54 protein-coding genes, 3 tRNA genes and 1 pseudogene (2 of these 58 cut by a window edge) are annotated in these 55,454 nt (G+C 62.5%); 29 read left to right on the forward strand and 29 right to left on the reverse strand.

The annotated features are described in order from the left end of the window. From Q0X18_RS07680 to Q0X18_RS07705, 6 genes are all read right to left on the reverse strand, one after another. Positions 1 to 257, reverse strand: partial view of an aldehyde dehydrogenase family protein gene (locus Q0X18_RS07680; RefSeq protein ID WP_297560600.1) — the 5' end (the start) only. The gene continues 1,333 nt to the left of window position 1, outside the view; the window shows 257 of its 1,590 coding nt (coding positions 1–257); its start codon is at positions 255 to 257; the stop codon falls past the left edge of the window. Positions 258 to 260: 3 nt separating this feature from the next. After that, entirely contained in the window at positions 261 to 758 is a 498-nt protein-coding gene (coaD, locus tag Q0X18_RS07685) for a pantetheine-phosphate adenylyltransferase (protein WP_297560603.1), read from the reverse strand. 58 nt (positions 759 to 816) lie between these two features. Next, positions 817 to 1,350 carry an RsmD family RNA methyltransferase gene (locus Q0X18_RS07690; RefSeq protein WP_297560606.1) on the reverse strand — a complete coding sequence of 178 codons (534 nt, stop codon included), beginning with the start codon at positions 1,348 to 1,350 and terminating at the stop codon, positions 817 to 819. A 6-nt stretch (positions 1,351 to 1,356) separates the two neighbouring features. After that, a complete protein-coding gene (locus Q0X18_RS07695) occupies positions 1,357 to 1,758 on the reverse strand; it encodes a hypothetical protein (RefSeq protein WP_297560609.1) in 402 nt (133 codons plus the stop codon). A gap of 36 nt (positions 1,759 to 1,794) precedes the next feature. After that, complete coding sequence (locus Q0X18_RS07700; protein WP_297560612.1) at positions 1,795 to 2,169, reverse strand: hypothetical protein; 375 nt, start codon at positions 2,167 to 2,169, stop codon at positions 1,795 to 1,797. Positions 2,170 to 2,317: 148 nt separating this feature from the next. Beyond that, a tRNA-Pro gene (locus Q0X18_RS07705) sits at positions 2,318 to 2,394 on the reverse strand. 210 nt (positions 2,395 to 2,604) lie between these two features. Here Q0X18_RS07705 and Q0X18_RS07710 point away from each other — a divergent pair. The 3 genes from Q0X18_RS07710 to sucD all read left to right on the forward strand — a co-directional run bounded on the left by Q0X18_RS07710 (position 2,605) and on the right by sucD (position 7,362). Further along, complete coding sequence (locus tag Q0X18_RS07710) at positions 2,605 to 5,160, forward strand: G8 domain-containing protein (protein ID WP_297560614.1); 2,556 nt, start codon at positions 2,605 to 2,607, stop codon at positions 5,158 to 5,160. A gap of 196 nt (positions 5,161 to 5,356) precedes the next feature. Continuing rightward, complete coding sequence (sucC, locus tag Q0X18_RS07715; RefSeq protein ID WP_297560615.1) at positions 5,357 to 6,493, forward strand: ADP-forming succinate--CoA ligase subunit beta; 1,137 nt, start codon at positions 5,357 to 5,359, stop codon at positions 6,491 to 6,493. Further along, on the forward strand, positions 6,490 to 7,362 hold the full coding sequence (gene sucD, locus Q0X18_RS07720; RefSeq protein ID WP_297560616.1) for a succinate--CoA ligase subunit alpha: 873 nt from the start codon (positions 6,490 to 6,492) through the stop codon (positions 7,360 to 7,362). The genes sucC and sucD overlap by 4 nt, the downstream gene beginning before the upstream one ends. A gap of 123 nt (positions 7,363 to 7,485) precedes the next feature. Here sucD and Q0X18_RS07725 read toward each other — a convergent pair whose 3' ends face one another. Then, on the reverse strand, positions 7,486 to 9,777 hold the full coding sequence (locus tag Q0X18_RS07725) for a 3-hydroxyacyl-CoA dehydrogenase/enoyl-CoA hydratase family protein (RefSeq protein WP_297560617.1): 2,292 nt from the start codon (positions 9,775 to 9,777) through the stop codon (positions 7,486 to 7,488). A gap of 155 nt (positions 9,778 to 9,932) precedes the next feature. On the opposite strand from Q0X18_RS07725, the gene Q0X18_RS07730 reads away from it, so the two are divergent. Next, the gene (locus Q0X18_RS07730; protein ID WP_297560619.1) at positions 9,933 to 10,340 is read left to right on the forward strand and encodes a PD-(D/E)XK nuclease superfamily protein; all 408 of its coding nucleotides are present in this window, start codon (positions 9,933 to 9,935) and stop codon (positions 10,338 to 10,340) included. A gap of 8 nt (positions 10,341 to 10,348) precedes the next feature. Next, positions 10,349 to 11,149, forward strand: a complete 801-nt coding sequence (locus Q0X18_RS07735) for a Dam family site-specific DNA-(adenine-N6)-methyltransferase (protein WP_297560621.1) — start codon at positions 10,349 to 10,351, stop codon at positions 11,147 to 11,149. Here the strand turns inward: Q0X18_RS07735 and Q0X18_RS07740 are convergent. The 16 genes from Q0X18_RS07740 to Q0X18_RS07815 all read right to left on the reverse strand — a co-directional run bounded on the left by Q0X18_RS07740 (position 11,136) and on the right by Q0X18_RS07815 (position 29,605). Continuing rightward, positions 11,136 to 11,705, reverse strand: coding sequence for an NUDIX domain-containing protein (locus Q0X18_RS07740; protein WP_297560624.1), 570 nt, complete (start codon positions 11,703 to 11,705; stop codon positions 11,136 to 11,138). The two genes, Q0X18_RS07735 and Q0X18_RS07740, sit on opposite strands and share 14 nt — an antisense overlap. A gap of 5 nt (positions 11,706 to 11,710) precedes the next feature. After that, entirely contained in the window at positions 11,711 to 13,003 is a 1,293-nt protein-coding gene (gene guaD, locus Q0X18_RS07745; RefSeq protein ID WP_297560627.1) for a guanine deaminase, read from the reverse strand. 6 nt (positions 13,004 to 13,009) lie between these two features. Continuing rightward, the gene (gene ade / locus Q0X18_RS07750) at positions 13,010 to 14,755 is read right to left on the reverse strand and encodes an adenine deaminase (protein ID WP_297560630.1); all 1,746 of its coding nucleotides are present in this window, start codon (positions 14,753 to 14,755) and stop codon (positions 13,010 to 13,012) included. Between the two features lie 108 nt (positions 14,756 to 14,863). Further along, on the reverse strand, positions 14,864 to 16,012 hold the full coding sequence (locus Q0X18_RS07755) for a BMP family ABC transporter substrate-binding protein (RefSeq protein WP_297560633.1): 1,149 nt from the start codon (positions 16,010 to 16,012) through the stop codon (positions 14,864 to 14,866). 42 nt (positions 16,013 to 16,054) lie between these two features. Next, positions 16,055 to 16,927 carry an ABC transporter permease gene (locus tag Q0X18_RS07760; protein ID WP_297560635.1) on the reverse strand — a complete coding sequence of 291 codons (873 nt, stop codon included), beginning with the start codon at positions 16,925 to 16,927 and terminating at the stop codon, positions 16,055 to 16,057. A gap of 312 nt (positions 16,928 to 17,239) precedes the next feature. Further along, the gene (locus Q0X18_RS07765; protein ID WP_297560637.1) at positions 17,240 to 18,295 is read right to left on the reverse strand and encodes an ABC transporter permease; all 1,056 of its coding nucleotides are present in this window, start codon (positions 18,293 to 18,295) and stop codon (positions 17,240 to 17,242) included. Beyond that, positions 18,292 to 19,788, reverse strand: coding sequence for an ABC transporter ATP-binding protein (locus tag Q0X18_RS07770; RefSeq protein ID WP_297560639.1), 1,497 nt, complete (start codon positions 19,786 to 19,788; stop codon positions 18,292 to 18,294). Before Q0X18_RS07770 ends, Q0X18_RS07765 begins: the two co-directional genes overlap by 4 nt. Before the next feature lie 26 nt (positions 19,789 to 19,814). Then, positions 19,815 to 20,654, reverse strand: a complete 840-nt coding sequence (gene xdhC, locus Q0X18_RS07775) for a xanthine dehydrogenase accessory protein XdhC (RefSeq protein ID WP_297560642.1) — start codon at positions 20,652 to 20,654, stop codon at positions 19,815 to 19,817. A gap of 92 nt (positions 20,655 to 20,746) precedes the next feature. Continuing rightward, complete coding sequence (locus Q0X18_RS07780; protein ID WP_297560644.1) at positions 20,747 to 20,977, reverse strand: type II toxin-antitoxin system Phd/YefM family antitoxin; 231 nt, start codon at positions 20,975 to 20,977, stop codon at positions 20,747 to 20,749. Between the two features lie 31 nt (positions 20,978 to 21,008). Further along, on the reverse strand, positions 21,009 to 23,327 hold the full coding sequence (gene xdhB, locus Q0X18_RS07785) for a xanthine dehydrogenase molybdopterin binding subunit (protein WP_297560647.1): 2,319 nt from the start codon (positions 23,325 to 23,327) through the stop codon (positions 21,009 to 21,011). Next, the gene (locus tag Q0X18_RS07790; protein WP_297560649.1) at positions 23,324 to 24,709 is read right to left on the reverse strand and encodes a xanthine dehydrogenase small subunit; all 1,386 of its coding nucleotides are present in this window, start codon (positions 24,707 to 24,709) and stop codon (positions 23,324 to 23,326) included. The genes xdhB and Q0X18_RS07790 overlap by 4 nt, the downstream gene beginning before the upstream one ends. A gap of 81 nt (positions 24,710 to 24,790) precedes the next feature. Continuing rightward, positions 24,791 to 25,762 carry an NAD-dependent epimerase/dehydratase family protein gene (locus Q0X18_RS07795; protein ID WP_297560652.1) on the reverse strand — a complete coding sequence of 324 codons (972 nt, stop codon included), beginning with the start codon at positions 25,760 to 25,762 and terminating at the stop codon, positions 24,791 to 24,793. Positions 25,763 to 25,800: 38 nt separating this feature from the next. Next, positions 25,801 to 28,041, reverse strand: coding sequence for an ATP-dependent Clp protease ATP-binding subunit ClpA (gene clpA / locus Q0X18_RS07800; protein WP_297560655.1), 2,241 nt, complete (start codon positions 28,039 to 28,041; stop codon positions 25,801 to 25,803). 57 nt (positions 28,042 to 28,098) lie between these two features. Next, the gene (locus tag Q0X18_RS07805) at positions 28,099 to 28,743 is read right to left on the reverse strand and encodes a hypothetical protein (RefSeq protein WP_297560663.1); all 645 of its coding nucleotides are present in this window, start codon (positions 28,741 to 28,743) and stop codon (positions 28,099 to 28,101) included. A gap of 82 nt (positions 28,744 to 28,825) precedes the next feature. Then, entirely contained in the window at positions 28,826 to 29,122 is a 297-nt protein-coding gene (gene clpS / locus Q0X18_RS07810) for an ATP-dependent Clp protease adapter ClpS (protein ID WP_297560666.1), read from the reverse strand. A gap of 6 nt (positions 29,123 to 29,128) precedes the next feature. Beyond that, entirely contained in the window at positions 29,129 to 29,605 is a 477-nt protein-coding gene (locus Q0X18_RS07815; protein ID WP_297560669.1) for an RDD family protein, read from the reverse strand. Between the two features lie 36 nt (positions 29,606 to 29,641). Between Q0X18_RS07815 and Q0X18_RS07820 the strand changes: the two genes are divergently transcribed. The 5 genes from Q0X18_RS07820 to Q0X18_RS07840 all read left to right on the forward strand — a co-directional run bounded on the left by Q0X18_RS07820 (position 29,642) and on the right by Q0X18_RS07840 (position 35,551). Further along, positions 29,642 to 31,660, forward strand: coding sequence for a thioredoxin domain-containing protein (locus tag Q0X18_RS07820; protein ID WP_297560671.1), 2,019 nt, complete (start codon positions 29,642 to 29,644; stop codon positions 31,658 to 31,660). A gap of 160 nt (positions 31,661 to 31,820) precedes the next feature. Next, on the forward strand, positions 31,821 to 32,585 hold the full coding sequence (locus Q0X18_RS07825) for a TIGR00282 family metallophosphoesterase (protein ID WP_297560674.1): 765 nt from the start codon (positions 31,821 to 31,823) through the stop codon (positions 32,583 to 32,585). A gap of 309 nt (positions 32,586 to 32,894) precedes the next feature. Further along, a complete protein-coding gene (locus Q0X18_RS07830) occupies positions 32,895 to 33,578 on the forward strand; it encodes a FadR/GntR family transcriptional regulator (protein ID WP_297560676.1) in 684 nt (227 codons plus the stop codon). After that, positions 33,575 to 35,062 (forward strand): ABC transporter substrate-binding protein, encoded by a 1,488-nt coding sequence (locus Q0X18_RS07835; protein ID WP_297560678.1) that lies wholly within the window; start codon positions 33,575 to 33,577, stop codon positions 35,060 to 35,062. The genes Q0X18_RS07830 and Q0X18_RS07835 overlap by 4 nt, the downstream gene beginning before the upstream one ends. Before the next feature lie 12 nt (positions 35,063 to 35,074). Next, complete coding sequence (locus Q0X18_RS07840; RefSeq protein ID WP_297560680.1) at positions 35,075 to 35,551, forward strand: ABC transporter permease; 477 nt, start codon at positions 35,075 to 35,077, stop codon at positions 35,549 to 35,551. Here Q0X18_RS07840 and Q0X18_RS07845 read toward each other — a convergent pair. After that, positions 35,548 to 36,354 (reverse strand): IS5 family transposase, encoded by an 807-nt coding sequence (locus Q0X18_RS07845; protein WP_119342530.1) that lies wholly within the window; start codon positions 36,352 to 36,354, stop codon positions 35,548 to 35,550. The genes Q0X18_RS07840 and Q0X18_RS07845 overlap by 4 nt on opposite strands. A gap of 127 nt (positions 36,355 to 36,481) precedes the next feature. Here Q0X18_RS07845 and Q0X18_RS07850 point away from each other — a divergent pair, with 127 nt between their 5' ends. From Q0X18_RS07850 to Q0X18_RS07860, 3 genes are read left to right on the forward strand one after another with little or no spacing between them, the layout of a single operon-like run. Further along, on the forward strand, positions 36,482 to 36,886 hold the full coding sequence (locus Q0X18_RS07850) for an ABC transporter permease (protein WP_374707508.1): 405 nt from the start codon (positions 36,482 to 36,484) through the stop codon (positions 36,884 to 36,886). A gap of 1 nt (position 36,887) precedes the next feature. Beyond that, positions 36,888 to 37,721: a nickel transporter permease gene (gene nikC / locus Q0X18_RS07855; protein WP_297560683.1), complete on the forward strand. Its 834-nt coding sequence runs from the start codon at positions 36,888 to 36,890 to the stop codon at positions 37,719 to 37,721. Between the two features lie 44 nt (positions 37,722 to 37,765). Beyond that, the gene (locus Q0X18_RS07860) at positions 37,766 to 39,355 is read left to right on the forward strand and encodes a gamma-glutamyltransferase family protein (protein WP_297560685.1); all 1,590 of its coding nucleotides are present in this window, start codon (positions 37,766 to 37,768) and stop codon (positions 39,353 to 39,355) included. Between the two features lies 1 nt (position 39,356). On the opposite strand, the gene Q0X18_RS07865 is transcribed toward Q0X18_RS07860, so the two are convergent. Together Q0X18_RS07865 and Q0X18_RS07870 are read right to left on the reverse strand one after the other, a co-directional pair. Beyond that, positions 39,357 to 39,569 (reverse strand): dodecin, encoded by a 213-nt coding sequence (locus tag Q0X18_RS07865; protein WP_297560688.1) that lies wholly within the window; start codon positions 39,567 to 39,569, stop codon positions 39,357 to 39,359. Between the two features lie 95 nt (positions 39,570 to 39,664). Then, positions 39,665 to 40,660 (reverse strand): MBL fold metallo-hydrolase, encoded by a 996-nt coding sequence (locus Q0X18_RS07870; RefSeq protein WP_297560691.1) that lies wholly within the window; start codon positions 40,658 to 40,660, stop codon positions 39,665 to 39,667. Positions 40,661 to 40,845: 185 nt separating this feature from the next. Between Q0X18_RS07870 and Q0X18_RS07875 the strand changes: the two genes are divergently transcribed. Further along, entirely contained in the window at positions 40,846 to 42,483 is a 1,638-nt protein-coding gene (locus Q0X18_RS07875) for a CTP synthase (protein ID WP_297560693.1), read from the forward strand. 12 nt (positions 42,484 to 42,495) lie between these two features. Here the strand turns inward: Q0X18_RS07875 and Q0X18_RS07880 are convergent, their stop codons facing one another. Together Q0X18_RS07880 and Q0X18_RS07885 are read right to left on the reverse strand one after the other, a co-directional pair. Continuing rightward, entirely contained in the window at positions 42,496 to 43,560 is a 1,065-nt protein-coding gene (locus Q0X18_RS07880; protein ID WP_297560695.1) for a DUF815 domain-containing protein, read from the reverse strand. 64 nt (positions 43,561 to 43,624) lie between these two features. After that, positions 43,625 to 44,656, reverse strand: coding sequence for an HD-GYP domain-containing protein (locus tag Q0X18_RS07885; RefSeq protein WP_297560697.1), 1,032 nt, complete (start codon positions 44,654 to 44,656; stop codon positions 43,625 to 43,627). A gap of 565 nt (positions 44,657 to 45,221) precedes the next feature. Here Q0X18_RS07885 and Q0X18_RS07890 point away from each other — a divergent pair. From Q0X18_RS07890 to Q0X18_RS07935, 10 genes and pseudogenes are all read left to right on the forward strand, one after another. Beyond that, positions 45,222 to 46,026: pseudogene (locus tag Q0X18_RS07890) on the forward strand (IS5 family transposase). Positions 46,027 to 46,352: 326 nt separating this feature from the next. Further along, entirely contained in the window at positions 46,353 to 46,937 is a 585-nt protein-coding gene (locus tag Q0X18_RS07895) for a hypothetical protein (RefSeq protein ID WP_297560699.1), read from the forward strand. A gap of 41 nt (positions 46,938 to 46,978) precedes the next feature. Beyond that, complete coding sequence (locus Q0X18_RS07900; RefSeq protein WP_297560701.1) at positions 46,979 to 47,197, forward strand: hypothetical protein; 219 nt, start codon at positions 46,979 to 46,981, stop codon at positions 47,195 to 47,197. Between the two features lie 12 nt (positions 47,198 to 47,209). Further along, on the forward strand, positions 47,210 to 47,881 hold the full coding sequence (locus Q0X18_RS07905) for a hypothetical protein (RefSeq protein ID WP_297560704.1): 672 nt from the start codon (positions 47,210 to 47,212) through the stop codon (positions 47,879 to 47,881). A 2-nt stretch (positions 47,882 to 47,883) separates the two neighbouring features. After that, entirely contained in the window at positions 47,884 to 49,071 is a 1,188-nt protein-coding gene (locus Q0X18_RS07910; protein WP_297560706.1) for an AAA family ATPase, read from the forward strand. Further along, complete coding sequence (locus Q0X18_RS07915) at positions 49,068 to 49,373, forward strand: hypothetical protein (RefSeq protein WP_297560708.1); 306 nt, start codon at positions 49,068 to 49,070, stop codon at positions 49,371 to 49,373. Before Q0X18_RS07910 ends, Q0X18_RS07915 begins: the two co-directional genes overlap by 4 nt. 25 nt (positions 49,374 to 49,398) lie before the next feature. Further along, a complete protein-coding gene (locus Q0X18_RS07920) occupies positions 49,399 to 49,662 on the forward strand; it encodes a hypothetical protein (protein ID WP_297560710.1) in 264 nt (87 codons plus the stop codon). Beyond that, positions 49,659 to 49,883 carry a hypothetical protein gene (locus Q0X18_RS07925; protein WP_297560712.1) on the forward strand — a complete coding sequence of 75 codons (225 nt, stop codon included), beginning with the start codon at positions 49,659 to 49,661 and terminating at the stop codon, positions 49,881 to 49,883. The genes Q0X18_RS07920 and Q0X18_RS07925 overlap by 4 nt, the downstream gene beginning before the upstream one ends. A 104-nt stretch (positions 49,884 to 49,987) precedes the next feature. Next, complete coding sequence (locus Q0X18_RS07930; RefSeq protein WP_297560714.1) at positions 49,988 to 50,221, forward strand: hypothetical protein; 234 nt, start codon at positions 49,988 to 49,990, stop codon at positions 50,219 to 50,221. Then, entirely contained in the window at positions 50,202 to 51,350 is a 1,149-nt protein-coding gene (locus Q0X18_RS07935) for a site-specific integrase (protein WP_297560716.1), read from the forward strand. Before Q0X18_RS07930 ends, Q0X18_RS07935 begins: the two co-directional genes overlap by 20 nt. A 76-nt stretch (positions 51,351 to 51,426) precedes the next feature. Here the strand turns inward: Q0X18_RS07935 and Q0X18_RS07940 are convergent. Beyond that, a tRNA-Lys gene (locus Q0X18_RS07940) sits at positions 51,427 to 51,502 on the reverse strand. Positions 51,503 to 51,636: 134 nt separating this feature from the next. On the opposite strand from Q0X18_RS07940, the gene Q0X18_RS07945 reads away from it, so the two are divergent. The 5 genes from Q0X18_RS07945 to infB all read left to right on the forward strand — a co-directional run. Next, positions 51,637 to 51,723, forward strand: a tRNA-Leu gene (locus Q0X18_RS07945). Between the two features lie 205 nt (positions 51,724 to 51,928). Further along, positions 51,929 to 52,408: a ribosome maturation factor RimP gene (gene rimP / locus Q0X18_RS07950; protein ID WP_297563040.1), complete on the forward strand. Its 480-nt coding sequence runs from the start codon at positions 51,929 to 51,931 to the stop codon at positions 52,406 to 52,408. Between the two features lie 42 nt (positions 52,409 to 52,450). Continuing rightward, positions 52,451 to 53,629 (forward strand): transcription termination factor NusA, encoded by a 1,179-nt coding sequence (gene nusA / locus Q0X18_RS07955; protein WP_297560718.1) that lies wholly within the window; start codon positions 52,451 to 52,453, stop codon positions 53,627 to 53,629. 26 nt (positions 53,630 to 53,655) lie between these two features. Beyond that, complete coding sequence (locus Q0X18_RS07960; protein ID WP_297560721.1) at positions 53,656 to 53,955, forward strand: YlxR family protein; 300 nt, start codon at positions 53,656 to 53,658, stop codon at positions 53,953 to 53,955. Between the two features lie 28 nt (positions 53,956 to 53,983). Then, a protein-coding gene (gene infB / locus Q0X18_RS07965; RefSeq protein ID WP_297560724.1) for a translation initiation factor IF-2 crosses the window boundary here: on the forward strand, positions 53,984 to 55,454 show its 5' portion. It continues 245 nt past the right edge of the window; only the first 1,471 of its 1,716 coding nucleotides appear in the window; its start codon is at positions 53,984 to 53,986; its stop codon lies off the right edge, out of view.

The raw sequence follows: 55,454 nt of genomic DNA on the forward strand, positions 1-55,454 counted from the left end.
GTCAGCACCTCGGCCAGGTTCATCAGCACCGCCCCACGCACCGGCGCTGGGGTGCGCGACCAGTCCTGGAAGGCTTTCTGGGCCGCCTGGGCCGCTTTGCGCAGGGTTTCTTTGGAGGCTTCGGGGAAACGGGCTACCAGGTCGGCGCGGTCGGCGGGGTTGTGGCGCTCGAGCATCCGCCCCTCAAACACCTCCTCTCCCCCAATCAGATGGCCTATTTCCAGGGCTTTACCGTATTTGCTTGGGTGTGTCTGCATACTTCACTTCTCCACAGAGCTGAGTTTCTCCCGCAGGGCTTCCGCTGTGGCCGGGGGCACCAGCTTGGAGACGTCGCCCCCGTAGCGGGCAATCTCCTTGACCATGGTGGAGGAGACAAACGACCAGCGGGTGGCCGCCATGATGAAAAAAGTCTCGGGGTGGTTGCCGTACTGGCGGTTCAGGTGGGCCATCTGCAGTTCGCTCTCGTAGTCGGAGACCGCCCGCAACCCTTTGACGATGACCCTCGAGCCAATCTGCTTCATGTACTCGGCCAGAAGGCCGCTGAAGGTATCCACTTCCACGTTGGCAAGCCGGGCCGAGGCCACCGCCCGTCGGATAATCTCCACGCGCTCCAGGGGCGTGAACAGCCATAAACCCCGCTTGGAGGAGTTCTCGAGCACCGCCACCGTGACCTTTGCAAAGTGCCTCGAGGCCCGCTGGATCACGTCAAAATGCCCGTTGTGCAAAGGGTCGAAACTGCCAGGGTAAACCACGTGCATAGCGCCTCGCTTTCGGCCCGTATCTTCACATAGCAAAGCGCCTCGGGTCAAACCCTCACTAAGGCTGTTCGACCATGTCGGCCTCGATGATGGTGAGGCAGTTGTAGCCATACACCCGCCGCTCCCCCATCGGCAGGTGCAGGTCGGTAGGGTGTTGCAGGATGTACAGCCCCCCCGCTTCGACCACCCGCGCCTCGAGCAGCCGTGCAAAGTCCTGCAGCAGGTCGTGGGGATAGGGCGGGGCCATAAAAGCCACCGTGAAGCGCAGCCCTTGCCGCCTGGCTTCTTGCAAGTAGCGCTCCACCGGCATCCCCTCGATCCGAACCTTCAGGCGGGCCTTGAAAGCATTCTCCCTCAGGAACTGAATGGCCTGCCGATCCTTTTCCACCAGGGTGGTTTCAAAGCCCTCCGAGGCGGCCTCGAGGCCCACCGCGCCACTACCCGCGTACAAATCCAGGAAGCGGCCCCGGCGGGGGTACCTAAAGCGCAAAAAATCGAAGAGCGCCTTGCGCAGCCGCACCGGGCTGGGCCGCGCCGAGTCCGGCACCTTCAGGGCCACCCCTTTGGCTGTTCCACCCAAAATTCGCAGCATGACAAGTTACTGACCCGGTACGCGGGTGGGGATTTGCACGATGTCCGGGCTACGGAACCAGATCTGGCACTGCACGCCCTGGCTCTGGGTGGGTCGAACCCGCACCTCAAAGCGGCTGCTGGCCCCATTGGCCAGACTTCGCACGGCAATTGGGGCCGAATTGGTGCCATACACCTTTCGGTTCGGAACCCCGCTGACTGTGGTAACCACCTTGTCCACCACCCGCAGGTTGACACGCACGTTGTTGAGCGTCTGACCCGACTGGTTGACCACGGTTCCCCGCGCAATCATTACCCCGGCGCTGGGCGTACAGCTCCACTCGGTTACGCGCAGCTTATACACCGTCCCCTGCGCATAGCCCAGGCCCAAAAACAAGAAGATTCCCAAAGCGATAAGGCTTAATCTCATAGCCGCAATGTTACCAAATATCCGCTTTCCAGCAGCTCAACGAGGATTGGGCACCAGGGTGGCGATCTGAATGACTCGAGGGTTGCGGAACCACAGCTCGCAGCGGCTCACCGTATCGAAGTTGGTACGAACCCGCAGCTCAAAGCGCGCCGTCTCCCCCGGAAGCAGGTTGCGATCCTGTAAAGGCACCGAGTTGGTGGCCATGCGCAGCCCTGGGCCAATAATCCGGGCGCTCACCCGCAAGTCCTGCAAAGGCCGGGCGCTGATGTTGCGCACCATACCCTGAATTAGAGCACCTCGAGAGAAACTTTGGCAGCTCCAGGAAAGAACCCGCAAGCGGTACGGACTGGTCTGGGCAACGGCCAAACCGGCCACAATCAAGGCCCCTGCAAAGACTAGAAAACGTTTCATGGTTCTGCTGTAAAAAGACGCTACCAAAAGGGCACCGCCTATAGAAGACTTCACCTACAAGAGCCCAGTCTAAGCTCTTTACGAGTTTCGCCAAACGTTATTTGAGTCGGGTGAGAGCCCGACCCGATGCGTTGCTTGAAAGATAGGTTGGTCGAGGAGACTGGATTCGAACCAGCGACCCCCTGCTCCCGAAGCAGGTGCGCTACCAGGCTGCGCTACTCCTCGGCACCAGCGAGTATTGAGTATAGAACGGACTCGAGGCTTTGTCTAGGCCGCAGCAAGCTGAACTTGAAAAGCCACCGCATTTTGGATGAAGTCAGCCTTAATGCAAGGCCTACAAATTTAGAGTTACACAGGACGTATCCTAAAAGTTAGTTGCGTAAATACGCTTGCGACAGTAGGTTTTCTGCACCACACTAACCTATAGGAGTTTGGATGAAGCAGTGGCTGGGTTTGTTCTTGGTAGCATTTTTAGTGGCCTGTAACACCGATGGCGTAGGGGTCTCGCCGCCCAACGGCCCCAACCCAAGCCGCACTGGACTCTGGTCCGACCCCAAAACCTGGCCTAGCGGACAGCTACCCCGCGCCGGCGAGGTGGTGGTGATTCCCGCTGACCTGGCTGTGGTGCTCGACGTAAGCCCACCCCCCCTCAAGGGCCTGACCATCAACGGCGTTTTGCGCTTCGATAACCGAGACCTGGAACTCAGCGCAGACTGGATTATGGTGCACGGGAAGCTCGAGGTCGGCACCCCCAGCCAGCCTTTCCGCAACCGGGCCATCATCACCCTCACCGGCAACAACCCCGACGAAGACCAGATGGGTATGGGCACCAAGGTGCTGGGGGTGATGGGGGGCATTCTGGACTTGCACGGCGAGCCCCGCAACGGCTGGACCAAGCTGGCCCAGACCGCCCCCGTCGGGGCCACCCAGATCAGCGTGCTGGACGCCAGGGGCTGGCGCGTGGGCGACCGCATCGTGCTAGCCTCGACCGACTATAACCCGCGGCAGGCCGAGGTGCGCACCATCCAGGCCATTAGCGGTAATACCCTCACCCTGGACGCCCCCCTCAAGTACCCCCATTTTGGCGAGATCACCTTTGAGGTAGACCAGCGGGGCGAGGTGGGGCTGCTCTCCCGCAACATCCTGATCCGGGGCGACGACTCGTCGAGCAGCACCGGTTTTGGCGGCCACATTATGGCCATGATGGGCAGCACTATGCGGGTCTCCGGCGTGGAGCTATACCGAATGGGACAGCGCAACCGGCTGGCCCGCTACCCCATCCACTGGCACCTGATGGGCAGAGCCGCTGGGCAGTACATCAAACAGTCCGCCATCCACGAATCCTTCAACCGCTGCGTGACCGTTCACGGTACCAGCGAGGTCGAAGTGTCGGGTAACGTATCCTACAACACCCTGGGCCACTGCTACTTCCTCGAGGACGGCGCCGAAACCAAAAACCTCATCGAGGGCAACCTGGGCATCCTGACCCGCGAACCCGACCTAGCCAAGGGCGAAGAGGGCGTGATTCCCACCGACAAAACCCCGGCCACCTTCTGGATCTCCCACCCCGACAACATCGTGCGGAACAACGTGGCCGCCGGTTCCGACCACACCGGCTTCTGGTACGCCCTGCCCGAGAACCCCACCGGCCCCTCGGCCACCACCACCATCTGGCCCCGCCGCACCCCATTGGGTGAGTTCTCGGGGAATGTGGCCCACTCTAATTGGGATGGCCTGATGGTCGACCGCGGCCCCAACAAAGACACCTTAAAAGCAGAGCCCGCCGTTTATAACCCCCGTACCAACCCCAGCAACTTAAGTAACAACAATACCGAGAACCCGCCCGTAGTAGCTGAGTTCAAAAACTTTACCGCCTATAAAAATCGAGGCAACGCTGCCTGGCTGCGCGGCATCAATCACAAAGTCACCGGGGCCAAGCTGGCCGACAATGCCATTGGCGTGACCTTCGCCTCGCACGAGAGCACGCTGGAAGACTCGCTGATAGTGGGCGATAGCGCCAACAAGGGCTTCGCCGAAAACTGGGAATTTCGCGGTAGCGACGGGCGCAGCCTGCCCAGGCCCTGGGCGGCCAGTGGGGGCCCTATCGCGGACAACTTTCCTATTCGCGGTTTTGAGTTCTACGACGGTAAAGTTGGCTTCCGCAATGTACATTTCATCAACTTCCAACCATTGCAAATCCAGAATGCCCAGGGCAGCCATACCGCCATCCGTGAAGCTGGGGCCCTGAGCTATCTACGCTTCACTGCTTTTGCCATTGACAGCCGCAACTTTGCTGAAGGTGCGCGTTTCACCAACGCCAAACCCGTATACCTGCCCCCCCGCCCGGAACCCACCCCCGAAGAGATCGCCAAAGATGACAACGCCGATGGCTACCGGGGCAGCGTTTTCGTGGACGCCGATGGTACGGTAGGGGGTAGCCGGGGCCATGCCATTGTGCTCAATACCCCCTTTCTGCTCGATACCAACTGCCAAATTAGGGCTGACTGGAACGCTGGTGTGTGCAACTACAGCTATGGGCGGCTGTACATTTATAACGAAAGCGGCGGCAACATCGCTCCGGTCTCGCTGACCCGCAACGATGGTAGCAACCCGGTATTTCAGATGTGGGGCGCGCCACGGGATGGTGATAACAGTAACTTTGGGGCTACTGTCATCAAGGGCCGTAACTACACCTTGGGCGTGAATGGCGTCATCCCCAATAAGCTCAAGCTTCGCTTTGACGACAGTGTGTCAGGAGAATTTATCTACGTGGCTATCCCATACAGCGGGGAGCCCTTCATCTACCGCGACTACTGGATAGACAACCGCAATAAACTGGTTCGGGCAGTATCCCGGGCCGAATTTGACGGCAGCACCGGAGACCGTTATTGGAGCGAAGGCGGAATGATTTTTGTAAAACTAGTGGTACGAGACCAACCAGGGCGTGACTGGGCGGTGCTGGATATCTGCCGCAGCGATTTATGTAGATAAGCTGTCTGAAGCTCGCAGGGCAATTTTGTCCTGGTTGGGATTCACGTGACTCTTGCAGGCGATAAGCATTGGAATTGCGCAGCCTGGCAGGAGCTTCCGGGTTCGCAAAGCCCTCAAAAAAGAACTTATAATGGCGTGCGGCAGCGCTAGGTAGCTGTTTGGTTAGCAAAAAGGCAAAGAGACCACGGAGGCAAGTGTGAACCTACATGAATATCAGGCCAAAGACATCCTCGCCAAATACGGCATCCCGGTTCCCCCGGGAAAAATCGCTTTTACCGCCGATGAGGCCAAGCAAATCGCCAGCGAGTATGGCGACCTAGTGGTCATTAAAGCCCAGGTACACACAGGCGGGAGAGGTAAAGCTGGGGGCGTAAAGCTAGCTCGAAACCCCGAAGAAGCCCGCGAAAAAGCTGCCCAGATTCTGGGGCTCAATATCAATGGCTTCATCACCAAAAAGGTACTGGTAGCCAAAGGGCTCAATATCGCCAAGGAGTACTACGCGGGCATGATTCTGGATCGGGTGAGCCAGCGGGTGGTGCTGATGCTCTCTAAGGAAGGGGGCGTGGACATCGAAGAGGTGGCTGCCACCCGCCCTTACGCCCTGATTAAGTACCCCATCGACCCTCATAAGGGTTTACGGCCTTTTGAGGCGCGGGAGCTGGTCAAGCGCGCCGGCATGGAGGGCAATCTCAACAAGCTGGCTGATGTGCTGGTCAAGCTCTACCAGGCTTATGTAGGCATTGATGCCTCTACTGCTGAGATCAACCCGCTGGTGATCACCGACACTGGCGAGGTGGTAGCTGCCGATGCCAAAATTGTGCTGGACGACAACGCGCTCTACCGCCACCCCGACCTGACCCCTCTGCGTGAGTTCGAGGCCGAGCACCCCCTCGAGGTCGAGGCATCCAACTACGGCTTTAGCTACGTCAAGCTCGACGGCAATATCGGCGTAATCGGTAACGGCGCAGGGCTGGTCATGTACACCCTCGACCTGGTTCAGCGCTGCGGCGGTAAGGCGGCCAATTTCTTGGATATTGGCGGCGGAGCCAAGGCCGATGTCGTGTACAACGCGCTCAAAGTGGTGCTGAAAGACCCCGATGTAAAGGGTATTTTTATCAATATCTTTGGGGGTATTACCCGCGCCGATGAAGTAGCCAAAGGGGTTATCCGTGCGCTTGACGAAGGTATCCTGACCAAGCCGGTGGCCATGCGCGTCGCCGGTACTGCCGAAGAAGAAGCCAAAGCCCTCTTGAAAGGTCGACCCGTGTATATGTATCCCACCTCGACTGAAGCCGCCAAAGCCATTATCTCGATGACGGGAGGTACGAAGTGAGCATTCTGGTCAACAAAAATACCCAGGTCATCGTGCAGGGCATTACTGGGCGTGAAGGAGCCTTCCACACCGAGGCCATGATGAAGGCCGGCACCAAGGTGGTCGCCGGTGTCACCCCTGGCAAAGGGGGCCAGACTATGCTGGGCGTGCCCGTCTACGACACCGTTAAGGAAGCGGCCACCCACCACCATGTGGATGCTTCCATTATCTTTGTGCCAGCACCTGCCGCTGCCGATGCAGCCCTCGAGGCCGCCCATGCCGGTGTGCCGCTGGTGGTACTGATCACCGAAGGCATCCCTACCATGGATATGGTCAAAGCCGTGGCCGAAATCAAAGCTATGGGGAATGTGCGTCTGATTGGTGGTAACTGCCCAGGCCTTATCACGCCCGAAGAGTGCAAGCTGGGCATTATGCCCGCCAGCGTGTTCAAGAAGGGTCGGGTAGGCCTGATCTCTCGCTCGGGCACCGTTACCTATGAGACAGCCAAGGCCCTATCCGACGCAGGCTACGGTATCTCTACCTGCATTGGCATTGGGGGCGATCCCATCATCGGTACCACCTTCAAAGATCTGCTGCCCCTCTTCAACGAAGATCCCGAAACCCACGCTGTGGTGCTTTGCGGCGAAATTGGTGGCTCCGATGAAGAAGATGCTGCCGCCTACGTTAAGGAGCACATGAAGAAGCCAGTAGTGGGCTTTATCGGTGGGCGTAGCGCGCCTAAGGGCAAAAAAATGGGCCATGCTGGCGCCATCATCATGGGTAGTGTGGGTACGCCCGAGAGTAAGCTGGCGGCCTTTGCCGATGCCGATATTCCGGTGGCCGACACCATAGACGAAATCGTGGAGCTAGTACGCGCCAAGCTAGGCTAGCGAAAGCGAGAAAAGACCAGAGGCGCGCCCCACCAAGGTGGGGCGCGCCTGTCTGTGCAATACCAGGTTGGTGAACTATCCGAATCCGGTTTGAGGCCTATCGGGTTGGCTCCCAGCGCTGCTCTAGTTCCGCAATGGCTTGCCAGTCTTGAGGGTGTGGGCAATGCGCTCCTGGGTTTTCTTGGTGCCAAGGAGTTTGAGGAAGCCCTCGCGCTCCAGATCCAGGATGTCCTGCTCGGTCACCTCGCGGGCCGGCCCGTCCCCGCCGCACAGGACGTAGGCCACGGCCTTACCCACCACCACGTCGTGCTCGCTGGCCTGTTTGGCTTCGTGGAACTGCCACAGGGCGTAGTGCAGGTTGCCCAGCGCCTCCTTGCCCAGGGCCCGCACCTTCATGGGGGGTTGTGGCACGAAGTCGGGGGCCATGAAGAGCACCCGGCGCTTGGCGTCGGCGATCAGGCGGTCGCGGTTCATGCTGATGCCGTCGCTCGGGCGCAAAAAGCCCATGTTGCGGGCCTCGAGGGCGCTGGTGCTGGTCTGGGCCAGCATGATCATCTGGAAGGCCCGCTTGACCCCTTCGAACAGGTCAATCTCGGGCCCATAGGCCGCAAGCTCCTGGGTGAAGCGGAAGAGCATCTCCTTGGTGCCGCCCCCGCCGGGCAGCAGGCCCACCCCGGTCTCGACCAGGCCCATGTAAAGCTCGGCGTGGGCCTGAATGGCGCTGCTGTGCAGGCTGAACTCGGCCCCACCGCCCAGGGTCAGGCCGAAGGGTGCGGCCACCACCGGGAAGGGCGAACGGCGCAGGCGCATGGAGGTCTGCTGGAAACGGCGGGTGGCCAGCTCGAGGTCGTCCCAGGCCCCTTCCTGCGCGGCCATCAGCACCAGCGCCAGGTTGGCCCCGGCGCTAAAGGTGCGGGGGTCTTCGTGCCCAATCACCAGGCCCGCATAGCCGTTGGCATCAACCCAGTCCAGCGCTTTGTGCAGCCCCGAGATGGAGCCATCCCCCCAGGTACCCATCTTGGCCCGGTTCTCGAAGAGAGCCACCCCATCGCCCAGGTCGAGCAGGGCGTACTCCTTGCCTTCCAGCAGGGTCTTGCCGGCCTGCTTGACCGTTTGCAGCCGGATTACGCCTTCTTCCGCCGGGATGGGGTGATACTGCCCATCGAAGCCCAGGTAGTGGCCGTCTTTGTAGAAGCTGCCCTGGGCTTTTTTGAGGAGTTCAGGCTCGGGCAGGCCCAACTCGGCAAAGCCTTTACGCAGGTAGTCCAGGCCCACCGCGTCCATGTTCTTGAAGGGGCCCTGCTCCCAGGCGAAGCCCCACTCCAGCGCCCGGTCTACCGAGACGATGTCGTAGGCGATTTCCTGGGCCTTCTCGAGGGCATAGTGGGCGTTGTGCAAAAACAGCTTGCGAGCAAAAGCCCCGTACTTGCCGGGCAGGTCGCCCACCCGCTTCAAGCGCTCGTTCAGGGGCAGGTCTTTGATGGCGGCTATTTCATCCAGGCGTAGCTTTTGCTGGGGCTTGTACTCACCGCTGGTGTAGTCGTAGGTATAGATGTCCTTGCCCACCTTTTTGTAGAAGCCGGCCCCGGTTTTCTCGCCCAGGTTGCCCTGCTGGATGAGGTTCTCTACCCAGTCGGGCATGCGGAAGTCCTCGCCGGTGGTGTGCGAAAGCTCGGTAGAGACCAGCTTAAGCACGTCCAGGCCGGAGATGTCGCCGGTGCGGAAGGTGGCGCTCTTGGGACGGCCCACCAGCGGGCCGGTGAGGGCGTCCACCTCGTCGATGGTGAGGCCCTCCGACATCATCAGGCGCATGGCCTGGGCCATCCCGAACACGCCCAGCCGGTTGGCAATAAAGCCGGGGGCGTCCTTGCAGATGACCGTGCCCTTGCCCAGAATGCGCTCGCCGAAGCGGCGCATGGCCTCCAGCACCACCGGGTCGGTCTCGGGGGTGGGGATCAGCTCCAGAAGGTGCAGGTAGCGCACCGGGGCGAAGAAGTGCGTGCCCAGGAAGCGCTTGCGGAAGGCCTCACCCCGTCCCTCCAGCAGGGTTTTCATGGGGATACCGGAGGTGTTGGAGCTCACGATGGCCTGGGTGCCCAGGGCCTCGAGCCGGGCAAACAGGGCCTGCTTGGGCTCCGGCTTCTCGATGATGACCTCCACGATCCAGTCGCAGTCTTTGAGTTTTTCCAGCTCGTCGGTGGTGCCCAGCTCGATTAAGGAGGCCCGGCTTTTGTCCATGAAGCTGGCCGGCTTGCTCTTGAGCTGGCGCTCGAGGCCTTTTTTGACCAGCTCGAGCTTGTCTTCCTGGCCGGGAATGTCCAGCATCACCACCGGCACCCCCGCCGAGGCCGCCAGCGCGGCAATCGCTCCGCCCATCGTCCCCGAACCCACCACACCGATCTTCTTGATTCGCATTCTGTCCTCCAGGCGAAAAAGGGTTATAGCTTTGGGTTAGCTATTTTTATACCGAGTCAAAGTTTATAACAACCGGATAGCCAAGTCTAGCAGGTTCGGTTCTGTCTTCTTCAGATGATCTGGTCAGATAATGGTTCCTATCATAAACTCTTGGTATGTCCGCAAGCCTGCGCGAGCGAATTAGGTCTTTGCTAGAGCAAACTCTCAAAAATTGCGATCTAGACGAATACGTAGTGCAAGTCGAGTACTCCTCACCCCTGGGCAGTGCCATCCGAGAAACCGACAGAAGGGTAGATATTGCTGTTCTGCGAAAGGAGAACGGCGAACTCAAACCCTACCTCTACATTGAGTGTAAAGAACAAAAAACCAGTGGCTCGGCAGAAGACAAACTGTTTCGGGCCCTTGAAGAAGCCAAGCGAGACCGTTTGTTGGGTGTACACTCCATCGTCGTGTTTTCCGGAGCCGGCTTTCGCCAATCCTACGAACGCTGGGCTATGGTTGAGGGGTTCGTGCGCGAGGAATACGCCGATCTTTGGTTCAAGCGGTTTTTTTGTAGAGAATGAGGTGACCAATGGTAGCCGAACCACTTTTTAGGGTTGGCCTGCCCCCGCTGCTCAAGTGGGCTGGAGGGAAACGCTGGCTGGTGAAACACCTCCAGCCGTACTGGTCTAAACACCGCGACCGGCTTTTCGTCGAGCCCTTTGTTGGCGGAATGGGGGTCACTTTGGGCCTGAGACCCAAATCTGCTCTGCTAAACGATACCAATCCACATCTGATCAACTTTTATCAGTGGGTTCGTCGTGGGCTGCAAATTTCGATACCAATGGTTTACGAGCGGGAATTCTATCTAGACTATCGCAAGCGTTTCAATCAGCTCATACGTGAGAAAAGAGCCAATACTGCTGAAGCAGCGGCGCTGTTCTACTATCTCAACCGAACGGGCTACAACGGGCTGTGTCGCTTCAACGCTTCGGGTGAGTTTAATGTACCGTTTGGAAAGTATAAGACGGTCAACTACCAGACCGATTTCTCGGGCTACAAAGAAGTTTTCCGCGACTGGGAGTTTAAGACCGGCGACTTCAGCGAACTTGCAATTGACCCCGACGCTTTCGTGTACGCCGACCCCCCTTATGACGTTGAATTCACGCAGTACAGTCCGGGAGGGTTTTCCTGGAATGATCAGGTTCGTTTGGTGGAGTACCTAGAAAAGCATCGCGGCCCCGTGATAATTTCCAACCAACTCACCGATCGAATTCACGAACTCTACACCAAATCGGGCTATGCAATCATTGTCCTGCCAGCGCCCCGCCGTATCAGTTGTGACGGAAACCGCCAAGATGCCCTCGAAGTTCTGGCTTTCAAAAACATTTAGCCCTGAGCCAGTCCACCACCACCTTCGACCAGCCCTCGAGCCCCTCGTACACCTGCTGCACCTCTTCCAGCGAGGCCAGGCGGCCCTCGAGCTTCTCTGCTTCCATCACCCGCGGTTCGTCTTCGGCCTCCACCACAAACACCACGCCCGTGTGCACCCGGCTCACCGGGCTGTCGGCCATAACGATGAAGCCCACAGGCTGCGCAGCGTAGGCCCGAACGCCCACCTCTTCCAAAAGTTCGCGGCGCAGCCCATCCAAGACCGGGTTGCCGCCCACATCTTCAGGGTTGATGTGCCCGCCCACGCCCAGGGTGTACCGGTTATGGAGCCGGGCCTCGCCCCCGCCTTTGGTGCGGCGCATCAGGAAAAACCGGCCCCGGTGGCGCACCACCGCATAGGGGATGATCTGGCGGTGGGTGGGGTCTTCCTCGGCCAGGGGGCGCTCGAGGAAAAACCCCTCCTGCTCGATTTTCCGTAAGAGCGCGGCCTCGAGCGGGATGAGGGAAGCCTGGGCCGCTGGAAACACCGAGGCCGGAAGCACATACACCTGTTCCATGCGGGTCAAGATACCATCACTTCGCGGCCCTCGAGCCAGACCCTGTGCACCTGGGCCTCGCCGTGCAGGGTGAAGAGCGAGCCCAGCAAGTCCTCTGCCGAGTCCAGGTGGCGGAAGTGCACCTCGAGGGTGCTGCCGGGTTCGGGCCGCACCCAGATCACGTCGGCGGCCTTGCCGGGGGTCAGACTCCCTACGGTCTCCCCTAGGCCCAGCACCTCGGCCCCGGCCAGGGTAGCCAGGTAAAGCAGGTGGGCCGGGGTCAGGCCCACCCCCTCGGGGGCGTAGCGCTGGGCCAGGTAGGCCATCAGGCCCTCCTTGAGCAGACTAAACCCGGTGCCGCCCCCCACATCCGAGCCCAGCCCGAAGCGAACCCCGTGCCGCAGGTGTCGGTTCATGGGGAAGATGCCGCTGCCGATAAAGGCGTTGGAGCTGGGGCAGTGGGCGATGGCCGCCCGGGCCTCGGCCAGGCGGGCCAGTTCGGGTTCGGTGGGGTGGACGTTGTGGGCAAACACCGAACGCTCGGTGACCAGGCCAAAGCGGTCGTAGGTGTGCAGGTAGTGCTGGCTCCAGGGGAAAAGCTCGGCTACGGTGCGAATCTCCTCGAGGTTCTCGTTGATGTGGGTGGTGAAGTGCAGGTCGGGGTGCTCCTGCAAAAGCGCCTGGCAGACCTCGAGCAGCCCCTCCGAGGCCGAGAGGGCAAAGCGGGGGGTCACCGCGTAGCGCAGCCGGCCCCGGCCATGAAAACGCTGGATGAGCATCTTCTGCTCGGCGTAGCTCTGCTCGGGGGTGGTGTGCAGCTCGGGGCGCAACATGCGGTCGGAGCAGACCTGCCCGGCAATGATGCGCAGGCCTACGTCCTCGGCGGCCCCAAACAGGTTGGCGGTGGCCCCCTGAAAGTGCGAGCCGAAGACCAGCGCGGTGGTGGTGCCGTTGCGCAAGAGGAGCCAGACGAACTCGCGGGCCAGCTCACGGGCCAGCCTGTTGTCGGAAAGCCGGGCCTCCAGGGGCAGGGTGCGCTTTTCCAGCCAGTCCAGCAGCGAGTAGCCCATCGCGCCAATTACCCGGGTTTGCGGGTAGTGCACGTGGGTGTCCACCAGCCCCGGCAGCAGCACCCCTTCGCGGCAGTCCTGCACCGGGGCCTCGGGGTAGTGTTTGCGAACCTCAGAAAAGCTGCCCAGCGCAACGATCTGCCCATCCCGCAAGGCCAATCCCCCATCGGAAAAGGCCTCGAGGGCCCCGGCGGTGTGGAAAGGGTTTTGGGGTGTGTGAAGGATCAGACCACGCAGTAGAACGGTCATGCCGACCTATTCTACAAAGAGCCCCACCACCGCCCCCTGCCGCACATCCACCAGGCCGTAGTCAGTCAGGCGCAGCTCGGGAATCACCGCCAGCCCCAGGAAGGAGAGCACCATATAGGGGTCGGGCAGGGTCACCCCCAGGGTTTTGGCGGCGGCCTCGAGGGCCTGTAGCCGGGCGTCCACCACCTCCAGCGGCTCATCGGTCATCAGGCCGGCGATGGGCAGGCCCAGCTCGGCCAGCACCTCACCGTCGGCCACCGCCACCATCCCACCGCCCAGGGCCCAAAGCCGCCGGGCCGCCGTTACGATGTCGGCGTCCGAGACCCCCACCGCCATCAGGTTGTGGTGGTCGTGGCCCACCGTGCAGGCCAGGGCTCCTTTTTGCAGGCCAAACGCGGTCACCAGACCCTTACCGATGCGGCCGTTTTTGCCGTGGCGCTCAAAACACACCAGCTTGGCCAGGTCGCGGCTGGGGTCGGCCACCACCTCCCCATCGCGCACGGTGGGCTCGAGGTGCTCCTCGGCGGTTAGCACCTGGTGCGGTATGGCCCGGATCACCCGCACCTTTCCTGCGCTGGCCGGAATTCGCAGATCCTGGGGGCCAAGGTCGGGCAGCCGGACGGTATGGGAGACCGCCCTCGAGGCCCCAGCCCGGGGGAGCGGCACTTCCAGTTGCCCCTGGTGGGCCACCCGGCGACCCCGTTGATAGACGGCCTGGGCCCGGAAGCTGTGCAGGTCGTCCAGCACCACCAGGTCGGCCTGGAAGCCGGGGGCAATAGCACCCCGGCGCAAAAGACGGTAGTGGCGGGCCACGTTCCAGCTACCGGCGCGGATGGCGTAGGCCGGGTCTACCCCCAGCCCGATGGCCTTGCGCACCAGGAAGTCCGCTCCGCCCTCCCTGAGCAGGTCGGAGGGCAGGCGGTCGTCGGTTACCAGGCCGACGCGCTCGCCGTGTTCCGGGCGCAGCAGCGGAGCCAGGGCCTCCAGGTTGCGGGTGGTGGAGCCCTCGCGCACCATCAGGAAGCAGCCGGCCTCGAGCTTGGCCCGCCCTTCCTCCAGGGTGGTGCTCTCGTGGTCGGAGGCGATGCCGCTGGCTAAATAGCCCTGCAGCGCGGGCCCCATCAGGGTGGGGGCGTGGCCTTCGGGCGACTTGCGGGAGCGCTCGGCCAGGAGCACCTTGCCAAGCTCGGTGGCATCGGCGGCCAGGATGGCCGGAAAGCTCATCAGCTCGGCCACCCCCACCACCCGAGGATGGGCCAGCAGCCGCTCGATTTCGGCCAGCCCCAGCACTGCACCGCTGGTCTCGAGGGGCGTGGAGGGCACCGAGGAGGGCACGGTGATCCAGACCTCCAGGGGAAGTCCCTCGCTGGCCTCCATCAGCCACTCGATGCCCGCTACCCCGGCCACATTGGCGATCTCGTGGGGGTCAGTGACCACCCCGGTTACCCCCCTGGGCACCACCCCCCGCGCATACTCGGCCGGGGAGACCAGGGAGGACTCGAGGTGCACGTGCCCGTCAATCATGCCGGGGGCCACCCAGCGGCCCTCCAGATCCACCACATCTGTTGCCTGGGCCGAGGCGTACTCCGGCCCCACCGCCGCCACCAGCCGCCCGGCCAGCAGGATGTGGGTGTGCTGGATTTCCAGCGTGAACACATTGACCAGCCGGGCATTTTTGAGCAGCAGGCTTCCCGGCTGGCGGCCCATCGCCACGTCCACCGCGTACTGGAGGTCGGATAGCTGGAGGTTCATGTTCTGCGCATGGTACAGGTAAGCCCAGGCCCCTCGCAAGCGCAGGCCCGCCCCGCCAAAAAAACCTGGCCTGGTCTGCCCAGGCCAGGTAAAAAGCTTTCGCTGAGATTATTTGGGCTCGTCCGGCACCGGGCCCACCACCCCAGGGGCCACCCACTGCATCTCGTTGAGCTCCTTCACGGTCATCTTGCGCCCCGCCGGCACGCGCAGCACCCCGTTGCGGTCGCGGATGGGGCCGGTGAAGGGATCCCACTTGGGGTTGGGGCTCTGGATGTCTTTGTACAGCTCCATCACCCGGTCGTAGACGCTCACTTTCCTGCCGTTCACGGTCATGCTAGCCTGCTTCAGGGCCGCCTCGAACTTGGGGTTGATGGGCATGCCCACCTGAGCCCCCAGCATCACCGCTTTCTCGCGGGCCAGCCACCAGTAGTCTACGTTTTGCAGGTTCTTGGGGGTGTAGGTGCCGTTCTGCACCTTCTTCAGGATATCAATGTAAATGACGCTCCAGTCCACCAACTGCCCCGAGACCACGTAGTCGGGCGCATACTTGTACATCGAGTTGTAGTGGCTGAAGCTGGGCACCCTGCGCCGGGCTGCGGTCTGGATGACGGTCGCGGTGTCCTCGGTAAAGGCCAGAATGTCGTTGCCCTCGGCCATCAGGGCCTCGGCGGCCTCGCGGGCCTTCACGGGGTCGTACCAGGCGTTGATCCACTTGACGTTCACGGTGGCGCGGGGGTTCACCGCCCGCACGCCCAGGGCGAAAGCCGAGATATGACGCTTGAGCTCGGGGATGGGGAAAGCCGCCACGTAGCCCACCTTGCCGCTCTTGGTGAGGGCACCCGCCATCAGGCCGTTCAGGTAGTAGATCTGGTAGAAATCGGCCATGTAGGTGAGCATGTTGGGGGCCCGCTTAAAGCCGGAAGCATGGGCGAAGATGACCTCAGGGTACTTTTTGGCGGCCTCGAGGGTCGGATCCATGAAATCGAAAGAGGTGGTGAAGATTACGTTGCAGCCGCCCGCAACCAGCCGGTCTACCGTGGCCAGGGTGTCGGCGGGCTTGACCGACTCCACATACTGGGTGGTGAGCCCCGGAATGGCCTTCTCGGCAGCCCGCCGGGCCTCGTCGTGGGCATAGGTCCAGCCCACATCGCCAATGGGGCCCACGTAGATAATGCAGGCTTTGAGGTTGGACTGCTGGGCCATCCCCAGGCCTAACACCAGCGCCATCACCGTACCAATCAACCAAGTCTTTCGCATACATCCCCTCCAGCAACACACCTTATTGAGCAGGCCAAGGCTTTAGCGTTCCCCTCGCCGATAGGGTTTTCCCAGCCCCTCAGGGGCGTTGCCCTGCTGTCCGCGCAGGCCGGACAAAGCCAGCACAAGTATAACCAGAAGGTAGGGCAGGCTCGCAAATACCTCCGAGGGAATGGCTACCTGCCCCTGCAGCCGAAACTGCAGGTAGTACAGAAGCCCGAAAAAGACCGCCCCGAATACGGCGCGTAGGGGGCTCCAGCCCACAAAAATCACCAGCGCCACCGCAATCCAGCCCAGCCCCGCGGTCATACCGTCGGTCCAGGAGGGGCGGTAGACCAGCGAAAGGTAGGCCCCAGCCAGCCCAGCCAGCGACCCACCCGCCGCCACCGCAGCGTAACGAACCCGCAGTACGTTGATGCCCAGCAGGTCGGCAGCCGCCGGGTTCTCGCCCACCGAACGCAGCGAAAGCCCCGTCCGGGTGGCATACAACACAAAGGCCAGCAGACCCGCCAGCACAAAGGCCCCCAGGGTGAAAGGCCACTCGGGGGGCTGGTTGAAGAGCGGCAGCCCCTCAAAGCGTTTGCCCAGCAATCCCGCCGTACCCAGGCCCACCATGGTCAGGGCCAGGCCCGAGACAAACTGGTTGGCCTGCAGGGTGATGGTTACAAAGCCGTGCAGCAAAGCGGCCAGCGCCCCGGCCAGCATGGCCGCCAGCACCGCCAGCCAGAGGTTGCCATCGCCTGCGCCGCTGCCGTAGGCCACCGCAAAACCGGCCAGGGCCCCCAGGGCCATCATGCCCTCCACCCCCAGGTTCACCACCCCGGCCCGCTCGTTCAGGATGGCTCCCAGGCAGGCGATTAAGAGGGGGGTGCCAAAGGATAGGGCTCGAGCCAGGGCGTTGATGATCTCTTCCATACACAAACACGCAGCTTAGACCAGCGAAGCGCTTAAAGTCGCTTACTCATCCAAAAGACCCCATAGCTCCGCATGCGCGTAAGCTCTCATCCTACGACCCGCCTCCGGCACGACGGGCAGGATAAGTTGAGCCGTACTGGTGGCTTGACGATTCAAACCCTCCTCCAAGCACCTCAGCACTATTTCCCCCAAGGGTTTCCCCTCCCGAACAGCCAACTGCTCGAGTCGCTTGTACAGGTCATCGGGCAAGTCCAGCGTGGTTCGCATAAGTTCGTACCAGCATAACCGCTTCCGGCGGGCATTGGGTTCATCTTACCTGCCCCAGCGGACACGGTAGCGCAAAAAAAGCTCTGAACCAATCAGGCAGAACAGAATCACCCCGCTGAAGATGTCCACGATGCGGAAGGGCATGTTCAGGCTTACCTTCAGCAGGTCGCCCCCGGCCAGCACCAGGCCCATCAGGGGGGCGGTGAGGAGCACCAGGGCCGGGTGACCTCGAGCCAGCCAGGCCACGATGATGGCGGTAAAACCATAGCCACTGGAAAGCTGGCTGGGCTCGATGAGCCGGTGGTGGATGCCCGCGATCTCCCCCACCCCGGCCAGACCGGCCATACCCCCGGTGATGAGGGCCAGCAGCAGCAGCACCCAGCCCTGGGCAATCCCCAGGTAGCGCGCGGCCCCTGGGTTCTCGCCCACGATGCGCATGCGGAAGCCCAGGGTGGTGCGGAAGAGCACAAACTGCAAGACCAGGGCCAGCAGCACCCCCAGCAGCAGGGTGGGCCAGTGCACGCTCGAGCCCGCCCAGACCGGAATCTGCTGGTACTCGGCGAAGCGGTCGGAGTAGATGTAGCCCCGCACATCCTTGCCCCGCCAGGGGCCGTTGATGAGGAAGATGACCAGCGACTGGGCCACGTAGTTGAGCATCAGGGTGGAGAGGATTTCGTTGACGCTGAAGCGCAGCCGCAGCCAGGCCGCCAGGCCGCACCACAGCGCCCCGCCCAGGGCGCCGGCCAGCGCCATGGCCGGGAGGCTCAGGGGCGCCGGCAAGGGCACGAAAAGGGCCACCCCGGCGGCCAGCACCGCCCCCAGCAAAAGCTGACCCTCGGCCCCGATGTTGTAGAACTGGGTGCGAAAAGCCAGGGTCAGGCCCACCCCAATCAAGAGCAGGGGGATGCTGCGGCGAAGGATTTCCTGCCAGCCCTTGGCGTCCAGTAGAGTGCCGGTGAGCATGATGCGGTAGACCTCGAGCGGGTTCTGCCCATAGGCCACAAACACCGCGCCCACCAGCACAAAGGCCAGCCCCAGCGCGGCCAGCGTGACCCCCAGCACCCGCCCGGGCGAGGCATTCGCCAGGGGCTCGAGCCTCACGCCGCACCCCCGGTCATCCACAGGCCGATGGCCTCGCGCGAGACCTCTTCCACCGCAAACGGCCCCTGCAAAGCCCCCCGGTAGAGCACCCCGATGCGGTCGGAGAGCGAGAGCAGCTCCTCCAGATCCTCCGAGACCAGGAGCACCGCCGCCCCCTGCTGGGTTTTTTCCAGCAAGACCCGGTGCACCTGCTCGGTGGCCCCGATATCGAGGCCGTAGGTGGGGTGCACGGCCAGGATGAGCTGGGGATGCCCGGCCAGCTCGCGGGCCAGAATGACCTTCTGGATGTTGCCGCCCGAAAGGAGCCTCGAGGGGGTGCGAAGGCTGGGGGTGGCGATGGCGTAGGCCTGCACCTGCCGCCGGGCTTCCTCTTCAAAGGCCCTGGGGTTGAGCAGGCCGCCGCGGGCCCAGGGGGGTCGGTCGAAGGTGCGCAGGGCCAGGTTTTCGGCTACGTTCATGCTGGGTACGGTGCCCATCTGGATGCGGTCTTCGGGGATGTGGGCCACCCCCATATCGAACAGCCGTGCCGGATGGGGCGGCAGGGGCCGTCCCAGGAGCCGCACCGAGCCCGCCTCGATGCTTCGGAGCCCTGCCAGCACCTCCACCAGCTCGCTCTGCCCGTTGCCCGCCACCCCGGCCAGGCCCAGAATTTCCCCACGGTGTAGCCGGAAGGAAACCCCCTGCAAGGCCGGGAGGTTGCGGTGTGACCTCGCCCGCAGACCATCCACCTCGAGGATCACCTCTCCCAGCAAGGCGCTTTGCCGCTTGCGCTCGAAGCTCACACTGCGCCCCACCATCAGCTCGGCCAGCCTGGGCTTGCTGGCCTCTTCCCTTTGCAGGCTGCCCACCACCCGCCCCCGGCGCAGCACCGTGCAGCGGTCGGCAATGGACAGCACCTCCTCGAGCTTGTGGGAGATAAAAATGAGTGACTTGCCCGCCGCCCGCAGCTCCCGCATCACCCTGAACAGTGCCTCGGCCTCCTGGGGGGTGAGCACGCTGGTCGGCTCGTCCAGGATGAGCACCTTGGCCCCCCGCAGCAGGGCCCGCACGATCTCCACCCGCTGCTTCTCGCCCGGCGAAAGCTGGAAGACCGGGGCCCTGGGGTCAATCTGCAGGCCGTAGCCCTGGGCGATTCGCTCCACCAGGGGCACGATGCGCTGGGCCGGCCACAGGGGGCTGCCAATGCCCAGGGCCAGGTTCTCGGCCACGGTGTGGCGGCCCACCAGCGTGGGGTGCTGGGGCACCAGCCCGATCCCCAGCCGGAGCGCGTCCATGGGGGAGGCAATCCGCACCGGACGGCCCTCCATCCAGATCTCCCCCTCGTCGGGGCGGTAGAGGCCATACAGAATCGAGATGAGGGTGGACTTGCCAGCCCCGTTCTCCCCCAAGAGCGCCAGCACCTCGCCGGGGTAGACCTCGAGGCTCACCTCGTCGTTGGCGACCACCCCCGGGAAGCGCTTGGTGATGTTTTTCAGCTCGAGCAGCGCCGGCATTGCCGCAAATCATACCGAAAACAGCGTTACTCGGCCACCTTGGTGCGGCCCGGCTGGGCCTGGGGGCTATCCTCGAAAATAAAGGGCAGCAACTGGGCCGCCGTGGCGATGGCGATGGCCTCTGGCGCTTTGCTCCTGACCCCCGGCAGCCCGATGGGGGTGGTGACCCGCTGCAAGTCCTGGTCGGAAAAACCCTGGGCCTTTAGCTTTTGGCGGAAGCGGGCCCACTTGCCCGCGCTCCCGATAAGGCCGATATAGCCCAGGTCGGCGCGGCGCAGGGCCATCTCGAGCACGAACAGATCCTCGGCGTGGTCGTGGGTCATGACCACCAGGTGCGCACCCGCGGGCAGGTCGCTTACCACCCCGTCCAGGATGGGCGCGTGGAAGGCTTTAATCTCGGCCTGGCCGCGGTGCATGGGTGCTAAGCGCGCCTCGTCCAGCATGGGGGCCCTCGAGTCCACCAACCAGAGGGCCACCGGGCAGATCGAGAGCACCCGGGCCAGGGCCAGCCCCACATGCCCCACCCCAAAGAGGGCCACGGTGGGCCGGGCCGGCGTCACCCGCTCGAGCAGGATGGTCACCTCGCCCCCACAGCACTGCACGCCGTACTCGGCCGGGGCCTGTTCGGTGAGCCGCAGGGTGTGCATCTGAGGGCTGGCAGCGCCCGCGGCCAGCATCTGCCGCGCCAGCCCAATGGCGGTGGCCTCGAGGTTCCCGCCCCCAATAGTGCCGTAGACCGCCTCCGCCGTCACCAGCATCTTGGCCCCGGCCTCGCGGGGCGCATGGCCACGCACCACCACCAGGGTGACCAGCACCAGGGGTCGCTTGCGCTCGGTTAGTTGGGCCAGGTGATCGAACCAGCGCATCGTTCCTCCAGCCTAGCCCAGCGAGGCTCCTTTCAAGAGCTCGACGCCAGGCTTAACCAACCAATGCCAGCATCCATGCAAAAGCCCCACCTTCATTCCCATTCCTTCAAATCTTCCTCGGGAAGCGGCTCAAAGAACGCTTCATCCACTTTCCCGAGCCCTTTCATGAGGCCCAGCTTGCGCTTTTGGGGTTTCTCCAGCGGCACCAGCCGCGCGTAGGGCTGGCCGTTTTTGGCTAGGATGATCTCCTCCCCTGCCCGAACCCGCTCGAGCAGGCTCGAGAGGTGCGTTTTTGCTTGGCCCACATTGACCACCGTTGGCATGAGGCTAGTTTGGTTTGAAACGCCGAGTTTATCAATCCCCAGACACCAAGGCCCCTTCCCGAACCTTCTCAATGGCCCAGTAGACTGCCTCGGGGGTGGCGGGCGAGGCCAGCTCCACGTAGCCCCCTGCACCAAAGGCCGCCACCGCGTCGCGCAGGGCCTCGCGCGCCGAGATAGCCAGCATCAGGGGGGGCTCCCCTACCGCCTTGGAGCCGTGCACCACCCCGGTCTCGGTGGCCCTGGGCAGGAGCCGCACGTTGAACACCGGGGGCAGCTCGGAAAAGCTGGGCAGCTTGTAGGTGCTGGCCGAGCGGGTGGCTACACGGCCCTCCGCGTCCCAGCGCAGGTCTTCTAAGGTGAGCCAGCCCAGGCCCTGGATAAAGCCGCCCTCCACCTGGCCCAGGTCTACCAGGGGCGAGAGCGAGTCGCCCACATCGTGCAGGATGTCCACCCGTTGCAAAGCGTACTGGCCGGTGAAGCCGTCCACCTCCACCTCGCTCACCGCCGCGCCGTAGGCGAAGTAGTGGAAGGGCTTGCCCTGCATCCGGGTTTTGTCCCAGTGCAGACCCGGCGTGCGATAGAAGCCATCGGCGAAGAGCTGCACCCGCTGGGCGTAGGCAGCCCGCACCACCTCGGCAAAGGCCAGCCGCTCCTCGGGCTTCCAGATGCTCCAGACCTGGCCGCCCTCGAACACCACGTCGGCGGGGTTCACCCCGAAGCGCTGGGCCGCGACCCCGGCCAGCCGGGCCTTGATTTTCTCGCAGGCATCCTTGACCGCGGCCCCGTTCAGGTCGGCCCCGGTGGAGGCCGCGGTGGCCGAGGTGTTGGGGACTTTGTCGGTGCGGGTGGGCATCAGGCGGACGGCCTCGAGCGGCACACCCAGGGCCTCGGCGGCAATCTGTTGAATCTTGGTGTAAAGCCCCTGGCCCATCTCGGTGCCCCCGTGGTTGACCTGCACCGAGCCGTCCTGATAGACCAGCACCAGCGCTCCAGCCTGGTTGTAGGTGGTGAAGTTGAAGGAGATGCCGAACTTGACCGGGGTCATCGCCAGGCCCCGCTTGCGGTGGGGGTTCTGGGCGTTGAAAAGCGCAATCTCGCGCCGGCGGCGCTCGAGCTCGGCGCTGCTTTTAAGCTCGTTCCAGATCAGGCGGATGCGCTCCACGTCCTTAATCTCCTGACCGTAGTGGGTGATGCAGGTCTGCGGGTCGTCGGACAGCCCGTAGAAGTTGCGCTCCCGCACCACCTCCGGCGGCAGTCCCAGGGTCTGGGCCACCTGGGTGAGCACCTCCTCGATAAAGACCATACCCTGCGGCCCGCCAAAGCCCCTAAAGGCGGTCTGGGAGGTTTTGTGGGTCTTGCAGACCCGCCCGGTGGCCTCGAGGTGGGGGATGAAGTAGGCGTTATCCACATGGCAGACCGCTCGAGCCAACACAGGCTCGCTCAGGTCTTGCGACCAACCGCCATCGGAGAAGAGCTCGATCTGCAAGGCCAGCAGCCGCCCTTCCTCGGAGCAGCCCACCTTCCAGCGGGCGTAGAAGGGGTGGCGCTTGCCGGTCAGGGTGATGTCCTGCAGACGGGAGAGCCGCACCCGCACCGGGCGGCGGGTCAGGTAGGCCCCCAGGGCCGCCACCGCCGCATAGGGGTTGGCCTGCACCTCCTTGCCGCCAAAGCCCCCGCCCATGCGGATGCACTGCACCGTGACCTGGTTGCGCGGCAGGCCCAGCACCTGGGCCACCACCTCCTGGGTCTCGGAGGGGTGCTGGGTGGAGGAATGCACCAGGATGTGGCCGGTCTCGTCGAGCAGGGCCAGCGAAGCCTGGGTCTCGAGGTAGAAGTGCTCCTGCCCCCCCAGGTACAGCGCCCCCGACAGAAGCCGCGCCGAGGCGCTGAAGCCCTGCTCGAGGTCGCCCCGGCGGGCCTGCAGGGTGGCCCCCTGGAAACTACCCTGGGCGATGGCCTCCTGGATGGTGAGAATGGCCGGCAGGGGTTCGTACTCCACCGCCACCTGCGCCGCCCCCAGCCGCGCGGCCTCCTCGGTCTCGGCCAGCACCCAGGCCACCGCCTGGCCGTGGTACATCACCTCGGAAGGGAACAGGGGCTCGTCGCCCTTGATGCCGGAATCGTTCAGGCCCGGCACATCCTGAGCGGTGAGCACCCGCACCACCCCCGGCACCCGGTAGGCCGGCGCGGGCTCGAGGCGCAGCACGCGGGCATGGGCATAAGGGGCCTGCACCGGCCAGGCGTGGAGGGCCTGGGGGTAGCGGGGCAGCAGGTCGTCGGTGTAGAGGGCCCGACCGGTCACGTGTTCCCTGGCGGACTCGTGGGGGATCGCCCGGCCCACCACCTTCATACGGCCACCTCCGCGGTCTCGGCATGGAACTTTTGTAAGAGATTGCCCAGCATGGCCGTGCGGTAGGCCGCGCTGCCCCGGTGATCGTCTATGGGCCTGAACTCACCCCGGATCACCTCGGCTGCGGCCCGCACGGTGCGCTCGTCCCAGGGCTTGCCCTGCAAAAAGGCCTCGGTCTGGTAGGCCCGCGCGGGGGTGGCGGCCACCCCACCCAGGCCAATGCGGATGTGCTGCACCAGGCCCGCCTCCAGCCGCAGGGCAAAGGCGGCGGCCACCGTGGAGATATCGTCCATAGGCCGTTTGGCTACCTTGTAGAAGCGGGCCTGCGGGGCCAGGGGCAGGGGGATGCGCACCGCACGGATGACCTCGCCGGGCTGCCGGGCGGTCTGGCGGTAGCCGGTGAAGAAGCGCTCGAGCGGCAGCACCCGCTCCCCTGCCGCGCCCGCAAGCACCACCTCGGCCCCCAGGGCCAGCAGAACCGGCGGGCCGTCGCCGATGGGCGAGGCCGTGCCCAGGTTGCCCCCCAGGGTGGCCCGGTTGCGAATCAGGCGCGAGGCAAACAGCGGAAACCACCCGGCCAGGAGGGGGATGCGGCCATTTAGCCAGTGCTCGAGCGCGCTCAGAGGAACCCCCGCGCCAAGCTCGACATAGCCCTGGCCCCAGTGTAGGGTCTGGAGTTCGGGCAGGACGCTCAGGTCGAGGAGTGCCTCGGCTCGAGCAAAACGCTGGTTGACCTCCACCACCACATCGGTGCCGCCGGCCACCAGCCGGGCCTGGGGATGCTCCTCCAGGGCCTGGAACAGCTCGGGCAGGGAGGCCGGGCGCAGGTAGGTGGGGCCGGCCTGGTAGTGCAGGGGGCCCAGGGGTGGGGCGGGTTCCTGGCAGCGGCGGGCCAGGGGGTCGTCGGGGGCGGGCTGGCCCAGCGCGAGCGCCGCGTCCCGGATGGGCCGGTAGCCGGTGCAGCGGCAGAGGTTGCCGGAGAGGGCCTCGAGGTCGAACCCTTCCCGCCCCTTGCGGTAGTACTCCGCCGCCATGCTGACCACAAAGCCCGGTGTGCAGTAGCCGCACTGCGAACCCCCCTGCAGCATGGCCTGTTGAACCGGATGGAGCTGCGCATCGGAAGAAAGCCCCTCCACCGTCCAGACCTCCTGGCCGGCCAGGCTGGGCAGCAGCAGCAGGCAGCCGTTGACGGCCTCGAGGCGCGAACCCCGGTCGTCGGGCTTGCGCAGCAGCACCGCACAGGCCCCACACTCCCCTTCCGCACAGCCTTCTTTGCTGCCGGTCAGGCCCACCTGGCGCAACCACGAAAGCAAGGTGGTATGCGGGTCCACATCGCAAATCTGAACGGATCGTCCATTCAACTGAAAGCTCAACTCGGCCACCCCAGCCCTCCTGGAATCTGGCTATCTATGGTGTTTTATTTTACTGCCCGCAGCACTACAGACTGACGCGCAGTTTTCTATTTACCGCCTTTGCAAACGCTCAAGGAGCTCGAGTTCCCGTTCCCGGCTCATACCGGCCCGAAGGGGTTCGCTGCGGGTCTTGTCCCAGGCCAGGGTATCTTGCACGGTTTGCTCGAGGGGGCGCATGCTGAAACCAGCAGCCTGGGCCCTGGCATTCTGAATTTGGCCGAGGCCGCGGCCCGGTGCAAAAGCAGGAATCCAGGCCGGGAGGTCGGCCCAGGGCGTAACCTGATTGTCCAAAAGCCACTGCTCATCGGCCCAGACCGCCTCGGCAGGGTTGGGCGCGGCTTCTTGACAGGCTTTCACCAGATGGCCCCAGGTCACCGGTGTAGAGGCTGCGTTGTAGGCTCCGCTCAGGCCTTTCTCCAGACCCAGAATCACAAACTGCCCCAGGTCGCGGGCATCCACAAACTGCAAGGTATTTTCGGGCTTGCCCGGCACCAGCACCCGGCCTCCTCCAGCAAAACGGCGCGGCCAGTAGGTGAAGCGGTCGGTGGGGTCGTGGGGCCCGACCACCAGGTGGGGGCGCACCACCAGGCTGCGCTCGCCAAAAGCGCGCTCGACCTCGAGCTCGCACAGCACCTTGAGCCCGCCGTAGGTTTCGGGGGTCACCTCTTCCACTGTGGGGTCGGCCAGGGTTTGCAAGGGTGCGTTTTCGTCCAGCGGCGCAGCCGACTCCCGATACACCGAGACCGTGGAGATAAAGGCGTAGCGGCCCACCCGACCTTTGAGCACCCCCACCGCCTCCCGCACCTCCCGCGGCAGGTAGCCATTGACATCCACCACAGCGTCCCAGATACGGCCCTCGAGCGCCCCCAGGTCACCTTTTTTGCGATCCCCCACCAGCGACTCGGCGCCGGGGAGGGGGTTGGTGCCACGGGTAAAGGTGCTCACCCGGTGGCCGCGCTGCAAAGCTGCTTCGGCGATGTGCCGGCCCACGAAGCGGGTTCCCCCCAAAAGCAGGATGTTCATGGGTCGAGCATACCCTATGGGCCGTTGGTTCTTCGTGCTTAGGCCGGATGGGCCTTTAGCGCGATCTCCCCATCCTGGCGCACAATCTGCAAACGCCCCCCCTGCTTAAGCGGGCCAAAGAGCAGCAGATCGGCCAGGGGTTTCTTGATTTTTTCCTGGATCAGCCGGGCCAGCGGGCGGGCTCCCATCAGGCGGTCGTAGCCGTGCTCGGCCAGCCAGGCGGTGGCCTCGGGCTGCACCTCGAGCGCCACCTTGCGCTCTTTGAGCTGGGCCTCGAGCTGCCCCAGGAACTTGCCCACAATCTGCTGCATGATGGCCGGGGAAAGCGGGTTGAAGTGCACGATGGCGTCCAGGCGGTTGCGGAACTCCGGGGTGAACATGCGCTTGAGGGCCTCTTCGCTGGCCTCGCTGCGGGTGCCCCCCAGAAAGCCCACCCGCAGTTCGCTGGCCTCGGCGGCCCCGGCGTTGGTGGTCATGATCAGGATGGTGCTGCGGAAGTCCACGGTTTTGCCGTTGTGGTCGGTGAGCCGGCCATAGTCCATGACCTGCAACAAAATGGCGTAGAGGTCGGGGTGGGCCTTCTCGATCTCATCCAGCAGGAGCACGCAGTGGGGGTTTTGCAGCACCGCGTCGGTGAGGAGGCCGCCCTGGTCGAAGCCCACGTAGCCCGGCGGTGCACCGATGAGCCTCGAGACCGAGTGCTTCTCCATGTACTCCGACATATCGAAGCGCAGCAGCGGCACCCCCAGGGAGGCCGCGAGCTGGCGGGCCAGCTCGGTTTTGCCCACCCCGGTGGGGCCGGCGAACAGGTACGAACCCATGGGTTTTTGCGGGTCGCGCAGGCCGGCGCGCGCAAGCTTGATGGCGCTGGCGACTTCCTCCACCGCCCTGTCCTGCCCGAACACCGCGCGTTTTAGCTCCTGCTCGAGGCTGGCCAGCACGGCCTCGTCGTCACGGCTCAGGTTCTTGGCCGGAATGCGGGCGATGCGGGCCACGGTGGCCTCGACCTCGGCCACCCCGATGCGGTTCTTGCGCTTGCCCGGCGGCAGCAGGGCCTGGGCGGCCCCGGCCTCGTCCAGCACGTCCAGCGCGGAGTCGGGCAGGCGGCGCTCGGAAAGGTGGCGGGCCGCCAGCTCCACCGCCCGCTCGAGGGCCGCTTTGGTATAGGTGAGCTGGTGGTGGGCCTCCAGACGCGGCTTAAGCCCCTCCAGGATTTTCACCGCGTCGGCGTGGGAAGGCTCGCCGATGTCAATCTTCTGGAAGCGCCGGGCGATGGCCCGGTCTTTTTCGAAGTGCTTGTACTCGGCAAAGGTGGTGGCCCCAATGCACCGGAGTTTGCCGGTGAGGGCCGGCTTGAGCAGGTTGCTGGCGTCTACCGTAGAGCCGGTGGTGGAGCCTGCGCCCACGATGGTGTGAATCTCGTCTATGAACAGGATGGCGTTGGGATGGGCCTCGAGGGCCTTCATCACCGCCTTGACCCGCTCCTCGAAGTCGCCGCGGTAGCGGGTGCCGGCCAGCAGGCTGCCCATGTCCAGCGCGAAGACCTCGGCCCCCACCAGCCGGCTGGGCAGGGGAAGCGCTGCGGTCTGGGCCACGATGTGCTGGGCCAGCCCCTCCACCAGCGCGGTCTTGCCCACCCCAGGGTCGCCCACCAGCAGGGGGTTGTTCTTCTGCCGGCGGGAGAGCACGGTCAGGATGCGCTCGAGCTCCCTCTCCCGCCCAACGAGCGGGTCGAGCTCGCCCTTGCGGGCCCGTTCGGTGAGGTTGGTGCAGTAGGCCTCGAGGGGGTTCTGGGCCACACCCGCGCCCTCCTCGCCCATCTGCACGGGCTCGATGTTGGACGACGCCCCCCGCGGCAGGGCCCCCCTCGAGAGGGCCGAGGTCAGGTCGAGCCGGCTCACGCCAAGCTGCTCCAGCAGGGCATAGGCCGCCGACTGCCGCTCGTCCATGATGGCGACCAGCACATTGGCCCCGTTGGCCTGGTCGCGCCCGGCGGAGCGCATCTGCAACACCGCCCGCTGGATCACCCGCTGAAAAGCCGTGGTGGGCTCGGGTTCGCTGCCCGGAATGCGCTCGAACTGGCGCAGCGACTCCTCGAGCATCGCCCGCAGGTGTTCGAGGTTGACCTTGCAGTACTGCAACACCCGGCTGGCGTCGGGGTCGTCGAGCAGGGCCAGGAGCAGGTGCTCGAGGCCGGCGTACTCGTGCCCGCGCTCGAGGGCAATCTCCAGCGCGCGGCGGATGGTACGTTCAAGGGTGGGGGTCAGGGGGGTCTCCATACCTGCTGGCTCGAGTCTAGCAGGCCGGTGGTTTCCGATTGTTGCAAAAGTCGCCTGCTAGCCTCCGGTATGGCAAGCACACGCAGCGCCATGGGCCTTGGCGAAGGCTTCGCGGCCTTCGGTAAAGGACAGGTAGGCCAGGCCCAAAGCCCCCAGGCTATCCACAAACCAGATGCCGCTCAGGGTGTAAACCAGGCTCGACAGGAGCAGCAGGCCCGACATGTACATGCAGACCCGTGCACACTTGGCATCGGCCAGGATGGCCTCCGAGCCCAGCGCCACACCCGCCTGGGTTTTATAGTGAATCAGCGCCCACATCAGCGAGATCGAGATGACCGCAATCACCACGCCCGCCAGGGTGGTCTCGGGCTTGTGCTGGGTGCTCAGGTTGTAGAGGGCCATGGCCGAAAGAATCCCGGTCAGCCCGTAAAAACCGGTTCCGGTAATCTGTAAGGCAGTTTTCTCGAAGCGACCCTTGGGCGCTCCGGGGTACTGCCAGATGCGCAGCACCATCGCCAGAATGCCCAGGCCCGAGATCATCTCAATGAAGCTATCCAGGCCAAAGCCAAACAGGGTGAGGGACTCGTCGGCAACGCCGAACCATACCGAGACCAGGCCCTCGAGCAGGTTGTAAGCAACGGTCAGAATCGCCAGAACAAAGGCCAGCCGGTACCAGCGTTGATCCTGGGAGGAAAGATACATGCCCAAACCCTACCCCAGGCACCGGCGCTTTTTTGTACGTTTGGCACCTTGGATATTGCAATTCCGGCATCAAAAACCGGCCCTACTCGGGCTCCATGGTGCACTGCAGCGGATGGCCCTCGGCGCTGGCCGCCGCCATCACCTGGTTGACCTTGGTCTCGGCAATTTCAAAGGGATACACCCCGGCCACCCCCACCCCCGCGTGGTGCACCTGCAGCATGATGCGGGTGGCTTCGAGCCTGCTTTTTTTGAAATAGCGCATCAGCACCTCCACCACAAAGTCCATGGGGGTGTAGTCGTCGTTGAGCAGCAACACCTTGTAGCGCGGTGGGGTGCGGGTGGCGGTCTGACTGCGGGTCTTGGTGGCGCTGTCGCTCACAGTTTTTTAGTCTAGCAAACCACCGCCCTGTCGCGCTCGGAGCACCACCACAAAAGTCTCTGCCATCATGTCGTGCAGGGCCTGGTGGTCTTGATCCCACAGCACCAGCAGCAGGCCGAGGTTCAGTACCATGGCGTTCAGCCAGCGCCCCAGGCTTTCCCGCACAAAAGCCTGCCACAGGCTGGGGGGCCGCCCAACCTGGTTCACCACCCAAAGCCCCATCAGCTCCTTACCCAGGGTCTGGCCCGAGCGCGATAGCGGCAAGACCGCGTAGGTAAACCAGGCCAGCGGGGAGAACAGGCCAAATAGAATCAGGCCCTCGGTTGAAAAGTGGTGGCCCGGGTGGGTGGGCGGAAACAGCGCGGTTGCCGCCCGTACAATGCCAAACTGCAAGCCCGCCAGCACGCCCAAGTCGATCAAACCAGCCAGCAAGCGGCGGGCCAGGTAGCGCACGGTCGCGCGGGTGGGCTTGCGTCTCACCACACTTTTACTCTAACGCCCAATGGCTAGGCTGGGGGTGTGCCAAACCGACTTGCCAAGGAAAGCAGCCCCTATCTTTTGCAGCACGCCCATAACCCGGTGGACTGGTACCCCTGGGGCGAGGAAGCCTTCTCCAAAGCCAGGGCCGAAAACAAGCCCATTTTTTTGTCGGTGGGGTACGCCACCTGCCACTGGTGCCACGTGATGGAGCGGGAGAGCTTCGAAGACCCCGAAGTGGCTCAATTTCTGAATGCCCATTTCGTGCCCATCAAGGTAGACCGCGAGGAGCGGCCTGATGTGGATCAGGTCTACATGTCGGCCCTGCAGGCCATGACCGGCTCGGGCGGCTGGCCCATGAACATGTTCCTGATGCCCGACCTGCGGCCCTTTTTTGGCGGAACCTACTGGCCGCCCGAAGACCGGCAGGGCTTCCCCAGCTTCCGGCGGGTGCTGGCCGGCGTACACAATGCCTGGCTGCACCAGCAAAAAGAGGTTTTGGAGAACGCCGAGCAGCTCACCACGTACCTGCAAGACCAGCTCAAACCACGGGCAGGGGTCTTGTCAGAGGAACTGCACACTGCTGCCCTGGCCGGGTTATCCAGGGCCTTCGACCAGGCCTATGGCGGCTTTGGGGGTGCGCCCAAATTTCCCCAATCACCGGGCCTGTTGTATTTGCTCTCCCACGCCTGGTTGGGCGACGAAACCGCTTGGAAACACCTTCAGCTCACGCTGGATCGGATGGCCGAAGGTGGCATCTACGACCAGGTAGGGGGTGGCTTCCACCGCTACGCCGTGGACGGCATCTGGCGGGTGCCGCACTTCGAAAAAATGCTTTACGACAATGCCCAGCTAGCCCGGCTTTACGCTGCAGCCAGCCGAATGCCCCAGGCCACCTTTGAGCAAGCCCGGCGCTACCGACGGATTGCTCAAGAGACCCTGGACTATGTGTTACGGGAAATGACCGGGCCAAAGGGCGAGTTCTGGTCGGCCCAGGATGCCGACTCGGAGGGTGTGGAAGGAAAATTCTATGTCTGGCAGGAGGCCGAAATCCGTGAAATTCTAGGTGCGGAGGCCGATGCTGCCATCAAGCTCTTCGGCGTCTCGGAGGCCGGCAACTGGGAGCACAGCAACGTGCTGGAACGCCGCTTCCCCGATCAGGCCTTGATGCAAAGCCTGGGTATGGGGCCCGAAGCCTACCAGAGCTGGGTTAACAGCGTTCGCCAGCGCCTCTACGAAGTTCGCAAAAAACGCGTCTGGCCCCTCACCGACGACAAAGTGCTGGCCGACTGGAACGGCCTGATGCTGCGGGCCATGGCCGATGTGGGACGCTGGCTGGAACAGCCCCAGTATATCGAGGCCGCCCGCAAAAATGCGTCGTTTGTGATGCAGGAGATGTACCAAGACGGTCTGCTGCGGCATAGCTGGCGCAACGGTCTGCTCAAGCCCCAGGCCTATCTGAGCGACCAGGCCCAGTACGGACTGGGTCTATTGGCGCTCTTTGAGGCCACCGGGGAGATGGGGTGGCTCGAGAATGCCCTAAAACTGGCTGAGGCCATTCTGAGCCACTTCAAGGAGCCCGAGGGGGCCTTTCGCGACTCGCTGGACACCACCCTGCCGGTCAAGGCCCGGGATGCCTACGATGGCCCTTATCCATCGGGGAATGCTTCGGCTGCCGAGCTACTGTTCCGGCTGGCAGCGCTTTATGAGCGCCCGGACTGGCATCGGGCGGCTCTTTCGGCGGTGGAGTTCTATGCCCAGAGTCTGGCACGCAATGCCTTTGGCTTTCCGGCCTTGCTCCAGGCCCACCTGGTGGGCACCCGCGGCAGCGAGCTGGCCCTGGTAGCACCAACAGAGATGATCCACCCCATTCGCCAGTGGTTTTTGCCCCTCACCACCCTGGCCTATGGCCCACCCAACGCGCTCCCGGTTCTGCAAAACCGAGAGCCCGGTCTGGCGTACCTGTGCCAGCACGGGGCCTGCCGCCTTCCTGTGAACAGCCCGGAAAAACTCTGGGGGGAGCTCGAGGTCATCTACCCGGGCCTAGCAACCCAAAGCTAGGTGCCCTGCTGCTAATATTCTCCCGGGAAGCGCAAATAGGTGCTCAAACGGGAAAACACCGTTTGTTACAACGGGCCAAGGGGCGAAGCTGCCCGTGGGGAAGTTAGAGCCTGCGGTCTTTTGCACCCCGTCATTCCGGCAGCCGCGATAAGCTGGGCCTATGCGTGTTTTGTTTGTCGGCGATGTCTTTGGAGAGCCGGGCTTGCGGGCCGTGGCGATGCACCTTCCCGACCTACGCCCCCACTACGATCTGGTCGTCGTCAATGGCGAGAACGCCCACCACGGCAAGGGCCTGTCCAAGCCCGCCTACCGCAAACTGCGCGAAGCCGGTGCCGACCTGATCACCCTGGGTAACCACGCCTGGGATCACAAAGACGTCTACGAACTCATCGAAACCGAGCCGATCATTCGCGCCCTCAACTACCCCCCCGGCACGCCCGGGCAAGGCCACTGGGTGCTCGAGGCCAAAGGTGAAAAACTCCTGGTGATGCAGGTGATGGGACAGGTCAACATGGGCCTGAACCTCTACGACCCCTTCCGCAGCAGCGAGGCCTTGCTGGCCGAGGTCGAGCACGACTACGCATTGCTCGAGGTGCACGCCGAGGCCACCAGCGAGAAATATGCATTAGGCCACTACCTGGGCGGCAAGATCGCAGCCCTGCTGGGCACCCACACCCACGTCCAGACCGCCGATGCCGGCTTTCTAGCCAATGGCACCGCCATCCAGGCCGACGTGGGCATGACCGGCCCCATTCACTCCATCATCGGGGGTGAGATCGAGAGCTTCCTGGGCCGCTTCATCACCCAGCGGCCCACCCCCTTCAAGGCTGCCCCAGGTCGGGCCATGTTCTGCGCGACCGAGCTGGTTTTGGAAGGGGGCCGGTGCACCTCGATCCGGCCTATGCGCTGGGATGAGCCTGTTTAGCCGGTTATGCATGTACTTCCATGTTTCGGCTGCAAGGCCAACCAATAGTTTGGAATAGTTCTGATTATGACATTCATGGTGGATTTTTGCCAAGAATAGCTCTTCGGTACTGGCTTGTCGCGGTTCCCTGATTTTGAGGATTGCTGGGTTCTTTCCGAAAACCGCTCTGGTCAGCCAACAGCCAAACAGCGCATTTCGATTTTGCAACACAAGTGTAGCCGGCAACACAAACGTTTTGGCTGCCCAACTTAGTGTATTTGCATGCAACTACTGGTTCAGTGGTCTGACCAATAAGGGGGCTGGCTTCCGATGGTGCGCCCGACCCGTGTTTCCGAGAAGCTCGCCAAAGACCTCGAGCAGCTGCTTCAGGACGGCGTTTGGCGGCCTGGCGACCAGTTGCCTGGTGAGCGCGACCTGGCCAGCCGCTTTGGCGTGAGCCGCTCTTCGGTGCGGGAGGCCTTGCGCATCCTCGAGCTTCACGGCTGGGTGGAAATCCGGCAGGGGGACGGGACACGGGTGGCCTCTCCTTCGGAGAGCTTTGGTCGCCGCTTGCGCTCGAGGCTGCACCAGGAAGACTTCATCGTCGAGCTTTTTGAGGTACGCCGCATCCTGGAGCCAGCGGTGGCCGCCCTGGCCGCGGAGCGCAGCCACCCACAGGGGGTTACCCGGCTCGAGGAATTGCTCGCTCAGCAGCAGGCAGCCAAAGGAGATCTGTACCGATTTGTCGAGCTCGACATGTTCTTTCACAAAACCCTGGCCGATATGAGCCGCAACGCGGTGCTGAGCGAGATCGTAAGCTTACTGGAAGTCGAGTTGCGACAGATCCGCCTGGTATCCACCGCTAAACGCTACCGCCCAGAAATTACCCTTTCTGAGCACCTGCGCATCCTCGAGGCCATTCGGGCTTCCGACCCCGAAGCGGCCCGTCAGGCTATGTTGGCCCACCTGAGCACGGTTGAAAACTCGGCCAAAATCAAGGAGGTAGACCGATGAAAAAGTGGTTGGCAGCAGTTGTTCTCTGGAGCCTGGGCGGTTTGGGGCTGGCCCAAACGGTCACGGTGGGGTTGGACGCCGACCCCCCCAACCTCGACCCCCTGCTTTCTTCTGCCCTCGTGGATCGGCAGGTGCAGAACCAGATTTACGACAAGCTGGTCGATCTTGACGAAAACCTGCGCATCGTGCCCATGCTGGCAACCAGCTGGCGCGTAGAGGAAGACGGCAAGGTCTATGTTTTCAACCTGCGGCAGGGCGTCAAGTTCCACGACGGCACCGACTTCAATGCCGAGGCGGTCAAGTTCAACCTGGATCGCTACCGCAGCGCCCCCGGTTCCCGCCGCTCGGGCGAGCTCTCGCTCATCACCAACGTGCAGGTTGTCAACCCCTATACCGTGCGGGTGACCCTACGGGAGCCCTTCGCACCCTTCCTGGCCATCCTGTCCGACCGCTCAGGGATGATGGTCAGCCCCACGGCTGTCCAGAGGCTAGGGGCCGAGTTTGGCAACAACCCCGTGGGCACCGGGCCCTTCAAGTTCGTGGAGCGGCGCCGGCAGGATCGCATCGTGCTGGCGCGCAACGAAAACTACTGGCAGCGCGGCCTTCCCCGCATCGAGCAGCTCGTTTACCGCCCGTTCCCCGACGACGACGTGCGGGTTGCCAACCTGCTCTCGGGTGCGGTGAGCATCATTACCCCGGTAGCCGCTAAAGACCTCGCAGCCATCCGCAATAACCCCAACCTTGTGGTCAACAACTTCCCGGGCATCGGCTACCAGGGCATCTGGCTCAACCACACCAAGGGGCCCTTTACCAACAAAGCCTTGCGTCAGGCTTTTGCCGCCACCATTGACCGCGATGTGGTAGACCGGGTGGTGTTTTTGGGCACGGCCCTCCCTTCCAATGGGCCCTTCCCCCCCGGCACCCTGGCGCACGACAAAACCATTCCCGTTCCCAAGCGCGACCTGGCCCTGGCCCGGCAGAAGCTGGCCGAAGGCGGCCGTCCACAGGGCTTCAGCTTTACCCTGACCATTGCGCCTGGCCCCGTTTTGGCCCAGTTGGCCCAGGTGTATCAGGCTATGGCCGCCGAAGCAGGCATTCAGGTGCGCATCGAGCAGGTGGAGTTTGGCACCTTGCTGGATAGGGCCGCTAAGCTGGAGCTCGAGGCGGTGGCGGTGGGCTGGAGCGGGCGGCCCGACCCCGACGGCAACATCTACGACTTCGTTCGCTGCAAAGCACCCAACAACTACTCCGGTTACTGCAACCCGCGGGTGGACAACCTGCTCAACCGGGCGCGCACCGTGCGGCTGCCGGAGGCCCGCCGCGACCTGTACAGCCAGATCACCAAAATCATCCAGGAAGACCTGCCCTACATCTACGTCTACCACCCCCAGACCACCATCGGCGTGAGCCGCCGCCTGAGCGGCCTTCCGGTTATTCCTGATGGCATCCTGCGCTTCCGCAGCGTGAGCCTGGGCGGTCAGTAGGAGCTAAAAGCGGTGTTCCTCTTCGTCCTGCGGCGCTTGATGGGTGGATTGCCCACCCTGTTGCTGGTCACAGTGCTGGTTTTTACGCTGACCCGGGTGTTACCGGGTGACCCGGCCCGGCTGCTGCTGGGCGAAGAGGCCACCCCCGAGCTGGTCGCGCAAATCCGAGAGGAACTGGGGCTCAACCGGCCCATCCTGGTGCAGTATGCCGACTGGCTGTGGGGCCTGGTGAGGGGTGATCTGGGGCGCTCGATTCGCGGCAACGAGCTGGTAGCCCCCATTATCTGGCAAAAACTACCCACCACCCTGGAGCTCAGCTTGTTCTCGCTTTTGGTGGCCATCGCGATTGGCATTCCGGCGGGGGTGCTGGCGGCGTTGCGAAGAAACACCGCAATTGATGCAAGCGTGACCGTGATGGCCCTTTCGGGCATCTCGATCCCTAACTTTTTTCTGGGCATCTTGCTGATATATGCCTTTAGAGCCTGCTAACTAGCTGTTCGTAAAAGCTCCACAGTTTTCGCTGTCATCAGAATCGAAAAAGCCAACCAGTGCCAACCTCGCAAGGTCTCAGCCAGCCGCTCATAGTCTCGCGCCAGCCTGCGAAACCGGGATGTCCAGGCAAACGAACGTTCCACCACCCAACGCTTCGGCAGCAGCACGAATCCTCGTTTGGCCCCTTCCACCTTGACCACACACAGGGCGATGCCTTCCGCCTCTGCCGCTTGTGCCGCTTCCTCCCCAGTGTAACCCTGATCCACAAAGGCCACTTCCACCTGCTCCCCCGTCACTTCCTGCACCTGTTGACTGAGGGCTCCCACCTGGGCCCGTTCCTGTTCACTGGCCGCCGTTACTACCAGGGCCAGCAGATGCCCCAGGGTATCTACCGCCAGGTGAACTTTGCTTCCCTTGCGTCGTTTGTACCCATCGTATCCGGCCCGCTCCCCACTTTGCGGGGTGGACTGTAGGGTGCGAGCATCGTAGATGGCAGCGCTGGGATGGGCGGCTTTGCCCTGGAGCATTCGCAGGGTCATGCGCAGGTCGTGTACCAGGTCTTCGAAGACCCCCCGGTTCATCCAGCGGTAGGCTTGCGCCTGAACGATATGGGGGGGTGGGAAGTCGTGGGGCAGGTAGTCCCACTGAGCACCGGTTCGAACCATCCAGCGCAGGGCGTTGAACACTTCGCGCAGGTCGTACTTGCGCTGGGGTGCTTCCAGCGGGGCGAGGGTCAAATAGGGCAGCACCAGAGCCCATTCCTCATCACGGACGTCCGATGGGTAAGCACGGCGGTTCATGCTCTAAACATAACTGCAGTGCCTGATTTGGGTAAGGTGGTTTGTAGATTCTAGCATCCGGCTGGCCTGGATACCGCCTTCCGGCTACGTTGAGCCCTGGGTAGACCTGCAGAAAAACCTTCTCCTGATGCTGATGCCCGCCATTACCCTGGGTACCGCGCTGGCCGGCGCCATCGCCCGCTTCACCCGCAACAGCATGCTGGAGGTGCTCTCGCAGGACTACGTGCGCACCGCACGAGCCAAGGGTCTGGAAGGCCGGGTGGTGGTGTACAAGCACGCCTTGCGCAACGCCGCTATCCCGGTCGTAACGGTGATCGGTTTGCAGCTAGGCGGTTTGTTGGGAGGCGCGGTGGTCACCGAGCAGGTTTTCTCCATCCCCGGCTTTGGGCGGCTGCTGGTGGACTCGGTCTTCAACCGCGACTTCCCGGTTTTGCAGGCGGTGGTGCTGATCTCGGCCCTAGCGGTGTTTCTGATCAACGTGCTCACCGACCTGCTCTATGCGGCCATTGACCCGCGCATCCGCTACCACTGAGATGAGCAACCGTACGCTACGTGCCTTTTTTGCCAATCGCCTGGCCCTGGCCGGGATGGTCATGCTGTTGCTGCTGGTGCTGGGGGCCATCTTCGCGCCCATCCTGGTGCCTTATAGCCCTACCTCGACCGATTTCAGCGCCCTGCAACAACCCCCCTCGAGCCAGCACTGGTTTGGCACCGACCAGCTCGGGCGGGACATCTTCTCGAGGGTGCTCTATGGGGCTCGTGTCTCGCTGGCCGCGGGCTTAATCTCGGTGCTGCTGGCCCTGCTGCTGGGGGGCCTGATCGGGCTGGTGGCTGGCTTTTACGGCGGTTGGATTGACGATGTGCTGATGCGCCTGACCGACGCCATGCTGGCCTTTCCATTTCTGGTGCTGGCCATCGCCCTGGCCGCCGTGCTGGGCCCGAGCCTGCAAAACACCATGCTGGCGATTGGGGTGGTCACCACCCCGGTGTTTGCCCGCCTGATTCGCGGACAGGTGCTGGCCGAACGCCCCCGCGAGTATGTGCAGGCCGCCGTCGCCCTGGGCGGCAGCGATGGCCGCATCATCACCCGGCACCTGTTACCCAACATACTGGGGCCATTAATCGTTCAGGTGAGCCTGAGCACGGCCACGGCGGTGCTGGCCGAGGCCACCCTGTCCTTTCTGGGGTTGGGGGTGCAGCCACCCACGCCTTCGTGGGGCTCGATGCTCAACGATGCTCGAGGCTACCTGAGCCAGGCACCCTACATGGCCCTGTTCCCAGGCCTCGCTATCTTTTTGGCGGTGCTGGCCTTTAATCTGATTGGGGACGGCCTGCGCGATGCCCTGGATCCGCGCATGAAGAAGTAGGGCGGGTGCAAAAATTACGCCCAATTTCAGAAAGGTCCCGTGCTATGAACCTCAACCAGTATCCCTATCCCTCCCGCCGCAACGTGGTGACCGGCAAACGGGGCGCAGTAGCCACCAGCCAGCCCCAGGCCGCCCTGGCCGGCATGGAGATGCTCCTGGCCGGGGGCAACGCGGTGGATGCGGCCCTGGCTATGGCTATAGCCCTGACCGTGCTCGAGCCCACCTCCAACGGCATCGGCTCCGATGCGTTCGCCCTGGTGCACGATGGACAGAAACTGCACGGCCTGAGCGCCAACGGCCTGAGTCCGGCTGGTCTGGACTTTGCGACCTTTGCCGCAGGCGGAGCGGTGCCCACCCGCGGCTGGCTACCGGTCACGGTGCCGGGGGCACCCGACGCCTGGCGCGAGCTGCATCAAAAGTTTGGCAAGCTGCCCTTCGAACGGCTTTTCGAGCCGGCCATCCGCTACGGCGAGGAGGGCTTTGCCGTCACCCCCGAGACCGGGCGCAACTGGCGGCGCATCGAGGCGGTGTATGGCCCCCTGCAGGACGCCTGTTTTCAACCCTTCAAAGCGGTGTTCATGCCCGGCGGCAAGGCCCCCCGGCCTGGCGAGATCTGGCGCAGCCCGCGGCACGCCGAGACCCTGCGGGAGCTGGCCCGCACCCACACCGAGAGTTTTTACCGCGGTAAACTGGCCGACCGGATCGCCGATTTTGCCGCGGCCACCGGGGGTTACCTGACCCACGCCGACCTGGCCGCCTACCGCTCGGAGTGGGTGGAGCCCCTCTCGGTGCGGTACCGGGGCCTCGAGGTACACCAGATACCCCCTCCAGGGCAGGGCATCGCGGCCCTGATGGCGCTGAAAATCCTCGAGGGCTTCGAGCTAAGCCAGTACCCCCGCGACTCGGTGGAGGGCTTCCACCTGCAGCTCGAGGCCATGAAACTGGCCTTTGCCGACGTGCAAAAATACGTGGGTGACCCCCGCTACATGACCGTCTCAGCCACCGACCTGCTGAACCCGGACTACCTGGCCCAGCGCCGGAGCCTGATAGGCGAGCAGGCCCTGCCGGTGCAGGCCGGTGCGCCCCAAGGGGGCACCGTCTACCTGTGCGCCGCCGACGGCGAGCTACAGGTCTCCTTTATCCAGTCCAACTACATGGGCTTTGGGGCCGGTATTGTGGTGGACGGCACCGGTATCTCGCTGCAAAACCGGGGTGCCGGTTTTGTGCTGGATGAAGGGCACGTCAACCAGTATGCGCCGGCCAAGAAACCCTTCCACACCATCATCCCCGGCTTCCTCACCCGCGAGGGCAAGCCCCTGGGGCCCTTTGGGGTGATGGGCGGGCATATGCAGCCCCAGGGGCATCTACAGGTGGTGGTGAACCTGGAAGACTACCACATGAACCCCCAGGCCGCCCTGGACGCCCCCCGCTGGCAGTGGACGCGGGGCCTTCGGGTGGAGCTCGAGCCCGCTGTGCCCCTGCACGTGGTGCAGGGCCTCAGAGAACGCGGCCACGAGGTGGTGCTGCAAAGCGAGTGGGCCTCGTTTGGCCGGGGCCAGATGATTTTGAAGCCCGCCGAAGCCTTCCTAGCCGCCACCGAGCCCCGTGCCGATGGCATGGCCCTGGCGTGGTGAGCTATTCTCCCTCGTCGAGCCGGAAACCAACCAGGAGCGTGACCTGGTAGGTGTTCACATAGCCGTCGGTCAGGCTGCCGCGAATCTCCTTGACCTCGAACCAGTCCAGGTTCCGCAGGGTTCGGCGGGCTCGAGCCAGCGCTACTTTGATAGCGTCCTCGAGGCTCTCTGAACTGCTGCCTACCAGCTCCACCTTCTTGTAGACCTTGCTCATCTGTGACCCCCTTGGCCCCAGGATATCTTACGGGTAGACGGATAAATGGCCCGGTAAGGTAATGATAATCAACTTGGCAGGCCCAGCAGAAGCCTTTAAGCGCGGCTATAGTGAACGACCCCGTCAAGCTCGAGCCGCTTTACCTGCCCCTCGGCCACCAGATACTCCAGGTGCGCCAGGGTTTCCGACCAGGCGAAGCGCCGCTGGGCCAGGTTGAGGTCGCCCGGAAACAGCCCCAGCGATAGCTGCCAGCAGGTTTGGGGCGTGCTATCCATAAGGCCGAGCAAGAACCCCAGCCGCTCACGGTGGTGGGCCTTAAGCTCGGCCACCCGCCCGGCGATGTCCCGGATGGGCCGGTAGTGCCCCGGCAGGGCCAGCGAAGCCCCCAGGGCGGCGGTTTTCTCCAGCGAGTCGAAGTAGTGCTGCAAAGGGTTGGGGTATGAGTAGGCCCAGAGGCCAATGTTGGGCGAGATGCGCTCTAAGATCTGGTCTCCGGCCAGCAGCACACCATCCGACTCGCGCAGCAGCATGGCGTGGCCGTCGGCGTGGCCGGGCGTCCAGACCGCGCGGAAGCGCATGCCCGCGAGCGTAAGGGCCTGTCCATCACCAAAGATCTGAAGGTTCCGGGCCGGGTGCACCCGGCTGCGGGTTTTAGCCATCTCCCGGCCCAGGTCGCTCAGGTAGGCCTCGCTCACCCCGTGCCGCTGGAACAACGCCTGCCCGATGCGGGTCATCTCCTCGGGCTCGCTCCAGAAGATGTGCCCTCGAGCCTTCTCCACGTCCAGCATCCAGACCGTAGGCCCCTGGGCCTCGATCAGCCCGGCCAGGCCGTAGTGGTCGGGGTGGTGGTGGGTCACCACCAGGTGTTGAAGGTCACTAAATTCCAGCCCGTGCTCTTGCAGGGCGGCCTCGAGGCCGCTCCGGGCCTCCGGGGTATCCAGCGCACAGTCCACCAGCACCGGGCCCTCACCAACCCCAGGGCCCGGCACAAGCAGGTAACAGTTCACATACTTGAAGGGGTACGGGATGGGAACCGGGATGGCAAATATGCCCGGCGCAACCTCGGAAGACAGGCGGGTGGCACGTGCCATGCATAGATTGTACCAAGTCAAACTTTTTTGGCTACACGAAAAGTAAACGGCTCTGGACACAACATGGGCCCGACGTGGTACGATCAAATCCCGTGATAGTCTGGCTGCTCTACCGCAGGGGTTGAGCGTTAGTAAGCCAAGTTTTCGTAGCGCTGCGTCGGGTAGCGCAGCACGGGGGTTTGTTTATGAAATACATTTTTGTGACCGGCGGTGTGGTGAGCAGTCTGGGCAAGGGCATCCTTACCTCGAGCCTGGGGGCCATTTTGCGGGGGCGCGGCTACCGGGTGACCGCTATCAAAATTGACCCTTATGTCAACGTGGACGCCGGTACCATGCGCCCCTACGAGCACGGCGAGGTGTTCGTCACCGGCGATGGGGCCGAGACCGACCTGGACATTGGCCACTACGAGCGCTTTCTGGACATAGACCTCTCACGGGCCAACAACATCACCACCGGCCAGGTGTATCTGTCGGTGATCCAGAAAGAGCGCCGCGGGGAGTACCTTTCCCAGACCGTGCAGGTGATTCCCCATATCACCGACGAGATCAAAGACCGCATCCGCCGCGCCGCCCAGGAGCAAAACGCCGAGATTGTGGTGGTGGAGGTGGGGGGTACGGTGGGCGACATCGAGAGCCTGCCCTTCCTGGAGGCCATCCGCCAGTTTCAGTTCGACGAAGACGATCAGGACATCATGTATCTGCACCTGACGTTGGTGCCCTACTTTGCTGCCTCCGAGGAGTTCAAAACCAAACCCACCCAGCACTCGGTCTCCACCCTGCGCGGGGTGGGTATCCAGCCCGATGTGCTGGTGCTGCGCTCGGAGAAGATGGTGCCGGAGGATGTGCGTAAAAAAGTGGCCCTATTTACCAACGTGCACGCTGGCGAGGTCTTCAGCAGCCCCACCGTGCAGTACCTCTACGAGATGCCTTTGGTGCTGGAGGAGCAGGGCCTGGGACGGGTGGTAGAGAAAAAGCTGGGCCTCGAGCCCATCCAGCCCAACCTGAGCTTCTGGCAGAACGCCGTGCGCAAACTCAAGCAGCCCGCCGCCGAGGTGACGGTGGCCTTCGTGGGCAAGTATGTGAAGATGCCCGACGCCTACCTGAGCATCCTGGAAGGCTTCCGCCACGCCGGCATCGCCCACGACGCACGGGTCAACGTCCAGTGGGTCAACGCCGAGGAAATTACCGACCTGGCTAAGGCCGCCGAGCTGCTGGGCGATGTGGACGGTGTGCTGGTGGGGCCGGGTTTTGGCATCCGGGGGGTGGAGGGCAAAATCCTGGCGGCCCGCTACGCCCGCGAGCACCGGCTGCCCTATTTTGGCATCTGCCTGGGGTTGCAGATTGCGGTGATCGAGTACGCCCGAAATGTGCTGGGCCTCGAGGGGGCCAACAGCACCGAGTTCGACCCCTACACCCCCCACCCGGTGATTGACCTGATGCCCGAGCAGCTAGAGGTCGAGGGGATGGGCGGCACCATGCGGCTGGGCAACTGGCCCATGCGCATTCACCCCGAAACCCTGCTCTACAAGCTCTACGGCAAGGAACTGGTCTACGAGCGCCACCGCCACCGCTACGAGGTCAACCCCGCCTACGTGCAGCGGCTCATCGAGGGCGGCCTGACGGTCTCGGCGGTCACGCCCGGTGTGCAGGGCCGCGGTGAGGGACTGGTGGAGGCGATTGAACTGGCCGACCACCCCTTCTTTATTGGCCTGCAAGCCCACCCCGAGCTCTCCAGCCGCCCCATGCGGGTCTCACCGCCCTTCTTTGGCTTCATTGGCGCCGCCCTCGAGCGCAGGCGGCAGGCCCTGTTCCAGTCCATCTAGCCCGGCCCAGGGCTACTGCTGATTGGCGAAGTGCCGGGCGGTGCGCCCGGAAAAACCCCGCCCCCCCAGGGCAAACTGCAAGGCTGCCGTGCGGGTGTCGGGGTCTAGCTCCCTTCCGAGCAGGTGGGCCACGGCCTCCAGATAAAGCTGTTGGTCGAAGGGCGGAAAGGTGAGCACCAGCCCAAAACGGTCGGCCAGGGCCAGCTTGTCCTGCAGGGTGTCCCAGGAAGCGGGGTCGCTGGCGTTGGGGTCGGGGCGCTCGGCCCAGTGCTGGGAGACCAGGTTGCGCCGGTTGGAGGTTGCCACCACCAGCACGTTGGCGGGCCGTTCGTAGACCGCGCCCTCGAGCAGTACCTTGAGCCGGTGGAATCGCTCATCCCCCTCGGCAAAGGCCAGGTCGTCCATGAACAGCACAAAGCGAAACGGCAACGGGGCCAGCTCCTCCATCAGCAGGGGAAGCTGATCCAGCCCCTCGGATAAAACCTCCACCAGCCGCAGGCCGCGCTCGGCGTAGTGGGTGCGCAGGGCTTTGACCGAGGTGGATTTGCCGGAGCCTCGAGCCCCGTACAGCAGCATCGGCACCGCCGGTTTTCCGGCCAAAAAACGTTCGATGTTGGTGCGCAGCATGCCAATTTGCCGGGTGTAGCCCACCAAGTCGTCAAAACGCGCCGGATCGGGCTTTTCCACGGCCCTTACCTGTCCATCGAACACGAAAGCGCTGTGGTGAGTGTAAATTCCATATCCATAGATCCGATAAAGCGCCTGCACATCCATCGACGAGCCGCGCAGGAGCACGTCCAGCGCCTCAACCTCGGCCGGGCTGGGCTCACGATTCCCAAAGTCGGCATACGGGTATTGCTTCCTGAGGTGCTCCAGCTCGCGCCGCAGGCGTGCTAGCTCTTCGTCAATCCAGGCCGCCAACCCAGGGCTCAAAGGCTCGCAAAGCAGCCGCCGGGGCACAGCTTCGCTGGCCAGTATCCGTTGGGCCAGTACCCAGGCCCAGGGCTCCCCTTTGGGCACTCGAGCATGAAACAGTTCGGTCAGTGGGTTTTGATCCAGCGGAGGGAAAAGCTGCATTGGGGGTTATTTTAGCCCAGTCGCAGCCAAAAATGCCCGGCACTTTCAGCTAAGCACAAAGAAGCTACGCTCTAACGCCGGTTTTACTAGGGTTGGCAGCCTCCATGGCCTCCTTGCCGGAGGGCGAGGTGATACGCTTGATAAAAATGTCAACCAGCTTGGGATCGAGCTTTTTACCCTTGAGGCGGTTAAGTTCCTCGATAATTTCCGCAGGTTTCCAGGCCCGCTTGTAGGGGCGAGGGCTGTAAAGCGCATCGAAGGTATCCACCACCGCAAATATACGTGCCAGGACGGGGATGTCCTGACCCTTCAAACCGTCGGGGTAACCGCTGCCGTCCCAGTTTTCGTGGTGGTGGCGCACCACCTCAAGGGTTTCCTGAGGCAGAAAGGGCACCCGCGAGAGCATCTCCCAACCCCTCACCACGTGGCTTTTCATAATCTCCCATTCTTCATCGTTGAGCTTATCGGGCTTGCGCAGAATGTTGTCGGGGATGGAAAGTTTACCGATATCGTGCAGGTAGGCCCCCCAGCGCAGGAACTTGCGCATAGAAGCATCGAGGCCCACGTCCTGCGCGAGTTGATCAGACCAGGCCACCACCCGCTTGGTATGACCCTGGGTCTCGTGGTCGCGGAATTCCAGCGCCAGCCCCAAAGCGCGCAGCGTGCCGTCGTAAGCGTCCTCGAGCTGCTTGAGGGCTTCCATCTGGCCCAGCTGCGCCCCCATTATTCGAGCCAGCGAGTTGGCTATGGCTTTTTCGTCTGATTGAAAGGGCTTATTTCCCTCACGGGCCAGAATAATCACTCCAAGTGGGCGTTTCTGTCGAGCCGAGACTGGCACTGCAGCTGTAGACCAGCCCGCGCTTTCGGGAATGCCCTCGAGGTAGTTTCCTACCGTAAAGTTGTCGGTGAGGGAGGCGTGGGTACTCAGCTTCTGTTGGGGTAGGTGGCGCCCCCGGTAGCGCTCGAGGGCCCCACGCGCGCTAACCACCACCGGCTTGCCTTCTCGAAAGCGCACGAAGGCCAGGTGTGGAGCAATATCGAGGTGGTACAGCGACGTCATGGCACTCTCGGTGAGCTCCAAGGGGTCGTTGGACATACTGATATCCAAGCTCGCTTCTTCTAACAAATGCATGTAACGCAGGGACTCTTCAAGTTCCCTCTGCGAGCGACGATCACGCTCACGCAACCAGGCTATAAAGCCCAGGGCTACCAGCCCAGGTAACGTGGTCACTAAAAGGCTGTCCAGGCTCAGGTTTGGTTTGGGGAACAGGTGCTGGATCACCGTATAAACAAGTACCAGTGACCCAACCCACACCAGGCTTCGTGGCCCCCCCTTCCAGACCCAAGGGATCAAGAACAAAAAACTAAAAGTCTGGTAAATGTCCGGGAGAAACAAAAACGAAACAACCCCCCAGCCTAGCAAAGCCGCCACACTCAGAAGAATTTGATTGCGCGATGTTTTCCTATTCAAAATCCCCATAGCACGTACGCTGCTCTAAATGTAGCATTCAAACAAAAGACCCTTAGGTCATTTGTCGCAAAATGCCCATAGCCGGGATTGCTTGAGAGGCAAAATAAAAACCAGGGCGGTTCACCCTGGTTTCTTGCTAGAATCTACAAACCACCTTACCCAAATCAGGCACTGCAGTTATGTTTAGAGCATGAACCGCCGTGCTTACCCATCGGACGTCCGTGATGAGGAATGGGCTCTGGTGCTGCCCTATTTGACCCTCGCCCCGCTGAAGCACCCCAGCGCAAGTACGACCTGCGCGAAGTGTTCAACGCCCTGCGCTGGATGGTTCGAACCGGTGCTCAGTGGGACTACCTGCCCCACGACTTCCCACCCCCCCATATCGTTCAGGCGCAAGCCTACCGCTGGATGAACCGGGGGGTCTTCGAAGACCTGTACACGACCTGCGCATGACCCTGCGAATGCTCCAGGGCAAAGCCGCCCATCCCAGCGCTGCCATCTACGATGCTCGCACCCTACAGTCCACCCCGCAAAGTGGGGAGCGGGCCGGATACGATGGGTACAAACGACGCAAGGGAAGCAAAGTTCACCTGGCGGTAGATACCCTGGGGCATCTGCTGGCCCTGGTAGTAACGGCGGCCAGTGAACAGGAACGGGCCCAGGTGGGAGCCCTCAGTCAACAGGTGCAGGAAGTGACGGGGGAGCAGGTGGAAGTGGCCTTTGTGGATCAGGGTTACACTGGGGAGGAAGCGGCACAAGCGGCAGAGGCGGAAGGCATCGCCCTGTGTGTGGTCAAGGTGGAAGGGGCCAAACGAGGATTCGTGCTGCTGCCGAAGCGTTGGGTGGTGGAACGTTCGTTTGCCTGGACATCCCGGTTTCGCAGGCTGGCGCGAGACTATGAGCGGCTGGCTGAGACCTTGCGAGGTTGGCACTGGTTGGCTTTTTCGATTCTGATGACAGCGAAAACTGTGGAGCTTTTACGAACAGCTAGTTAGCAGGCTCTAAGCCTGGTGGGCTGTGCAGGAATCGAACCTGCAACCCACTGATTAAGAGAAGACCAAAAACCCCTCGGCTGCTCACGACTGCTTACGGATATGCCCTTGTTTATCGCAAAAATCAAGAGTGTGTTTCCGTGCACGTTCGGCTGTTTTCGGCTCCATAAACCGTAAATAAACCGTAGAAAACCGTAGTGGTTTTGTGTCGTCCTGGTGCGGCTTGGTGTGCTATTCTCTAAAAAGAAAATCCCCTGGCCGAGAAGACCAGGAGCGCCTTGGACTGGCTACCTTGATTTTATCGGCCATAGGGGGCAGGAGGCAACCACATGGCCGAACTGTGGACAAATCCCAAAAATCCGGATGATGGTTTTCTGATAACCCGCTACCGCCTCGAGTTTTGGCGTGCGCTAATAGCGCACGCTCCCTCATGTCTGGCCTACCTGAGAGAGCGCGGCGTGGAGGCCTGGCTGGAGCGCTATGGCCTGCCACAGGAGCCTTACGGTATCTGGGCGAAAGAGTACCTGAAAAATCAAGACCAATACTTGCCAGACTTCAGGGAGTTTGGGCTGGAACCCCCGAGTACCGAATCTTTATCCGATCGCTTCATGGCCTTTACCGGCACATTCGACCCACGCGTGATGAGCGCGAGTTCCTTCAGACAAATGGCTCATAAGGCAGTGGAGCAATACATAAAGGATGTTGAGAACGACTACCAGTACTGGGGCTGGCAAAAGACGCGCGTAAAATACAACCTTCAACACTTCACATGGCTGGCGTTGAGACTCGAGGGGCTGTCCTGGGCGGAAATAGCCGACCGCACAGACCCGCCGGTGGGCGAGGACGCGGTACGCAAGGCAGTAAACCGGCTTGCTGAGATGCTGGGGCTTACCGGACATTTGGCTGAGACCTAAATTTCCTTCAGTTTGAACGTCCACTTTCAGAACATGGGGGCATGAACGAGTTACCCCCACTACTTACCGTTGAAGAAGTCCGGCGTTTGATTGGCCGTCACCGTGTTGGCCGCGACCAGTTGTACAAACTGGCGCGGCAGTATGGCATGGCCCTGGGCAAGAGGTACCTGATGCCGCGCCGCGTGGTGCTGGCCCTGCTTGAGGGCCGCCTTGACGAGCTCGAGGAGAAAAGCCCCGCTGGGCAAAGCGGGGCTGCGTGAGGTGCTGGCGTTATGGGACAGATTTACTTTAGCACGGATGACTTGGCCGCCGCGCGCGTCACCCTCGAGGCCGCCGGATTCACGGTTGAAACACCACCGCCTGCTGTCCTGGAGCACAACGTCTTGCTGGTGGCCTACCATCCCGAGACCTTCGAGGGCTATCTGCTCACGCCGCAAGAGATCAAGCTGGTGGCCTATCAGGGACTGGTGACGCTGGACTCCGGTTATCCCGATCCGCGTCCGCGGTGGCAGCGCGACGAACGCCGCCGCGCGGAGAAGTACGTTGAAGCCGCACTCGCGCGTGCGATTGTCGAGGTGCAGAGCGCCGCGCCTGGCAACCGGAACAACGTCCTGTCTCGAGTCGCGTTCAGTCTTGGACAGCTTGAGAACCTGGGGCTTGACCGGATGCGCGTTCAGGACGCACTCGAGGAAGCCGCGCTGTCTATCGGTTTGAGCCTCCAGGAGGCCCGCTGCACCATCCGCCGGGGCCTCGAGAAAGGGAGCCAGGCCCCCCGTGACCTGCCGGATAACCGGTCAGGTTTTGGAGCATTTTGGAGTTTTGGAGCACCCCCCCACTCCAAAACCTTTAGCGATAATGATGGGCATTCTTCTGGTTTTGGAGTTTTGGAGCATAGAACTAAGAAGCCGGTGCTCCGATTCCAAAAACCGCGACTGGGGAGGTAGTGATGGGACTCCAGCGCATTGACCTATCCTCCCCCCTGCCTGCTATCACCTGGCTGTGGCAGGGCCTCATCCCTCAGGGGTTCGTGACGGTTATTGGAGCGCTGCCCGGGGAGGGCAAGACCGCTTTCATGTCCGGCCTGGCCTGGCAGTGCACGCGCCCGCGCGGGGAGGTGCTGGGCAGGCCGGTGCTGTCCACCTCGCCGGTGGTTTATGTCGACTTTGACGCGTCCACCGGGGATGGCCGCGCCATCCGGGGCTGGCTGGAGAAGCACAAGGCCGCCCATCCCGACGGGGATATGGGCCGGTTTACCCTCCTGGAACCGGATGGGGAAACTTACGGTCTGGGAGAAGACGAGCTGGCGCTGCTGCGGGAGGTAGTCCTCGAGGTCGGGGCGGGGCTGGTGGTGGTGGACAGTTTTATGGCCGCCTTCCCGATGGACACGATAAAAGCGCACTTGGTGCAGGGGGCCTTCTACCACCTGCGCCGCCTGGCGCTGGAGACCGGGGCCGCCGTGGTGGTGATTGACCACCTGCCCAAACCGATGGCCGGGGAGAGAGCGGGGGCACGGGGCCTTCTGGGGAGCATCGCCAAAACCGCACAGGCCCGGGCGGTGCACATCCTGACGCGCGTCCCCCCTGCCGAGGTGGAGGGCCGCCACCTCCTCAGGTGGGAAGTACTCAAAAACTCCTTTGCGCCGGTAGTGGAGCCTTTCGGCGTGGAGCTTCTGTTCCAGGACGGGCAGGTGAGGTTCCTCGAGGCCGACCTTCCCGAGGGGGGCAATCCGCGCAAGGACAAGGCCCGCGCCGCCGTCCTCGAGGCCCTACAGGGCGGCGCGGTTGTGCCCAAGGCCGACCTGGTACAGGCCATCATCCAGGCCGCGAACGTCCACGCCAAGACCGCCGAGCGCTACTTGGACGAAATAGCGGACGCTGTAGGACTCCAGAAGGCCGTCCTCCCCGGCCAGGGGAGGCCGGTGGGCTACCGACTGCCTGAAGCGCCCCCTCTGCCGGGGGAGGTTTTGGAGCACTCCCATATCTCTATCTCTATGCTCCAAAACTCCAAAACACCACAATCGCCGTCAGGGACGCAAAATGTTTTGGAGCAGGGGGATGCTCCAAAACTCCAAAATGCTCCAAAACCTGAGCGCCTGGAGGACGGTGGGGGGGAGTGGGAGGTCATTGACCTATGAACCCCTGGGCCGCCCTCTTCTCCCGCCTGCCGGAGGTGGTGGCCCGCCTCGAGGCGCATCCCCATCCGCTGCTGCTGGTGGAGGTGGACGGTGAGGTCGTGGCCCGGCTGGTGCGCCCGAGCCGGGACGACCTGGCCCGCCACAGCCGGTGGCCGGGGATGCCGCGCCTCACCGCTGAAGAGTGGCTGCACGAGGCGCTGTCCAGGGTGATGAGCTATTATCCCGCACCGCGCCACAGCATCACCTTGCTGGCGGGCCCTCATCCTGTGGCGGTGGTGCGGCGCAAGCAGGAGGCCGCCTAGATGAGGGGGGATGGGAGTTGAAAATATGGCAACCATCGCACAAGTAACACGCTTACGCCGCCGAAAGCCCGGAGACCTGAAGCAACTAAAAGCCGTTTTGTGGAATGTCCTCATCGAGGCCGAGTCCATCGCGCTTGACCGGACTCTGGAGGCCGCCACACGTCTGAAAGCCATTCACGGCTTGTCTACAGCGGCTGGAACCTATCTGAAGACGCTTGAGCTCGCCGATCTCGAGGCCCGGCTCGAGCAGTTGGAAGAGCGTGTGCAAGCACTAGGAGGTCAGGTATGAAAAGCAGGATAGACAGACTCTTTGAGCGACTGACCCGTCCCGAGACCACCATCACGATAGAACGCTCTTACGGCAAACCATCACAGCCCCTCACGCGGGAGCAGGAGGCCGAACTCGAGCGGCTGTGTGAGCAGGTGCGCCGGGAGCACCCGCACGCGATTTTGGTTGTCCGCTATACCAGGGATGGCAAGGTCACGGTCACACCTACTGGTGAGGGTTGACCGGCTCACCACCGGGTGCTGGAGTCCACCTCCAGCACCCGGTCAAAATGCGCACTTATTTACGAAAGTACGTTTTTCGGTAGGCAACCGTGTATAATCCCGATATGCCAAAAGGTGAGAAGTTGCATCTGGTGAGACCCCCACGTGAGGCCCTGGCCGCCCGGTGGGGTTTGCGGCTGTTCGAGGATGGGGAGACCGGGGAGCGGGTTTACATCCGCGCCCCTGCTGTGGTGCTCGAGCGGTTCAAAGCGCTACCCCCGGACAAGCGGGGTGAGGTGGTGATGGTCGGTCTCGAGGCTTTAGGACTGGAGGTGCAGGATGGCAAAAAAGCGCGGTAAGGGTGGGGGTACAACCTACTTGCACAAAGCATCAGGCCGCTGGTGCGCCGAACTGAACCTGGGTTATGACGGGGACGGCAAACCGCTAAGGGTGCGGAGCTACCACCCGACCCGCAAAGAGGCCGAGGCCTGGCTTGCCGAGCAGGTGGCCCTCTACCACAAGGGACTGCTGGCCGACCCCTCCACCGTCACGCTTCAGGAATGGGCCGAACGCTGGCTCGAGCGCAAGCGCCGGGAGGTCAGGCCGCGCACCTTCGAGTCCTACCGGTACGAGCTGGGGCTGGTGCTGCCCACCCTGGGCAAGCTGCCCTTGCAAAAAATCACACCGTCACATATCCGTGCCCTGGTGGACAATCTCTTGCAGACCCGAAAACCCCGCACCGCCCGAGCAGTGCGCACCCGGCTGCACGCCATATTCGAGGAAGCACTGAACCTCGAGGTCATTCACCGCAACCCTGTATCCCCTGTGAAGGTCAAACTACCCCGAGGCTCCACTACCGACCGCGCCGGTAGATCGCTGGAGGCTCACGAGGCCGCCGCCCTGCTTACGGCTTTGGATACCTACAAGGACGAGAGAATCGCCCTCTCGTTGCGCCTCATGCTCAACCTGGGGCTACGGGTGGGTGAGTGCCTGGGCCTACAGTGGCAAGACCTTGACCTCGAGGCCGGAACCCTCACCATCCGCCGGGCCTGGAGTGATGGACGGCTCACAGAACCCAAGACCCCATCGAGCCGCCGCACCCTACCCGTCCCGCACAGCACCCTGGAGCGGCTGAGGGCCTATCACGCCATGTGGGAAGACCGGCTGGGCGAGACCCCACCCGCTACGCTGTGGCTATTCCCTGGGAACGACCCCACAAGGCCCCTGGACTACCGGGCCCCCGCTCATGCCCTCCGCCGAATCGTGAAGGCCCTGGGCATTCCGCCCTTGCGGGTGCACGACCTCAGACACTCTTACGGTAGCCACCTGCTGGCGAACGGTGCACCCCTTGAGCTTGTGTCCGAGCGCATGGGGCATGCGAACGCCAACATCACCCTCTCGATTTACCGACACGTCCTCGAGCACGAGCGGCAGGGGTGGGTGGTGGATGTGGAGACCCTACTTTCACGACCACGAGCTAAGGCCTGAATCCATAAACCGTAAAATCACCGTAAAAGGACAAACCCGAGGGTAAGCATCCCTCGGGTTTTTCTCGTCCTGGACTTGGTGGGCTGTGCAGGAATCGAACCTGCAACCCACTGATTAAGAGTCAGTTGCTCTGCCAATTGAGCTAACAGCCCAAGCAAAACACAAATATAGCGACAGTATCACCTTCTGTCAATATGGGGGGTGCGTCCAGATGTATGGCCAGGGCCACCCAATTACACCCCCTTGACGAGAAGGACTAAACTAGCTACTATTTTGCTTGCCCTGAGCCGGGATGGCGGAATTGGTAGACGCACATGATTCAGGGTCATGCGCCCGCAAGGGTGTGCAGGTTCAAGTCCTGTTCCCGGCACCAAGTGCCCCCTCGAGCAAGAGGGGGTTTTCTTTTGTTCCACTGACCCTTTTTCGCCGGAGGGTGCTAAGGGAGCCTGTCTCACTTTACCCTCTCATCAAACGGTGCTAAACTTTGCTTAGTAAGTTCTCCCGAGATTCCAGGGGGTGGGTTTTCAACCCACCCTTCTTTCTTGGGAAGGAGGTGAAGGGTGGAGCCGGAAAAGTCTATGCAGATGGGAAGAAAAGCCGGTTCAGACAGCGCCAACCTGTGGAGTGAGGTTGCTGGTAGCGTGCTATCGCCTCTGGGTTACGACGTGCTCGAGGCGAGCCTCAAAAGTGGCAAAAAACCCATCCTACTCGTACGCATCGAACGCAAGGATGAGGTGCCTGTTTCGGTGGCCGACCTCGAGCGGGCCAATCACGCACTCAGTGCGCATCTGGACACCCTCGAGGCTCTGCTTCCAGCGCACTACTTACTCCAGGTGGAGTCGCCAGGCGCCGACCGTCCGCTTTTCACTGCCCGCCATTTTGAACGCTTTGTAGGTCTGAAAGTGAAGGTGCGCAGCCCTCAGGGCAACTTTACCGGACGCGTCGGAACGGTCAAGGATGGCGTGGTGGAGTTTTTGCTCGACAAAGACGAGAGGCGCACCCTTGAGCTCGGCACCTTCAAAGCCAATCTGGCAGAGTGGCCCGATCAGCCCCGGTAGGCGGCCGGGCTAAACGAGAAAATATTCTGAGGAGGAAGATCTGTGAACAAAGATTTTGTAGACGCCCTGTCCCAAGTGGCCCACGAACGTGGGGTTACCGCCGAAGAGCTCATCTCCAACTTCGAGGAAGCCCTGCGGTTGGCCTACTTAAGGCAAAAAGGCTTTCGCCAAAAAGACGTTGAGGAGGAAGGAAAAGGCCCCATCATAGAGGTACACCTGGATCCTCAGGAAGGCCACCTCGAGGTGCTGGAGATACGGCGGGTGGTCGAACAGGTGGAAGACCCCGACAAAGAGATCGACCTCGAGACTGCCAAAAAGTACGACCCGGAGGTTGAAGTCGGCGAAGAGATGGAGTTCCCCGTAGACCCCGAGGAGTTTAGTCGCATCGCGGTACAGATTGCCAAGCAGGTACTCACCCAGCGCCTCAAAGAAGCCGAGCGCACCCGTGTACACAACGAGTACAAGGACAAAGAAGGCGAGGTTGTGACCGGTAGTGTGGCTCGCGTCGACAACCGGGGCAATGTCTACGTCGAGCTGGGGCGTGGTGAAGCCTTAATGCCACCGAAGGAGCAAATCCCCACCGAGCGCTATCATCCCGGCCAGCGCATCAAGGTCTATTTGAAGCAAGTGCAACGCTCGACCAAAGGGCCCAGCCTGGTGGTCTCTCGAGCACATGAAGAGCTTTTGCGCTACTTGCTGCGCCAGGAAGTTCCCGAGATCGCCGAGGGTATTGTGGAGGTCAAGGCGGTAGCCCGTGAACCAGGCAGCCGTTCCAAGGTGGCTGTGGTAAGTCATAATCCCAACGTGGATCCCATTGGGGCCTGCATTGGGCATAAGGGGCAACGCATCCAGGCGGTCTCGGCTGAGCTTGGCCGCGAGCGGATCGACATTATTCAGTGGAGCCCTAATCCCAAAGAGTTTATCCGCAATGCGCTATCCCCGGCCACAGTAGGTGAAATTAAGATTGAGACCAGTGAGAACGGGCCCAATCGTGCCAAGGTGGTAGTCGCCAAGGATCAGCACTCCCTGGCCATCGGCAAGGCCGGGCAAAACGTGCGTCTGGCGTCTAAGCTCACCGGCTACGAAATTGACTTTGAAGAAGCCGAGGAGATCACCGATCTTGACGCAGCCATCCTAAAAGCTGCTGAGAAAGAAGAGTCGCTGAGCGTCTCCAGCGATGCCAAGAGCCGCTTTGAGAGCCTGTTCAAGGACGACGAGTAGCAATTGCAAACTTCCCCGGAGGCTCAATGCCCAAAGCCAAGCACATTCCAATCCGCCAGTGCATTGCCTGTCGAGAGCGCAGGCCCAAACGTGAATTGTTGCGGATTGTAATGACCGAGGAGGGCCCCGTACTCGATCCCACTGGCCGCAAGCCTGGACGCGGCAGCTATGTGTGCCCCGATCGCCCCGGTTGCTGGGCTGAAAAAAAACTGCGCCGCTTTGCCGGGGCCAAAGCGGCAGAACTCTCCTTAGCCTTACACACGGTTCTGGGAAACCTTACAGGTCTGGCTTTGCAGGACAAGCAATCATCCTCGCATGAGACATGACTTTAGGTGAAAAGAACTGGAGGTCAGCATGGCAAAAATTAGAATCTATCAGCTCGCAAAAGAACTCGGCATGACCAATGACGAGCTGCTAAAAATCCTCGACGACATGGGGGTAACTTACAAATCCCATGCCAGTACCCTCGAGGAAGACACCGCGCTGGCAGTCAAGGAGCTCATTGGCGAACAAAGGGTCGCCGAAGCTGCGCGGAAAGCTGAGGAAGCGCGCAAGTCCATTCCTCACCGTCCCCCGGTAGTGGTCATCATGGGTCACGTAGACCACGGGAAAACCAGCCTGCTGGACTACCTGCGCAAAAGTCGCATAGCCGAAAAGGAGGCCGGGGGTATCACCCAGCACGTTGGGGCCTTTGAGGTCAAGACCAAAGGTGGCACCGTGGTGTTCATCGATACACCTGGCCACGAAGCTTTCACCACCATTCGACAGCGGGGGGCCAAGGTCGCCGACATTGCTGTTATTGTGATTGCAGCTACCGAAGGAGTGATGCCCCAGACCAAGGAAGCCATCGCGCACGCCAAGGCCTCTGGAGCCAAAATCATCTTTGCAGCCAACAAGATGGACTTGCCGGGTGCCGACATCAACAAGGTCTATCAGGACTTGATGCAGCTCGGCATGGTACCGGTGGCCTACGGGGGGGATGTCGAAGTGCTGCCCATCTCCGCTAAGACTGGTCAGGGCGTCTCAGACTTGCTAGAGACCATTCTGCTTTTGGCCGAGCTAGAAGACTTGCGAGCCGACCCCAAAGCCGAAGCCCAGGGGGTGATACTGGAGGCTCGAGTAGACAAGCAAGCCGGGGTTTTGGTGAGCCTCCTGGTACAGCAGGGCACCCTCAAAATTGGGGACTATGTAGTAGCAGGGGAACACTGGGGCAAGATCAAAGCCATGTCCGATGCCGAAGGCAACCGGCGTACCGAGGCCGGCCCTGGTAGTGCAGTACAGGTGCTGGGCTTCTCCGATCTGCCCGCGGCTGGCGAAACCTTTATCTGGGTTCCCGACCAAGTGGCCGCCAAGGAAATTACCGAGGAACGCATTGAAGAACGCAAAGCTTCTGAGGCCAGGGCTGAGCTCAATCGGGCCCGTAGTCTGGCCGATCTGATGCGCAAAGTGCACCAAGACGAGCAAAAGGAAATCAATCTGATTCTACGGGCCGATACCCAAGGTTCCCTCGAGGCCATCCAAAACATTCTGGCCAAGGAAGCCACCGAAGAAGTCAAGATTAATGTTCTACTGGCCGCAGTCGGTGCGCCTACCGAGTCGGATGTGCTGCTGGCTTCCACCGCCAACGGGGCTATCCTGTCCTTTAGCGTTAATCCCAGCGGATCAGTCAAGAAGGCTGCGGAGCAAAAAGGTGTGCCCTTGCAAAGCTTCCGCATTATCTACGAGCTAATCGACGAGATTCGCAAGATGGTCAAAGGGCAGCGTGAGCCCGTCTTCAAAGAAGAAATCCTGGGAACCGCCGAAGTTCGAGCTATTTTCAAGCTGA

The organism is Meiothermus sp., from assembly GCF_026004075.1.
In the GTDB taxonomy this organism is placed as follows: Bacteria; Deinococcota; Deinococci; order Deinococcales; family Thermaceae; genus Meiothermus.

Excerpts from the sequence above, each read along its gene's own strand:
- coaD (WP_297560603.1), bottom strand. The coding sequence starts at position 758 with ATGCACGTGGTTTACCCTGGCAGTTTCGACCCTTTGCACAACGGGCAT.
- Q0X18_RS07690 (WP_297560606.1), bottom strand. The coding sequence starts at position 1,350 with ATGCTGCGAATTTTGGGTGGAACAGCCAAAGGGGTGGCCCTGAAGGTG.
- Q0X18_RS07695 (WP_297560609.1), bottom strand. The coding sequence starts at position 1,758 with ATGAGATTAAGCCTTATCGCTTTGGGAATCTTCTTGTTTTTGGGCCTG.
- Q0X18_RS07700 (WP_297560612.1), bottom strand. The coding sequence starts at position 2,169 with ATGAAACGTTTTCTAGTCTTTGCAGGGGCCTTGATTGTGGCCGGTTTG.
- Q0X18_RS07710 (WP_297560614.1), top strand. The coding sequence starts at position 2,605 with ATGAAGCAGTGGCTGGGTTTGTTCTTGGTAGCATTTTTAGTGGCCTGT.
- Q0X18_RS07725 (WP_297560617.1), bottom strand. The coding sequence starts at position 9,777 with ATGCGAATCAAGAAGATCGGTGTGGTGGGTTCGGGGACGATGGGCGGA.
- Q0X18_RS07730 (WP_297560619.1), top strand. The coding sequence starts at position 9,933 with ATGTCCGCAAGCCTGCGCGAGCGAATTAGGTCTTTGCTAGAGCAAACT.
- Q0X18_RS07735 (WP_297560621.1), top strand. The coding sequence starts at position 10,349 with ATGGTAGCCGAACCACTTTTTAGGGTTGGCCTGCCCCCGCTGCTCAAG.
- Q0X18_RS07740 (WP_297560624.1), bottom strand. The coding sequence starts at position 11,705 with ATGGAACAGGTGTATGTGCTTCCGGCCTCGGTGTTTCCAGCGGCCCAG.
- guaD (WP_297560627.1), bottom strand. The coding sequence starts at position 13,003 with ATGACCGTTCTACTGCGTGGTCTGATCCTTCACACACCCCAAAACCCT.
- ade (WP_297560630.1), bottom strand. The coding sequence starts at position 14,755 with ATGAACCTCCAGCTATCCGACCTCCAGTACGCGGTGGACGTGGCGATG.
- Q0X18_RS07755 (WP_297560633.1), bottom strand. The coding sequence starts at position 16,012 with ATGCGAAAGACTTGGTTGATTGGTACGGTGATGGCGCTGGTGTTAGGC.
- Q0X18_RS07760 (WP_297560635.1), bottom strand. The coding sequence starts at position 16,927 with ATGGAAGAGATCATCAACGCCCTGGCTCGAGCCCTATCCTTTGGCACC.
- Q0X18_RS07770 (WP_297560639.1), bottom strand. The coding sequence starts at position 19,788 with ATGCCGGCGCTGCTCGAGCTGAAAAACATCACCAAGCGCTTCCCGGGG.
- xdhC (WP_297560642.1), bottom strand. The coding sequence starts at position 20,654 with ATGCGCTGGTTCGATCACCTGGCCCAACTAACCGAGCGCAAGCGACCC.
- Q0X18_RS07780 (WP_297560644.1), bottom strand. The coding sequence starts at position 20,977 with ATGCCAACGGTGGTCAATGTGGGCCAAGCAAAAACGCACCTCTCGAGC.
- xdhB (WP_297560647.1), bottom strand. The coding sequence starts at position 23,327 with ATGAAGGTGGTGGGCCGGGCGATCCCCCACGAGTCCGCCAGGGAACAC.
- Q0X18_RS07795 (WP_297560652.1), bottom strand. The coding sequence starts at position 25,762 with ATGAACATCCTGCTTTTGGGGGGAACCCGCTTCGTGGGCCGGCACATC.
- clpA (WP_297560655.1), bottom strand. The coding sequence starts at position 28,041 with ATGGAGACCCCCCTGACCCCCACCCTTGAACGTACCATCCGCCGCGCG.
- Q0X18_RS07805 (WP_297560663.1), bottom strand. The coding sequence starts at position 28,743 with ATGTATCTTTCCTCCCAGGATCAACGCTGGTACCGGCTGGCCTTTGTT.
- Q0X18_RS07825 (WP_297560674.1), top strand. The coding sequence starts at position 31,821 with ATGCGTGTTTTGTTTGTCGGCGATGTCTTTGGAGAGCCGGGCTTGCGG.
- Q0X18_RS07830 (WP_297560676.1), top strand. The coding sequence starts at position 32,895 with ATGGTGCGCCCGACCCGTGTTTCCGAGAAGCTCGCCAAAGACCTCGAG.
- Q0X18_RS07835 (WP_297560678.1), top strand. The coding sequence starts at position 33,575 with ATGAAAAAGTGGTTGGCAGCAGTTGTTCTCTGGAGCCTGGGCGGTTTG.
- Q0X18_RS07845 (WP_119342530.1), bottom strand. The coding sequence starts at position 36,354 with ATGAACCGCCGTGCTTACCCATCGGACGTCCGTGATGAGGAATGGGCT.
- Q0X18_RS07850 (WP_374707508.1), top strand. The coding sequence starts at position 36,482 with ATGCTGATGCCCGCCATTACCCTGGGTACCGCGCTGGCCGGCGCCATC.
- nikC (WP_297560683.1), top strand. The coding sequence starts at position 36,888 with ATGAGCAACCGTACGCTACGTGCCTTTTTTGCCAATCGCCTGGCCCTG.
- Q0X18_RS07860 (WP_297560685.1), top strand. The coding sequence starts at position 37,766 with ATGAACCTCAACCAGTATCCCTATCCCTCCCGCCGCAACGTGGTGACC.
- Q0X18_RS07865 (WP_297560688.1), bottom strand. The coding sequence starts at position 39,569 with ATGAGCAAGGTCTACAAGAAGGTGGAGCTGGTAGGCAGCAGTTCAGAG.
- Q0X18_RS07870 (WP_297560691.1), bottom strand. The coding sequence starts at position 40,660 with ATGGCACGTGCCACCCGCCTGTCTTCCGAGGTTGCGCCGGGCATATTT.
- Q0X18_RS07875 (WP_297560693.1), top strand. The coding sequence starts at position 40,846 with ATGAAATACATTTTTGTGACCGGCGGTGTGGTGAGCAGTCTGGGCAAG.
- Q0X18_RS07880 (WP_297560695.1), bottom strand. The coding sequence starts at position 43,560 with ATGCAGCTTTTCCCTCCGCTGGATCAAAACCCACTGACCGAACTGTTT.
- Q0X18_RS07885 (WP_297560697.1), bottom strand. The coding sequence starts at position 44,656 with ATGTCCAACGACCCCTTGGAGCTCACCGAGAGTGCCATGACGTCGCTG.
- Q0X18_RS07895 (WP_297560699.1), top strand. The coding sequence starts at position 46,353 with ATGGCCGAACTGTGGACAAATCCCAAAAATCCGGATGATGGTTTTCTG.
- Q0X18_RS07900 (WP_297560701.1), top strand. The coding sequence starts at position 46,979 with ATGAACGAGTTACCCCCACTACTTACCGTTGAAGAAGTCCGGCGTTTG.
- Q0X18_RS07905 (WP_297560704.1), top strand. The coding sequence starts at position 47,210 with ATGGGACAGATTTACTTTAGCACGGATGACTTGGCCGCCGCGCGCGTC.
- Q0X18_RS07910 (WP_297560706.1), top strand. The coding sequence starts at position 47,884 with ATGGGACTCCAGCGCATTGACCTATCCTCCCCCCTGCCTGCTATCACC.
- Q0X18_RS07915 (WP_297560708.1), top strand. The coding sequence starts at position 49,068 with ATGAACCCCTGGGCCGCCCTCTTCTCCCGCCTGCCGGAGGTGGTGGCC.
- Q0X18_RS07920 (WP_297560710.1), top strand. The coding sequence starts at position 49,399 with ATGGCAACCATCGCACAAGTAACACGCTTACGCCGCCGAAAGCCCGGA.
- Q0X18_RS07925 (WP_297560712.1), top strand. The coding sequence starts at position 49,659 with ATGAAAAGCAGGATAGACAGACTCTTTGAGCGACTGACCCGTCCCGAG.
- Q0X18_RS07930 (WP_297560714.1), top strand. The coding sequence starts at position 49,988 with ATGCCAAAAGGTGAGAAGTTGCATCTGGTGAGACCCCCACGTGAGGCC.
- Q0X18_RS07935 (WP_297560716.1), top strand. The coding sequence starts at position 50,202 with ATGGCAAAAAAGCGCGGTAAGGGTGGGGGTACAACCTACTTGCACAAA.
- rimP (WP_297563040.1), top strand. The coding sequence starts at position 51,929 with ATGCAGATGGGAAGAAAAGCCGGTTCAGACAGCGCCAACCTGTGGAGT.
- Q0X18_RS07960 (WP_297560721.1), top strand. The coding sequence starts at position 53,656 with ATGCCCAAAGCCAAGCACATTCCAATCCGCCAGTGCATTGCCTGTCGA.